The sequence below is a fragment of the Burkholderia sp. LS-044 genome (assembly GCF_004803625.1).
GTDB lineage: Bacteria > Pseudomonadota > Gammaproteobacteria > Burkholderiales > Burkholderiaceae > Burkholderia > Burkholderia cepacia.
The window spans coordinates 285,296-342,966 of sequence record NZ_SSWO01000001.1; the positions used below are offsets into that span (position 1 = coordinate 285,296).

The following is a 57,671-nucleotide window of genomic DNA, read 5'->3' on the forward strand; positions in this document are numbered from 1 at the left end:
CGCCCTCACCGCCGCGCAGGCGGCGTGGCCAGACGCCGCGGTGCGCACGCACGTCCCGGCACCGCGCCAGGCGTTCTACAAGCGTTTCGGATTTCGCAAGGCCTACGGCCCGTATCTCGAACAGGGTGCGCCGTTCGTCGGCCTGGTGCGGCCCAGCGACCGCGCAGCAGGCGCACTGCGCGGCCTGCTGCACCGGGTCGTTTCGGCACACCGGTCGCGCGACGACGACGCACGTGCCGACAGCCGTACACACAACCGGCTGCCCGCCGACACCGGAGCCAATCGATGACCCGCACCCTTCGCCCGGTTCCCGATCCCGACCTGCCGCGCATCCTGCCGGTGATTCTCGCCGGCGGCTCCGGCACCCGGCTGTGGCCGTTGTCGCGCGAGCAGTATCCGAAGCAGTTGATCGAGCTGATTTCGAACGAATCGCCGCTGTCGGCGACGGCGCGCCGCCTGAACGGCATCGCGAACGCGTCGCTCGGCGACACGTTGCTGCTGGTCTGCGGCGAGCAGCATCGCGTCATGAGTGCCGCGCAGGTGGTGGGTCGCGCGGCGCCCGCCCGCATCCTGCTCGAACCGGCCGCGCGCAACACCGCGCCCGCGCTGACGCTCGCGGCACTCGACGCGAGCCAGCTCGCGGACGATCCCGTGCTCGCGGTGATGCCGGCCGATCACGTGATCACCGACGTCGGCGCGTTCCAGGACGCGATCGCGCGCGCGGCGCGCTACGCGCAGGAAGGGGCGATCGTCACGCTCGGCGTGCTGCCCCGACGCGCGGAGACGGGCTACGGCTACATCCAGGTCGGCGAGCCGCGCACGGGCCGCCACGGTGGCCAGGGCGGCTACGCGATCGGACGCTTCGTCGAAAAACCCGATGCGACGCTGGCCGAGCGCTACCTGCAATCCGGCGATTACTGGTGGAACAGCGGGATTTACGTGACGCGCGCATCGGTCTGGCTGAAGGCGATCGGCGCACTCGCACCGGACATCCACGCGGCCTGCGAAACCGCGTGGCGCGCGGGCATCCCCGAGGATCCGTTCTTCCGGATCGATGCGGCGGCCTTCGACACATGCCCGTCGGACTCGATCGACTACGCGGTGATGGAACGGCTCGCGGAACACGGCGAACTCGGCATCGAAGGCATCGTGGTGCCGCTCGCGGCCGGCTGGTCGGATGTCGGCACCTGGGATGCGATCTGGGAAATCATGCCGAAGGACGATCACGGCAACGTCGCGCGCGGCCCGATCGTGTTCGAGGACACGCAGGACAGCCTCGTGCGTTCGGAGGGCCGCCTGATCGCGTGCGTCGGGATGAAGGACGTCGTCGTGATCGAAACGCCCGATGCCGTGCTGGTCGCGAACAAGCACGACGTGCAGCGCGTGAAGAACATCGTCGAGCGCCTGAAGACCGACCGGCGCCCGCAGGCACGCGAGCACCGCAAGGTGCAGCGGCCGTGGGGGCATTACGATTCGATCGATCTCGGCCAGCGCTTCCAGGTGAAACGGATCGTCGTCGAGCCCGGCAAGCGGCTGTCGCTGCAGATGCACTATCACCGCGCCGAGCACTGGATCGTCGTGCGCGGCACCGCGAAGGTGACGCGCGGCAGCGAGACGTTCCTGCTGTGCGAGAACGAATCGACGTACATCGCGGTCGGCGAAGTGCACCGCCTCGAGAATCCCGGCCGGATTCCGCTCGAAATCATCGAAGTGCAATCGGGCGACTATCTCGGCGAGGACGATATCGTTCGGTTCGACGATCAGTATGGGCGGGCGGTCGAGGCGCTGCCTGCCCGACAGACATAGTCGATACGGCGCCCGCCCGGATCTCACTTGATCGATCAACCTGGCGGACGACGCCGTTCGCCGTGCGCGTTCCGCCGTCAATCGACAGCGCCGGGCAATCAACGAGGCTGCCACGCGAATTCGCGAACGCGCGGCAGTAACGACATATCCGCACCGACTACATCGGGCGTAACCAGCCGGGTTTGAAGCGCCATCGCGCACGGCTCGGCTTTCGCGTCGCCGACAGCGCAATCCTGCTTCGGGCCAACCCGTACCGGCATGCCTCCGATCCCCGACAATTGATTATCCGCAAGCCGGACCCCAGACACGTTTCCCCACACGCGAATGCCGTCGAAGCGCGCTTGCGATACGCGGTTGCCGATCACGGCCACTTGCGTCACCGTACCGGACCACGTGCTGACCTCTATCGCTGCCTGCTGCGTGAGTGGGCGCGGATCGGTCCGGCCGGTCACCGTCTGGATATTCGCAATTATGTTGTTCTCGATCCGGACACCGGACGCGCCGTAGGTCTGGAAGCTGTCTTCCTGCGCGACGAGAATCCCGGAGCTCACCTGCACGTTGCGCACGACGTTGTTCGAGATCGTCACGTCCGCGCCGCCGACCACCGTGATTCCGCGCCCCCACGTGTTGCCTTCGAGCGAGTTGCGCGTGATGAAGACGTTGCGGCTCAGCACACCATCGCCCCGGTAGCTCACCACGGCAATCATGTCATCCCCGGTGTCACGCACGACATTGCCTTGCACCAGCACGTCACGCGCGCCATGCGTCACATGAATGCCGTCGGCGAGCGTTGACAGTACCTCGTTTCCAACGATCGCGACGTCCGAGCCTCCAAACACGAAAATGCCGGCGCTGGCACCGCCTTCGATCACGTTGTCGAGTACTTGGACGTCGTGCCCCGTCACCTCGACCTTGGTCGACTCCCGCGTCGCCAGGCGCGTCGTGCCGGTTCCCCTGAGCCGAAATCCGATAAGCGTCGTACCGTCGCCCCGCATCTCGACCGTCTGGTCACCCGGGCGGGTTGCCATCAGCGTTGCGCCGTAACCCGACAGCACGACATTCGGCCGCCGCACGATCAGTGAACGACCGATCACATACCGCCCTGGCGCGAACACCAGTCGCTGCCCCGGACGCAACCCGTCCAGCACGCGTTGCAACTCATCCGCCTGATCTGCTCGGCCGGGGGCGGGATAAACGTATGCATCCGGTACGTTCGCATGCAGCGCACCTGAGGCCGACACGTCGGATGCCGCCACGACGATCCCGGGCCACATCGATCCGCCAGCCATCAGGATGCCGGCGATTACGGCGTACGCGCGAGACTGGCATCGTGAACCATGCATATCGAATCGGTTCCCTGGAAAAATCTGATGCACGGGGGCTGCCCCGTGCGCTCGAATACCCGCTGCCGCGGCTGACGTGGTTCACGCCCGCTGCCGCGAAATCGATTGCTTCTGCAGCGACGACAACAAGCTACATCCTTGCCACTCGTTGACCGCCGGGCAGATCGGCGATTTCGTCGAAACGGACGAGGTAATGCTTTCCATTGGACCATTTGATCCTGCTAGACCTCGGTGCGCCAGCACACCTAGATATGCAGCCCCATCTCTTCTGATGCCGCGACATTCCACGAATCGTTACGCGGACATAGCGCGAATCTCTCAACGACGAACCGCTCGGTGAATGTCGTCAGCCCAGGCGGCGATCGATTAATTCCTTCGTCGGTAAGCCATCGCACCCAGCGCGTCGCGCATGCGCTGCACAATGCCCTCATCGTCAAACGCGCGCCACGACAGGCACTTGCGGTTGCGTGATTTCGAGGGACGGTGGCCCGAGGCCTGCCCTCGTCGACTCTACCGTCGACGCCAACGGATCATCCACCTCAATCCCAACATGATGGATTCAATGCGCGAAATTTTCATGAATTCATGAATTAGGAATCCATATTTCACTGAGCCGGATGTCGCGTATGCGCGACCCGCCGGCTATTTGACAATCCGCCGTCCAACCACTTTCACGGCAATCGATGAAAAACGCGATCGAACCGACAGGCCGAAAGATGACCACAAAGAAGATCGTTCATATTGCCGAGGCGTTTGGTGGCGGCGTGCTTTCGATGGTGACCCTGCTAGCCAATCACGCCGCGGCAGCCGGCGTCGATGTGACGGTACTGCACTCGATTCGCCCCGAAACGCCGGCCGATTTTTCAACGTTGTTCCGGCCTGACGTGAAGCTGATCTACGTCGACATGGCACGCGAGGTCAGCATCAGGCAGGATCTTTTGAGCGTGCGCGCGCTGGCCAGGATTCTTCGCGACTGCAAGCCGGCCGCGATTCATCTGCATTCGTCGAAGGCAGGCGTACTCGGGCGTCTCGCGTCGAGAATTGCCGCGCCCAATGCGACGGTCCTCTATTCCCCTCACGGCCTTTCATTCCTGCGCTTCGATATTTCCCGCATGAAGCAGTTTGCCTATCTGAACTTCGAACGCATCGCGGCTCATATCGGCGGAACCATTGTCGCGTGCTCCGGCAGCGAGCTCGGTGAGATCAAGGAAAAAGTCCATGCGAAATCGGCAGTTCTCGTGGAAAACGGCGTCGATGTCGCCGAGATCCTGCCCCGCCGAGCACGAGACGATGGCAAGACAGTGGTTGGAATGAGCGGTCGGGCATCGTTCCAGAAGAACCATCACGCATTCGTCGAGCTGGCCACCAAACTGCAGCGGGCTGACGTCGACTTCCTGTGGATCGGCGGCGACGCCGACGAGATTCCGGATCCACGCCAGAGCACGGCCGTCATCTGCAGCGGCTGGGTGACTCGCGCACACGCGCTGGCACTCACGTCGGGTCTGGACATCTATGTCCAGACCTCCCGCTGGGAAGGCATGCCGGTCGCATTGATCGAAGCCCAGGTTGCGGGCATACCGGCCGTGGTGACGGACGTCGTCGGTAATCGCGACGTGGTGATTCACGGCGTAACCGGATATATCGCATCGAGCGTCGACGAGATGGCCGTGTATCTGACCAAGCTGCGGGACGACCGGCAACTTCGCGAAAAAATGGGTGCGGCAGCGCGCACGAGAGCGGTTCAAAGGTTTTCGATGAACACGGTCTTCCGGCAGTGGCACATGCTTTATGGCCTGGACGCGGTCGATTCTCACGCCGGCACTCGCGACTTCAAGCCGGTTGCCCTCGACCACGTCAAAGCCCGATTCTGAGTTCAATGTCCAATGATTGACATGACCGCCTTCAAAAAGTCGAAACATCTCGTGTACAACGGTCGATTCACCACGCAGAAGACGACCGGCGTACAACGGGTCGCACGCGAGCTGATCGCCGCGCTCATCAAGTTTCAGCCTCAAGAACCGGTGACCCTCCTTATGCCTCCACAGCCCGGCGTAGAGGTGAACGGCGCACGGACCGTCAAGGTCGGTTTTTACAAGGGTGCCGTGTGGGAGCAACTGGTGCTCCCGTTTTTCGCCCGTCCCGGTCGGCTCGTCAATCTCGGCAATTCCGCGTCCATTTTCATCCGCAACCAGATCATCTACATGCACGATGCGGCGGTATTCGACACGCCCGCCCACTTTTCGCGTTCGTTTCGGGTGTGGTACCGAATCATGTTCTGGATCCTGGCGCGAACCTCCGCTTGCGTGCTGACCAACTCCTATTTTTCACGGGACCGCCTCGCCTACCACTGTGGCATCTCGACCGAGAAAATCAGCGTCGTTCCGCTTGGTGCGGATCACCTCGACTCGCTGAAGCCCGACACGAGCGTGCTCGACGCGCACTCGCTGACGCCGAACCGGTTCGTGCTCGCGGTCAGCAGCATGAATCCCACCAAGAACTTTGGCCGGCTCATCGCGGCATTTCGGCAGATCGACGATCCGTCGGTCGACCTCGTCATCGTCGGGATGAGAAACACCACCGTGTTCGGAAACCAGGATCATGTCTTGGCGGCAGAACCGAACATCAAGTTCGTCGGCTATATCAGCGACGAGCAACTGAAAGCGCTGTACCAAAATGCGGCATGCTTCCTTTATCCATCCATCTACGAAGGTTTCGGCATCCCTCCTCTTGAAGCGATGCGCTATGGTTGCCCGACGATCGTCGGAAAAGCCGCGGCGCTGCCGGAAGTCTGCGCCGATGCGGCGCTGTACTGCGATCCGTATTCGCAGGACGACATTGCGGAAAAATTGCGGCGCGTGCTGGGTTCCGACGCACTCAGAGCCGAGCTCAGACGGAAGGGAAATCTCCACGCGGAAAAATACTGCTGGAGCAAAAGCGCAAAAATGATGACGGAAATATTCGAAGGGCTGTAGGCGATCGAAGCAAGCCGTCGCTTCGACGGAGGATTCGCACCGGCATGATCCGGCGCGCTCACTCTGACGGTCTTCTCAACCAAGACTCGCGCCGTCACCAAGCCCTGGAATCATGGAAAGGGTCGGCATTTGCGCGCCGAGGCAAAGAAGTTCATGACCAAGCCCCCGATTCGACTAGCAAATACTCGACCGGAAACCTGATTCGCGTATGTCACGCGGCTGAATCACCAGTGACGCAGCATCCGATCCTTGCCCATACTTGCGATCATGGCGCGAGCAGCCCTTCGTGCTCTCGGTAGAGGACAACGAACCGTCGTCGCCGCAGACCAACCTGTTCCGTCACGAGCCGCATCACCTCGATCTTGCCGGTATGTTGATCAGGCCAACCCGTTCACGGAAGAGCACGTACATGAGTACGACGGTCACGATCGTTTCGACCATCAACACCGCGATCGCCGCGCCACGCTCCGCGAATAGCGAGGCAAGCGGCGGCAGTATCGTGACGTTCAGCAAGCCGGACGAGATCAGGATGGTACTGAAAACGCGCTTCATGCCGAGCGGCAGCATCGTCTGGATTCCGAATAGATCGGTCATGCATGCCATGAACGGCACCAGCGCAAGACAACGCAGCACGCCGACTGTCGGCCCGAACGTGTCTCCGTACAGGATCCGGACCGCGAGCGGCGCGAACTCGTAGATCACCGCCGACATTGCGAGCACTAGCGCACCCTGCACGACAATCAGCTTGCGAAGGAACGCGAACGCCTCGTCACGTGCGTTATGCATCAGATAGGTGATATGAGGGTAAGTGGTTGCCCTCAGCGGCTGCAACATGCCGACAGCGGCCCGGATCAGCTTGTCGCCCGCGGCAAAATAGCCTGCGGCCACGTGACCGGAAACGATACTCAGCAGGACGGTGTTGGTCGAGGCGTAGAACGAGATTGAAGTCGATGCGAGGAAGACCTGCGTGCCGCCTTTCAATGCATCGACAATATCCGCGAACCGCACGCGGACACGCGCGATCTCTTGACAAAAGAACAGGTAAGCAAGCGAGGTGAAACCGCAGAGCAACGGCACGGCTGCATTAATGGCGACCGCATGAAGAATATCGTCCGGCGTGTGAACCCACAGGAAGAAAGCGCCGACGCTCAGTGCTCGATACCCGACCACCGTCATGCTGAACACGCTCAGCTTCTGAATACCCTGAAAGTACCAGCCTGGCGTGAGCGCGGCGCCTATTGCCATCCCGAATTCGATCAGCAGCGCCGTGCGCTCCGCTTCGAAGTACGGAATCAACGACGTCATCGCGACGAGTACCGCGAAGCCCGCGACGGTTATCAGCCACTGGGCGCTGATGGTCGTCCAGAAAATTCTGGACCGCTCGATCTTGTCACGCGCGAGCGCGACGCGTGGCGTCGCCGTCAGGTCGAAGCTGTAATTCACCAGATTGATGAAATACGTTGTCACCGCGAGCACGAACGCCAGCCTTCCGTACTGTTGAGGGCCCAGCACACGGGTCAAGAGCGGTAGCGTGACGAGCGGCACGACATACGTCGAGATCTGCAACGCAAACAACATGGCGAAGTTTTTTCGAACGGCGGTCATCGTGCTTTCTGAAGTGAAAATGGGTAGTGCATCGACTGTCAGCAGGCACGCGTGCGCGGTACGGGCTCGTCAATACCGAGCGCGGCATACAGCGACGATGCGTAGCAATCGATCGAGTAACGTGACCAGTCGTAGTGACGATTTTCGTCGGCGAGGTGCGTGCGTAGCGCGTCGATTGCGCGGGAGAAATCTTCGGGGAAGTTTCGATAGAGGATCTTGTTGCCGATTTCGTCGCCGAATGTCGACAGACTGCCGATGTCGTTCACGAGCACCGGCAGGCCGAGCACCGCGGCCTCGACTATCACGAGGGGGGCGTTTTCCACCCAGATCGATGGAAGCACAAGCGCGTCGTGCGTAGGCAGTTCGGCGAAAAGCGCGGCGTGATCGAGACGGCCGGCAAAACGCAACCTTCCGGCTTTGACGAGGTCCGCGTGGCGTTCCTCGAGAGGACCGCGCTCCGATCCGTCACCATAAACGGTAAGCGATTCGATCGCTTCGCCGGCGGAATCGGCCATAAGCGCGAGAAACTGAGCCAGTCCCTTGTCCGCTTCAATACGGCCGACGAACGCAAGATCCAGGCGAGCGCGCTGCGCAGGTTTCGGCGCGCGCGGAACCAATGCCGAATCGATCGGATTCGATAGAAGCGTGACACGGGTTCGCCCGAATCGCCCGATCAGGTCGCGCATGAACGGGCTTGGGCAGAGGATTTCATCGAACAGGCCAAGCGGGTCGAAAAGTGCATTGACCGTGTGCCAATGCAACTTCTTAACGACGTCGTGGAAAATTCCGTGCGGACTGGCGACAGAGACGATGCGCCGGGCACTGTGCAGCTGGTCCAGCGACAATGGTTTCGTCTGCCCGCGGGAATAAATCTGCAGGCTCGGATTGTAGAACACGAGATGGTAATCGTGCGCAGTCAGGTACAAACTGCACCCCGAGCGCCGCTTGTAGCGGGCAAGCACGGGCAAGATCGCGCTCGACAGCAGATTGTGATAATTGTGTACCAGAATGCGTTGTGGCCGAAACCGATCGAGCTGCGCGACGAGCGCACGCGCAGTCGCGCGCGACCATACACGAGCGCGCCGAATATTTTCGACCGCGGGCAGCGCATGCTCGTCGAAGGTTTCGACCGTCACGTCGTTGCGCGCGCGCAGCACATCAACGGACATTCGGTACACCTCCTCCGCCCCTCCCCTTCGAACGAAGTCGTTGATGACCAGCACGCGCATCACGCAGGACCTCGACATACGTGATGCCGGAAGCTAGACGCATCGTCATCGTCTTCGCGTCGCGTCGAGATCTGCACGGTGTCGCAGGCCGCTTGCAAGCAGTAAATTTTGCGCAATTTCCGGCAGTCGTGGCAATTTCGTTTCATGGATATTCCTGAGCGGAATCACTGCGCCAGGTACGTCCGGCAAGTGGCCCCGTGACACACTACGTCGCAACGATAACGTACCGAGAATGACGAATCTGTTCGCATGGTCACTCAGAGCCGGTTTCGCCATACCTTCCCGGTGTGCCCGCGAACGTTCCTCGCAACGCTCGAAACGAATACCGCGATAGCGGCGGCGACATAACGCTGCCCGCCCCACCGACAACGATAAGGCTGCGGCCTAGCTGCGAAGCGTCAAGAGGTTGTTTCTCGACGCGGGCAGTCTGGCCATCGGCGCAATTCCGCCGATGGCGCTGTGGGCACGATGCCGGTTGTGGTGATGCGGCCAGCTTGCGAAGGCATCGCTGCGGTGGGCGGAGCTTTGGTATGTCCAGGCGTATGCCCACTCGCGCAAGGCCGATTGGATGAACTGCTCAGCCTTGCCGTTGGTCTGCGGACGATACGCCCGTGTAAATTTGTGCCGGATACCCAATTCCTGACAGGCGCGAGCGAATTCGCGTGAACGGAACGCCGAACCGTTGTCGGTCAACAGCCAGCGCACACGCACGCCGAGTGCTGCATACCAAGCCACGGCGTCACGCAAGAACTGCACGGCACTGGCCTGCTTCTCGTCCGGATGCATCGCCGTGAAGGCAATACAAGCGTGGTCATTTACGGCCACAAACAGATACTCCCAGCCGATGCCATCCACCGAATTGCGCCGATCGCCCGTGACGCGATGGCTGGGGCGTGCGATGCGGCCGAGCTTCTTGGTATCGATGTGCAGAAAATCCCCCGGAGCCTCATGCTCGTATCGCTGGATCGGCTCGCGCCGCTGCAAATCGGTCAAACGAGACAATCCAGCACGTACCAAGACTCGACTGACAGTCGACGCAGATACACCGACCTGGCGTGCGATCTGACGCTGCAACTAGCGCTGCTGGCGCAACTCAACGATCAGCAGAGCCGTGTCCGGCGCAATCGCGCGGGGCGCACGAGTTGGTCGAGAAGATGCGTCGGCCAGTGCAGCCGCACCGCCTGCCAGGTAGCGTCCCAGCCATTTGCGTACAGTCGGCGCCGTCACGCCGCGGTCGGCTGCCGCCTGCGGCACACTCAAACCGAATTCGGTGATCTCGTGAACCATCTCAAGTCGGCGGGCAAACGTGAGTCGGGCATTCTTATGGGTGTTCATCCGGCTGGCTTCCCGGAAGGTTGGATGTTTGGCGACTTCCAGTCGCCCGGACTCAGTCCGGATGAACCATCGATACAACCCATTGAAGCTTCACAACTAGAGCGTCGACTCGGTGTGCCGTTTGCGCGAGTGCGACACAGTCACGTGTTTCGTTTTCTCCGGCACCGCTAGCTCCACCGGCGCCCGCCAACATGCAAGCAGTGCAGTACACCTATCGATGACATATTGCGCGGCGGCGGTGCCGTGCAATGAATGATCGACGGATTCCTGCAGATCGACCGATATGTTCGGCAAATGAGCGAACGCTCGCGACGCGGGACCGAAATGCCGTACCAGTGTATCGACGCCCGGATCGAGCATGCCGTAGACAAGATGGGTGCGAATGCCACGCGCCGACATGTCGCGCAGCAATCCTCGCGGCGTATCCTTGCCGGGGTATCTCCCGACCCGCTCTGCGATACGCATGATCGGCACCGACATGAAATCGACGAGGAAGCGCGACAATCCGCGCAGTACCGGACGCAAATCACGACCACTGCGCAGCAGACGGCGCCACTTTCCAGCGCTGCGCAGCGACGCTAGATAGCCTCGCATCGAATTCGTCTGATTCTTGATCACATTCGTGAGCGTCTCTCCGCGCGGCCACACGAAGACCTGGAGATTGACTGCGATCGCGCCGGCAAACTGGCCGTTCGACGCGGCATGAAGCGACGTATACGCACCGGAGCAAATCCCGAACGAAACAACCTTGTAATGCCCGTGCTCTTTCAGCCAGTCTGCAGCTGAAACCATATCGGTGATTACCTGATCCGAATACGGGATGTCCTGCTGATTGTCACGTGCGCGCGCGCCACTGTCACCGATTCCGCTGGCATCAATCCGCAGACTGCAGATACCCTGCGCGGCAAGCGACCGGGCGAGTCGAACCGCGAGGCGTCCATCCGCGATGCGTGGATTGGCGGCCGTATTCGTTATCAGGAGAGTGGGTGCGGCGGCACGCATGATGCCTTCGGCCGGCTCGCACAGCACCCCGACCATCTGCTGCGGACCCACGCGAACGATTCGTTCGATACTTTCTTTTCCCTTCAGTACCACGCCGGCGTCGGTGCATTGCGCGCACGCGCGAACGATCGGATCCGGATCGTCGTCGAGCCAGTCCGCAACCGTGTCGAGCAATGCCTCCGGAAGCCGCGACCAGAGCGGCTCTCGCATTGCGTCCGCCCAGTCGGTGCATGCATGAACCTTTACCTCGACACCCCGCGCCTGCAACGCGTCCGAAAGCGTCGCGCTGTCGCCGTACGGTGCATCGACCAGCAATGCGCGCGCCGGCAATGTGCTCAATTGACCGGCAATCTGGCGCAGGTCGATACGCCGCAGCGCCTCGACCAGATCATCTGGGTACAGGTGTCCGAGTATGTTCAGGGGTTTCTCGTCGCGAACCGCGCATCTCACGGTCGGCGGAGCATTGTCGAGCCAGTGTTGCGCGACGACAGAGAGCTCGCGCAGGTAGCCGCGACCGCGCACGACGGGCGCGAGCGCGATGAAACGGGTTAGCCCGGGGATGCCGTCCGCGGCGAGGAGCGCCACTGCCGCGCCGGCACGTACCCCGACGAGCGTCAGATGGTCCACCGTGATGCGCTCTCGCAATGCCTGGACCGCGGACTGAACGCTCCCGAGCATTTTCCCGAAGCGATCAGGATCGCTTTCGTCGCCTAGCGAATCGCCACTCGCCGGATAATGAAAGCGCAGCACCGGGAAGCCACGGTCAGAAAGATGCTCGGCGAGTGAACGCACGAGCTTGTGAAGCCAAAGTGCTTCGTGACCGAGCGGCTCGCAGATGACGATGCCGTGTGTTCGATTGCCCTCGTGAAGCCAGCCGACGCATCCATCAAACTGGACAGGTGTCATGGTCTTATCCTTGTTTTAATAAACTCTAACGAAATCCGCTATATGGACTTCAATCGTGCGGTGCCGACCGATATCCGTTTCATGCCGCAATCCAGCATCCCCCGGAAGATATCGGGCGGCCGCTTCTCGATCCCGAGAACCATCCGCGTTTCTCTTTTTCAATCGGCCCGAATGTCGCCCGGACCGATCCGTACGGATCAGCCGTCAGCGTCGCCAGAGGCAAACAGACGACTGCTGCGCCGCGCGGTGAGCGTACGCGCAAACTCCACGAACGGAGCCTCGCACAAACGATAGCCGGCCCATGACAATGGAATCAAAGGCAGGACCGGTACGATCATGTAGAGACCAAGCGGCCATCCGGTGACGTGGAAACGCTGGCACAACCAGAACATTGCAAACAACGGGAGGCTATGCAGCAAATAGATCGAGTAACTGATCTCGCCCAGCCATGAAAGCAGGCGAATGCGGAGCTTCAGAACAGTCGCCAATGCGACGAATATCGCGATGCCGATGAAGTAAGCAAGCGAAGTCGGAAAGTGTTCCATGTTGTTATGTCGCCAATCGCTGAGCGCCCCCATCAGCGCGACACTTGCAATCACCGCCGTCAGGCAACCTACCGCCGACCGGTAAGTGAGCGCCATTCGACCCGGTGCACCATGCCCTGGCCATCGAACGCGCAGCAATTTGAGGGGCGTGTCGTATGCCTGCCGAAAGCAGGCACCCCAAAACATGATACCGAGATGGTACGGCATGGTCTTGTATTCGCTGGGCATACCGGCCGGGGCGAGTTTCAACTCGACGATCGTCACGAACAGCCCGGTCAATCCGATGCTGACAACACATAGGCAGAACATCCGGTGAAGTACGCCGCCCCAGAACAAGATTAGGCAGAGCCCGTAAAAATACAATTCCGTCTCGAGCGTCCAGCCATGCGGCAAGATCAGGCTTTCTCCGAATGCGGCGGGCATCATGGTCACGTTTGCCACGATCCCATCGATATCCATTTTTTTATCAAACAGATACCAATGAACAAAATATCCCAAAGGAAGCGCCAACCAGTATGCCGGGTATAACCGGAAGAACCTTCGAACGAGGAACCGCTTCGTTCCCGCACCAATCTCTCCGTGCAGGCTGGAGGGAATCAGCATGCCGCTGATCGCGAAAAACACGACCACACCCACACGCCCGAAATTCATGGAGCGTTGAAGCGTGTCGAGCATGTATTGCGATCCTGCCAGCGGAGCAAATCGCTCGGCATAGTGTGTCCATATGACGAGTATCACGGCAACCGCGCGCATCGCATCGACATGGTGAAAGCGCTTCGAATCGTTCGAGTGGGACATGGCTGAAATAGTGAAAACCCAAGTATCTCGATCGCAACGCGACACCCATGCCTGCGGCGTCCGCCCAAATGATTCCGGTCGTCGAGATCGCACCGTTCGGTGCAACGGCCCAAGCGAATGCCGCATTCAACTCGAGCCGGAACGCCTCCTGTCGATCACGTACCACCAAACCAGTGCGGCCAACGCATAAAATGCCGTGCGCGAGCCGAACATCATCCAGTAATCGCCCTGCTGAACGGCGAAGGTCGCATACGAGAAGACCTTCGCCATCAGCCACAGCATCACGACCCCGCCACGCATCGTGACCAGGATCTGTAACGCGGCCAGCGCACCATATACGACGCCGGTCATCGCGACGAAAATTGCCCCCCCGACATAGCCGAACCAATACACGGGTACCGCCATGTTTCCCATCGTGAACGTGACGTCGTCGAAGATGTAGGCCTTGAGGAGCTGTGGCTCCATATACGAGATCATCAAGTCGCGCAAACCACTCGGTTCGGAATCGTCGAAAAAGGTTGGCATCGTCCAGGAAGCGAGAGAGTTCACGAAACGCCAAAAAGCAGCCGCGCCGCCGAGTGCCGGTGCCGTGAACATCCGCGCATCACCGTCCACCACGTACCACGGCTGCCCCTGCAGCAGAAAGCGCGACGAGATCACATCCGCAACTTCCAGCCCCTGCCCCCGGTAGGCGTAAACGATGGAAACGGTGCCGAGCAAGAGCGCCAGCCCGGCACCTATACCCAGATAGCGGACAACCGGCTTACCGTTCATCGCATGAATCGCGATGAACGGCGCCAGCGAACACAGGCCGATATGCAGCACCGCCATGAATTGCTCGCCATGCAGCACATTGAGGCCCAGGTCGATCGCCATCGTAAGGATCGCCAACCACCGGATGCGTTTATTGGAACTGGTGGCAATGGTGCCCAACAAAAAACCCATGAAGGTTTGATTGTTCAGGAAAAGATTGAACATCGCGCCGTTCGACGCATCATTGCGCAACGCATACCTATTGATGCCGGTAAACAACGAGAATCCCGACGTCAGCCCCGCCAGCACACCGGTCACGATGATCGCGGCCGCAAGTGCAAACCCCATCGTCATACTGATTGGTTGCAACGCAATCCGCGCCCTGATCGGCTTGTACGACGGGCGCTCATCAAGGAACCTGTCGAATGCGACGAGCGCACATAAGACAAAAATCAGATAGAACGAAAGAAGCCGGCTGAAAGCGCCGGTCGCCTCACCCGAGATGTCGGTTTCCCTCAGGTATCCACCGTTCTCCAGTCCGACACCGGCAAGGAATGCAGTCAGCCCGATCGCGAGTACATAGAGCACCGACACTGCAAACACCGGACGATACTTGACCAGGACGACAAGTCCCGATGTTGCCAGCAACAACGTGCACGTGGCGCTCGACTCCGTCACGCCGAGCGCCGGCATCATCGCATTGATCAAAAACGCAAGCGCGAATAACGTCGATATCGTCACCCCGGTTGCGGATATCGGCCCCCCGTTGATTTGTATTGTTCGCGCAGTTTTGTCTATCATGCTGCAACCTGAAATTCGTTCCACCGGTGACGCACCGTTCTAGCCGCGCGCGCCCTGCCCGCTGCAAGATCGCCCCCCTTCCGCAAGCGCACTGCCGGCTCCCTCGCTCGATCCAGCCATGAACCAGCGAATTGACTGGTGCATGCGATATCAGGCAACGTTTCTCAGCAGTCCCTTTCTTACCCGCTCCCACGCCCTGAACAGAAATGCAACGGGTACGACGTCGCCTGGAGCGTTTCGCGACTTGGCTTCTTTCGTATGCGGCTCGATGTTCGCGTAATGGCGCCGACGCAATGGTGAAGGCTGAAAGCCGTTGAATACCAGCCCATCCACTTTCACGCCAACCCGGTTCAAATTCCGGATCACATCCGCCACGCCGGCGTAGCTGACCGAACCTTGCCGCGCCACCATCAGCGTAACGTCCGCCAGCCTCGACAACATCGCGACCTTCGCGACCGGGCGCGCCACTGGCGCATCCACGACGACCGCGTCGTATTCGCGTCGCAATGCGGTGATCAGAGGATCGAGCCGCTCCATTTCGAACAGGTGCCGCGACGGCTCGACACGTTTTCCTGCAGGCAGTACATCGAAATTTTCCCGGACGTGGTAGATCGCCTTCCCGAGGTCCCGCGAGCCAGTCAACACATCCGACATCCCTGCCGGGTATTTCGTGGACACGTATCGATCAGCGCCCGATTCGTCTGCATCGGCACGCACCAGCAGTGTTTTGAGACCGCTTTGCGAGAACAAATGCGCAAGATTGGCTGAGATCATCGACCTGCCCTGACCCGGCTCGGGAGACGTGACCAGAACGATCCTTGATTTACCCTGCGTAGCAGTCGTCGCGTAACGCAACAACAGCGCCAGATCGTCCAACGCTTCGGCCAGCGGCGTATCGGGATACTCCCTTGCCGCTATAAACGCCGATCTGTCGTTCAGGTCGGCCTCGACCTGATGTAACGAGGTCGGGACAATACCCAGCACAGGGACGCCGGCCACCTCCTCTAAATGCTCCGGATTCCGGGCGTTTTGGAAAAACAACGCACAGCCTTGTGCCGAAGCAACGCCCAGTATCAAACCGATCGCAGCACCCAGCACGATGACGAGCAAGCGTTTCGGCTGAACCGGTTTGTCGGTGACATCAGCCTTGTCGATAACGGACGCGTTACCGACGGTGCCAGCTTTTGCAATTTGCAGCTGCTGCGCGTTGTTCATCAAGCCGATATAGAGTTGATTGTTGACCTCGACGTCGCGCGATAGGCGCAAGTAGGTCTGCTGCTGCGACGGCAAGCGCGCGACCTTGCTTTTCAATTCCGCCGACTGCTGATCCAGCGTTTTCAGCTTGCTGGCTACCGCAGTAAGCTGAGGTTGTCCGGCGACATATTTCGACGCCAGATCCTGGTACTCGAGCTTGGCTTCGAGCCGCGACTTTTCTACGAGCGCCAACTGGTCGATCAGCAGTTGCACATCGCCTTGCGCATCGATCGATCCCTGTGCATTGCGAAACTCGTTCAACGCATGCTCAGCCTGCTCCAGTCGCTTCTTGACCACCGGCAATTGCGTGTCGAGAAACGCAAGACTGTGCTCGGCATCCTCCGAGCGCCGCTTTGTCTTGGCGTCCAGATAGGCGGCAGCAATGGCATTGAGCAACCGCGCGGCATACACGGGGTCAGGGTCCTCGAAACTCAGCTGCATGATGCCCGACTGACGTTTCGTTTCGGCCCCGTTCAGTTTCTTCAGGACAGCCTCGAGTCGCACCGGCGTGGCGACGCGGCGCACGCGAAATTCCGTACCGGCGCGTGCCACGATCCGCGATACCTCCACCCGATACCCGTTTGCCTCGGTTGGTTGGCCCACTTGGCCCGCCAACACCTCTTGACCATTGCTGTTCTTCAACAGGAAGCGATTACCCTCGAGATAGTCGAGTTCCAGTTTCTTGCCGATCTGCGCATCGGGAACGTCGAATTTCGTGAATTCGATCCGCTCGCCGCCCCACGCCCAAAACGGCGTATTTAACAATGGCTCGACGAGGCCATTGCGATCCTTCGACAAGATCGAACCGAGTAAACCGCCGACGAGCGGAATCGTATTCCTGACCGACACATCTACCTGCGCGACGGTAGCGTCGATTGCCTGGGTGACAACCGCGCGCGAGCGAGCGATATCGATCTCGCCGACGACGGCCGAGTTCTGGATATCCAGCGCGTTTGAAATTTCGGAGAGCGAACCCAGCGCGCTGTGCTTGTTTTCCTCGACCTGTATCAACGTGTCCACGGAGTACATCGGTGTTGCCGCAACGGCATACACGATCGCCAACAGCAAACACCCCAGGAAAACAGCCAGGAAAACGCGCCAGTGATCAAACACGTTTTCCAGCAGCTGGACCAGCGTGAAGTCAACCCCGTTTCGAGAAATACTTCCCGATCCGTCTCGAGATCGCTTCGATGAAGGCCTATCCAATGTCATGCATACGCTCCCAAATTGCCGTCCTGACGGGCTCACTGTCGCCGTGCATGCTGTTGATCACGCATGTCCCGCCACTCGCTCCGGGCCACTCTTTTCGGCACATCACGCGAGGCACTTGTCCTGAGTCCGACCACCTGCACGCGAGAACGCACCGTCGAATTCGTTGAACAGAAAACAAGTGACCTTGCTGGTCCGGATCACTATGCGATAAATGCGCGGTTTTCTGAGTGCGATGCCTTACATTAAGCGGCCCCGAGTAAGCGAATCACCGGGTCGCCGACCCTCTCGCGCCACGTCGGGGGGCGATTCGAGAAATGTGGCCCAGCCTACTTGAACGCGCCCGACCGCAATGCCCCCCCCTGTTTTCGACCTACCCCAACCGCACAAATAAATGACGAATCAACGACTGCTCGCGAGCGACCAATCCGGCCTGCTATCCACGGCTGGGTGAACTAACGCACATCCTTTTTCCGTGGTTCGTCCAACATGGCCCATGCGGGAACCCATCCCGGATCGGCCGGTACGCCCGGCAGCATGCGATGAGGTCGAGGCGTTTGATAGTCGGTCGACTGGAACGGCAAGCGAGCGAGGAAACAAGTGGGGTCTTCGGTCGAACTCAGGTTCATGAGCCCCCGTCACCTGCCGAAAAACGTCTTCGTCGCAATACGTCAATGTATCGATGACAAGGCTTTTTGTTTAACCATGCTGAATGACGACATGAGCAGCCACGAACGATTCGGCACATCGGTGCCGAACAAGAACGACCCGACAGGGCGCCGAACGCGCGCGGCGCTTTGCCTGGCGATTTCCGCCATGCTTTCCGCTTGTGCATATGCGCCCGGACAGCACATGGCGTCGTCCCCTGCATTGCCGGTCACGACTGACGACAACGGTGACGTGACCAGCGACATGAAGGTGCCGGTCAAGCAGATCGATCTGACGCTGATCACGCTCATTCGCGCGGAGCAGAAGAACCGCACCGCGTCGCCCATTCCCGACAATCTGCTCGGCAGGCCAAGCGGCTACAGGCTCGGTCCGGGAGACGTGTTGCAAATCACGGTATGGGATCACCCGGAATTCGCCACCGCTGCCGGCCAGCCGACGCCGAACACGAAGTCCTCGGACGCGGCGCCCGGTTTCGTCATCGATAGCGACGGCAACGTGCAGTTTCCATACATGACGCGACCGATCCACGCCGCCGGAAAAAACGCGGTGCAGATCCAGCGGGAAGTCACTGCCGAACTCAAGAAGGTGTTTATCAAGCCGCAAGTTACCGTTCGCGTGGCATCGTTCCGTGCCGAGCAGGTGTATGTAGACGGTGAAGTGCGAGCACCCGGTTCGCAGGCGATCAACGACATTCCGATGACTTTGGTCGAAGCAGTCAATCGCGCCGGTGGCTTTGCACCGACAGCGGACCAGAGTCGCGTCACGATCACGCGCAATGGGACGACGTATCCGGTGAATGTCGCGCGGATGATGCAAACGGGCAAGAACCCCGCCGCCATCATGCTGCAGCCGGGCGACCTGCTGCATGTGAGCGCGCGCGAAGACAATCCGATCTACGTGATGGGTGAAGTCAACAAGCCGCTGGCCGTGCCGCCGCAACGTGACGGTTCGCTCACGCTGAACGAAGCACTTGCACAGGCCGGCCAACTCAACCAGCAGACGTCGAATGCCAAACAGGTTTTCGTGTTGCGCAAGGCCGACGACAGCGATCCCGTAGTCTATCGACTCGACATGAAGTCACCGGTTTCGATGCTGCTGGCGAATCAGTTCCCGCTGGCGTCGAAGGACATCGTCTATGTCGACAATACCGGGCTCGTCCGGGCCAGCCGCGTGCTGAATCTATTGCTGCCGGCAATCAGTGCGGGTTTGACCGGCGCGCTCATCACCAAGTAATTCCGCTTGTCGGCCTCGGCAAGCCAGCGTGCGAACCGGAAAGACACCGTCCGGTGACGCACGCTGTTTCATTTATCCGGGGGGGATACGCCGCGGCCTCGCGTGAGCGGCACGATATACAGTCGGCTAGCGCCCCGCGCTACCTGCCGTCACGGTCGTGCTCCGGCGCGGCCGCTCCCGCGGCGACACACGATTGGACACCGTCCAGCCCGGCGCGTATGTGAGCAACCCCACCGAACGCCAAACTTCATACGGAAATGGTGCCACACCCTGAAAAGCGATCGTGACCGCGGCTTGCTAACCGCCACACCACTTGTTCAGTGTTGCGTCGAACGTAAAAGTCAGGACCTGGCCGTTCGCCATGACGACATTGCCGCCGGTTGTCGTCTGGATGTTCGCGTTGTTCGCGATCGTGCAATTGCCGTTGGTCGCAACGATCTTCACCGACTGGCCGTCGATGCCCCCGATCAGGTTGGTCAGCGTCGTGGGCGACGCGTAGTTCGCCGTCAGTTTGCTGATACCGGTCACCCCGGGCGTCGAACTTGTGCCGACGAAGCCGTTGGACCATACCGCCATCGCGTTACCCGCGCTGTCGGCCGTCGGCACGCCGTAGCTGTAACGAACGAGCCCGGTTGCATTCTCGATGTGAAATTGCCACGGCCACATTTGCAGCAGGCGCCCGCTGGCCCATGCGCTGTTGACAGCGCGTCCGTAGCGGTCTTCCGGAATATATTTGTAGCGCCCGGCGACACCGTTGCCTTGCGAAGCGTCGACGCAGATCTTCGAGAAGTATTCACCGGCAGGAATGTACGCGGTACTGGATGAAGACGGCGTAAACGTATAGGTGTCGGTCCCGGCCGTGACGCTTCCCGAACGCGTGATCGTGCCCGTGATGCCGAAAATGGTCGCCAGCGTCGTATCGCCGGTCCCGTTGACTGCGTTGACCGGCATGAAGATCGACAGGTTCGGTGTCGTACCGAACGACCAGCCCGGGATCGCGACGGCGCCCGTCCCCGTCAGCATCAGGGCGGATGCGACCTGCTGAAACACACTGTCGGTCTCGCAATCGATTCGCAGGTTGTACGGGCTCTCGGTGGAAATGAACACCGCCTCGGCACATCCGAAATAATTCCTGAACCTGATCGTGTTGTAGCCGATATTCCCGATCGTCACCCCCTTCACCGTCTTCGGGAATGCGAAGGTAAATTCATTGTCCGTGGGATAAACATTGAAATTCGGGTTCGGCAGAATCTCCGCTGCGTAATCATTACGTGCGCTCAGCGGGACGTTGATGTCGAAAAGGCAGTTTGTGACCTGTCCGATGACGCTAAACATCCGGCCGCCGCTCAGTCCCATCGTCGTCATCCGGTCGTGCAGCACGATGTTTCTCGCTTGAATTCCGTACAGCGGGAAGCCGGTATTCGACGTGCGCCGATCCTGCACGGCAAGCGCGGTGCCATAGCTGAAGATGATGTCGATATTGTTCAGGTTGAACAGGTTCGACGAGTCGGACATAGTGGCAGCCGGGCTGTCGTCAAGGTAGACCCCGAAACTCGGCGTATTCGTCGACAGGTCGCCGCAGTGCCTGATCTTCATCGTGTTCAGATTGATCTCGCGCACGTTGGCGCGTGCTTGCGTCGATCCGCTTCCGGTGTCCATCCACAGCACGCCGGCGCCGCGGAAATACAGACAGTTCACGTGAGCGACATCGAGCCAGTCCACGTTGCCCTGCAACACCAGGCCATGTTGCAGTGATGCGCACGCGCGATTGCCCTGAAGGGTAAAGTCGCGCAGGACACACCCGGCGAGCACGGCCATGTTCGACGTCCATGACACGTTTCCGGTCTGCGGCAAATCCGTCGCTTCGTTGTTGAAGCCCGCGTTCAATACCGTCAGGCATTGGCCGCTGACGCCGGCTCCGAACTGAATGATCGAGGTGCGCGCCGAATGCCCGAACACGGCTATCGGCTTGGTGATCGGCGGAAGCACGAGGCTCGAATAGTAGACCCCGGCAGGCAGGTCGCCTTTGACCGGCCAGATAGTCATCAGGTAATTCAGCCAGGCTGTCAGGGCCGGGCCGTCGTCGGTGCCGTAGACCACGTTCGCCCCGGTCGCCGACGCATTGGCCGCTTTCGCGAGCGTGATCTGCGTTGCGCTGACGAACGCCGCAATCGTGGTGGAAACGACCAGCGTTGCAACGCCACTGGCGTTCGTTGTCGCGATGTCGATACGCTTGCCGACGTCCGCCGCCGTGAATACCGCCGAGGCCGACGAAAACGATGTTGATCCCGATGTCGTGACGCCGTCGTTGACGATCCGGGTGTTTCCCTTTGCACCAAAATATTTGGCGCTAACCGGCAAATTGGCCGGAAGCGCCGCAGGTAAATCCATCCATACCTGTGTGGTACCCGCAGCCAGATTCACGACCGCACCGCCATTGCTCGACGCCAGCACGGTGGTACGCGCTAGCGTGTTCCCGCTGGCGTTGTATGTGCCGATTCCGATCTCCCAGTTCCCGCTCGGAACGCCGGCCCCCGTGACGGCTTGCAGCCCGTAATAGAAAGTATCGGCATTGGCGCACACGGACGAAAATGCGCGGAATCCCGTCATTGCACCGGCCAGGGACAGTGCCCCCGTACCGGTAGAAGTGGTCGTTTCCTGAACCCGATCCTGAAGCTGGAATGCCATATCGATCCTGCACGTGTGATTGTCGAACTTAGCGGAAATCAACTCCTGCCGCACCTTCGGATTCGATGCCCGGTATATTGATTACCGAAAAGAGATGTGCGAGTTCGATCGAGCGTACGCACCCGCGCAAGACTATAAACAGATTCACCGGCAAACAGTGCGTGAAATGACCCAAGTGATTGAGCGATACCGCCATCGCCATATGAAAAGTACGTTTCGAACATCCGGTCAACCGCGTCGTATTCGATGACATGTCAATGTCGATCCCGTTAGATGTGCACGCAACGAACCGGACAACTAGTCTCGCAATAGCACCAGCACACAGGTACTTCTTACCCGACCACACCCCCACCATCGGGAACGATGACCGCCTTTCCAACCCACCCTGCGCGACTACGCGATAAAGATCGTACATATCGGTAGAAACACCGATGCTGTAGTCAAACTACATTCATACCATTAGTCGCTGCAGAGAATCGCTACATCCGATACGGCAGTGCCGGGCGGCCTGCGCGTCGCCGCCCGCGTTGACCGGTCGAGCCCAACCGGCCGTAACGATTCCCCGCCCGGCCTGGCATGCCGACGCGCAACCACCCTGCATCGCCAGCCGAATGCGTCCGGTGCGAATCCACCGGACGAGCGCAGCTCCAGACATCATCCGAACAATCGGCAATACGATCAGGAGAGCAACATGCGGGACACACTCTGGCCGGCCGTCGTGCTGGCAGCGACCCTCTGCACCACCGCCTACGCAGGCGACGCCGACTTCAACGCACAAGGCGATGCGACCGATGCGTTCGCGTCGGCCGCCGCGCAACGGCGCGCCGACCTGCTCGTGCGCAAGATGACACTCGACGAGAAACTCCAGTTCATCCATTCGCAATACGAAATGTCCAAGGTGCCGGGCGGCGGCGCCGGCTATATCCAGGGCGTGCCGCGGCTCGGCATTCCCGATCTCAACATGGTCGACTCGGCGACCGGCTCCGGCAGCACGTCGCAGGCCAGCACGACGTTCCCCGCGACGATCGCCGTCGCCTCGAGCTGGGATCGCCGGCTGTCGTACGACTACGGCAAGCAGGTCGCGATCCAGTTGCGCGCGCAAGGATTCGGCATGGGCCTCGGCGGCGGCACCAATCTCGCGCGCGAGCCGCGCGGTGGCCGGCTGTTCGAGTATCTCGGCGAAGATCCGTTGCTCGCGGGCGACCTGCTCGCCGAACGCACGCTCGCCACGCAGCGGCAAAAGGTCATCGCCACGATCAAGCACTACGCGGGCAACGAGCAGGAGCACGGCCGGATGGGCGGCAACACGCAGATCGACGAACGCACGCTGCGCGAGCTTTACCTGCTGCCGTTCGAGATCGCCGCGAAGCGCGGTCGCCCCGGCAGCGTGATGTGCAGCTACAACCGGCTGAACGGCGCATACGCGTGCGAAAACCCTCACCTGCTGAACGACGTGCTGAAGAACGAATGGGGCTTCCAGGGCCAGGTGCAATCCGACTGGGGCGCCACGCACAGCACGGCCGCCGCGATCAACGCCGGGCTCGACGAGGAAGAAGACGTCGGGCCGAGCGTGTACCTGACGCCGACGGCCGTCAAGCAGGCGATCGCGAACGGCTCGGTGTCGACCGCACGAATCGACGACATGGTGCGGCGCAAGCTCGCCGTGATGATCCGCGTCGGCGTGATGGACGATCCGGCCACGGGCGGCGGCACGATCGATTTCGCGGCCGCGAACCGGTTCGCGCAGGCCGCGTCCGAGCAGTCGATCGTGCTGCTGAAGAACGACGGCAATCAGTTGCCGCTGGCGGCATCGGCGCTGTCGCGCATTGCCGTGATCGGCGGCCATGCGGACGCGGCCGTGCTGTCCGGCGGCGGCTCGGGCAACACGCGCGACCCGGTGTCGGGGTCGTTCGCGGGTTGCGGCGGCCTGACGTTCGGCGCGTCGACCGGGTGCAGCTGGTGGCGCAATCCGTGGCTGAAGGTCGACGTGCCGATCGTCGCGGCGATCCGCGCGCTTGCGCCGGCCGCGCAGGTCACGTATGCGGGCAACAGCGACCAGCAGTCGCCGTTCCGTGCGTATACGCAACAGGAAATCGACCAGGCCGCGGCGCTCGCGGGCCGCTCGGACGTCGCGATCGTCGTGGTGGCCCAGCCGGCCGGCGAGGATTTCGGCGACCTGCAGAGCCTGAGCCTCGCGAACCCGTCGAACCAGGACGCGCTCGTCGAAGCCGTCGCGCGCGCGAATCCGCATACGATCGTCGTCGTCCAGAGCGGCAATCCGGTGCTGATGCCGTGGAAGGACAACGTGTCGGCGATCGTCGAGGCATGGTATCCGGGTGAAGCCGGCGGCAAGGCGATCGCGAACGTGCTGTTCGGCGCGGTCAATCCGTCCGGCAAACTGCCCGTCACCTTCCCCGCGCGCGATCAGGATTCGCCGGCCTGGGGGCAAAACGGCACGTTCGACAACGACCCGGTCTACGCGGAAAAGCTGAACATGGGCTATCGCTGGTATGACGCGCGCAACATCAAGCCGATGTTCGAGTTCGGCTACGGGCTGTCGTACACGCACTTCGCGTATTCGGGGCTGTCGGTGTCGAAGCAGTGGGACGGGTCGCTGAGCGTCGCGTTCACGGTACGCAACGACGGGCGCGTCGCCGGTGCGGAGATCCCGCAGGTCTATCTCGGCGTGCCGTACAAGGACGAACCGCCGAAGCGGCTGGTCGGCTGGGAGAAGATCCGGCTGAATCCGGGCGAGGCGCGGCGTGTCCGCGTGACCGTGTCGCCGCGCATGCAGAGCGTGTGGGATACGTCGCGTAACGGCTGGCGGTTCGTGCCGGGCGGGACCGTGTACGTCGGCGCGTCGTCGCGGGATATCCGGTTGCAGGCGCACTGAGCGGCACCCACCCAGCGGAAGAGCCGCGCGTGTCGTGCCCGGCTCTTCCGTCTTCCGCCGTCCGCCCCGGCGATCCTCACCGGAACAGTAGCGCCAGCAGCGTCGCGAGCGCGGCAATCGCGGCGATCCCCGCCGCGATCCCGGCCAGATGCGCGGCGACCACGAGGCCGGCCGGCAATCGCACGGACGCCGGGCCGCTCGCCCCACCCGACGGCCCGGCCCGCGATCGCGACGCGACACCCGTCGTCATGCTCCGCTCCCTTCCAGCGTATCGAGCAACGGCCTGGCCAGATGCAGCACCTGATACACCGTGCCTGCGCCGCCGCCGTCCGGCTCGTGTTCGGTGACGAGGGCACGCGTCAGCCGCCAGCGTAGCGAGTCCAGGCTGACCGCGGCCGCCACCACACCCTGCCGCGCCGCCACTTCGCGATTGCGCGTCACCTCCCGCGCCAGCGTCGCCTCGAGGTCGGCATCCGCCGGAATGTCGACGGCTTCCAGACGAACGAAGCGCCCCGTCGACGCACTGCCCTTGCGCGCATCGAGCGCGACCTGCACGTCGATCGGCGCGCGGCCGAAGCTGTCCGTCACGACCCGGTAGCGGCCGCCCGTGACGAACCCGGCGAACGCCTGCTCGTTACGCCACAGATAGAACGACGCATAGCCGTTTTCCGTCGCACCGTAGCGCCCCGCCTCGCGCAGCAGGAACCCCTTGAACACCAGGTCCGGCGTGTCGTCCCAGAGCCTGCCGCGCTCGCGCACGCGATGGCGGATGATGTCGAGGTCGTAGTCCGCCGGCAGGCGGTGCACGTAGTACGCGGTCAGCATGATCGACTCCTGAAGGGAAACGGAGATTCCGAATGGCTCGAGAACAGCGTAGAAGACCTTGAATCATTTGAAAATACGATGGCAGAATATTTCAATGATTCGATTTCTCAATGGATGAGAGTGCGATGAAAACGCTCGACATCGAAGCCGTGCAGGCGTTCGTGCTGACCGCCGACCTCAAGAGCTTCACGCGGGCCGCCGAGGCGATGGACACGACGCAGTCCGCGGTGAGCCTGAAGATCAAGCGGCTCGAAAGCGGCCTCGGCCGCCGCCTGCTGGAACGCACACCGCGGCAGGTTCGCCTGTCGGCCGACGGCACCGCATTCCTGGAACCGGCGCGCGAACTGGTGGCCGCCCACCACGGTGCGATCGGCGCGTTCGGCACCGGCCGGCGGCGGCTGGTGATCGGCGTCAGCCACCATGTCGTCGGCGCCGATCTCCCGATGCTGCTGCGGCGCATGAGCGAAGCGGAGCCGACGCTCGTGCTGGAGATCCGCGTCGCCGCGTCGCGCGACGTGCTCGATGCATTCGACCGCGGCCAGCTCGACGCGGCCGTCGCGCTGCAGCACGACAGCCGGCGGCTCGACGGCGAAACCATCCTGTCGGAGTCGTTCGGCTGGATGGCCGCGGCGGATTTCGAGTACCATCCGCCGCAACCGCTGCGGCTGGCCACGCAAGCCGAGCCCTGCAGCGTGCGCCGCATGGCGATCGGCGCGCTCGACCAGGCCGGTGTCGGCTGGACGGAGGTGTTCGTCGGCGGCGGCGTCGCGACGATCGGTGCGGCGGTGTCCGCGGGGCTGGCCGTCGCGGCGCTCGGGCATCGCGTGGCGCCCGCCGGCACGGTCGACGTCGGTGCGCGCTACGGGCTGCCGCCGTTGCCGACGCGCGACGTGGTGCTCCACTCGAGCCTGACCGATGCGCGAGCCCGGCAGGCGCTGCGCACGCTGGGCGCGGCACTGCGCGCGTCGGTCGGGGCGCGTTGATGCCGCACGAGCCGGTGCAAGCCGTATCGTCCCGGCTCGGCCCATGCCGAACCGAACCACCTAGAGAGAAGACACATGCGTCCGCTGGACGAACTGGTCAACGAGCGTGAATCCGCCCTGCCGTCATTGATCGAGTGGTCGGCGGCAGCGCCTGATCGTTGCGAGATATTGCCGCCATCGGGACGGAATGGCGAAATCCTGTCCACCCTTCAGGTCACCACGCGATCGCTCCTGGGGGCCATCGCCTATTCGACCGGCGGCCTGCTCGTGGACGGCGGCTACCTTCGTCTGCTCGGCTCGGGCCATCACGCGTTGCCTCGGGACATCGTCGGCTGGAATCAGGGACGCTCCTCCGGCTTTCTGTTGGTCGCGGATGATGCCGTCGGCGGATTCTTCGCCTTGAACGGCGGCGCACTCGGGGACGACACGGGTTCCGTGTACTACTTTGCACCCGACACGCTGGAATGGGAGCCCCTCGGGATCGGGTACGGCGACTTCGTGCGATGGTCGCTCGGCGACACGCTGAGCGACTTCTACGCGAGCATGCGCTGGCCCGGCTGGCAGGCCGACGTCCAGCGCCTGACGACGGAGCAATGCTTCAGCTTCCATCCATTCCTGTGGACGAAAGAAGGATCGGTCGAACGCAGCAGCCGTCAGGCGGTCGACGTTGCCGAGCTGTATGCACTCCAGATCGGCGCCGGCGCCACGACGTCAAGGCAACCGTGATCCGGTGTGCCTGCCTTCGAATCCGGAACGTCGAGTCCCGTGGCAAAGCCGGTGCGCTTGCCCGCGCCTGACCATTCGCATCGGCGTCGCGTTTTGACGGCTTCGAAAGGCGTCGATGCGCGCCACGGTAAAATTCGTGTTTCATCCCGCCCGCTCGTGCCGCCGCCCGATGCCTGCGCGGGTCGATATCAAACGCATCGCCAGGCCGTCATCATCTTGATTTCCCTACACCTTTCATCTCGCGACGCATGAGTTACTCGCTCGCCACCACCTGCATCCGCGAACTCGAGATCCGCAAGAGCCGCTTCATCGGGTTCGCGATCCCCGTCGACGATCGTGACGCCGCGATGCACGCGCTGCAGCGCCTGCGCGATGAGCATCCTGCGGCCACCCACGTATGCTGGGCGTTGCTGGCGGGTGGGCAGTCGGGCATGTCGGATGACGGCGAGCCGTCGGGCACCGCGGGCCGGCCGATCCTCGAAGTGCTGCGCCATCACGATCTCGACGGCGTGCTCGGTGCGGTCGTGCGCTACTACGGCGGCGTGAAGCTCGGCGCGGGCGGGCTGGTGCGGGCCTATACGGATGCGATCGCATCGGCGCTGCTCGACGCCGAGCGCGTCGAACGTGTCCGCTACACGCGGCTCGCGATCGAGATCGGCTACCCGGACGAGGCACGCGTGCGCCGCTGGATCGAACAGGCCGGGTACGCGCTCGTGGACAGCGCATACGGGATGACGGTGAAGCTCGCGATCAAGCTGCCGGAAAACGCCGAAGCCGCGGCAAGAACCGAGCTGTTCGACCTGACGCAAGGGCGCTCGGGATTTCCGGCGACGTGACGCGCGGGGAACGCGTCCGCGTTCCCCGCGTGGCCGGACGAATCCCGTCGCCGGTCAGTTGGTCATTCAGTAGGTATCGGGGACGATCATGTGGTCCGGCACCGGCCGGCGGATGTAGTCCTCGTGATGCTCGCGCGGCGGCAGGTCGATCGGTGCGTGCGGCACCTCGTGATACGGCACCTGCTGCAGCAGATGGTGAATGCAGTTCAGCCGCGCGCGCTTCTTGTCGACCGCCTGCACGACCCACCACGGCGCTTCCGGAATGTGCGTGCGAAGCAGCATCTCTTCCTTCGCGGCCGTGTAGGCTTCCCAGCGGCGGCGGCTCTCGAGATCCATCGGGCTCAGCTTCCATTGCTTGAGCGGATCCTCGATCCGGCTCTGGAATCGCACTTCCTGCTCGTGGTCGGTGATCGAGAACCAGTACTTGACGATCTGGATCCCGCTGCGCACGAGCATCTTCTCGAACTCGGGCACCGAACGGAAAAACTCCTCGTATTCGTCGTCGGTACAGAAGTTCATCACGCGCTCGACACCCGCGCGGTTGTACCAGCTGCGGTCGAACAGCACGATTTCGCCGCCGGCCGGCAGATGCGCGACATAGCGCTGGAAATACCACTGCGTGCGTTCGCGGTTGTTCGGCGCCGGCAGCGCCGCCACGCGGCATACGCGCGGGTTCAGCCGCTGCGTGATGCGCTTGATCGCGCCGCCCTTGCCGGCCGCGTCGCGCCCCTCGAAAATGACGACGAGCCGGTGCCCCGTGCTCACGACCCAGTCCTGCAGCTTCACGAGTTCGCCCTGCAGGCGGAACAGCTCGCGGAAATACTGCTTGCGCGCTTCGCGCCGCTCCTGCGAAAACAGCAGGTCGTCGCTGTCGTCGAAGCGGCGATCGTCGAGCTCCATCTCGAGTTCTTCGTCGTAGGCGTCGACCAGGTCTTCCTCGAAGCGGCGCTGGCGCGCTTCCATCGATTCGAGATCGGTGCGGTTGTCGGTCTCGGTGCGGTTATCGTTGTCGCCCATGGGGCCTCCTTCCATCGTTGACGCAGCCAAACGCCGACATTATCCCAGCGTCGCGCGTCAAATTCATGAAAAAGGGCCGGCGCACCGGTCAGAAGCGGAACGCGAGCAGCACGCTCGCCAGCACGGGGTTCGCAGCGATATCGAACGTGTTCGACGCGAGCTGCCGGTTCGGCTGGTCGATATCCAGCGTAATCTTCGTACGTAACGGGATATAGGTCACCATGCCGGTGATCCAGAACTGGCGCGTGATCTGGTAGCTCGCGCCGACCGTGAACACCGGCTCCCACACGCTCTTCACCTTCGCCGACACGTTGGTCTTGCCCGACAGCAGCAGGTCGCCGCCGGCATCCCAGATCCGCTGGAACAGCGCCGGGTCGAGCAGCAGCGACTGCAGACTGCCGATGTCCGCGCCCGCCGCGAGCAGCCCGCCGAGCGACGCGAGCTTGCGCTGGAACACGGGATTCAGGTTCGTGTTCGTGAAGCGCGTATAGCTGACGCCGATACCCGCGAACGGGCGGAAACGGTCGTCGCGCTCGCCGAGGTAATACTTGAACACGACGGACCCGAGCCACGCGCGCGTGGTCGCGAGCGGGTTGCTTTGCGTGTTCGCGAGATCGATCAGTGGAAAGCGCCCCTGGACGCCTGAAAAGATCCGGTCGAGCGGCAGCGCGATGCTGCCGTGCCCGCGCAGCGTCAGCACCGGCGGAATGCCCGCGCCGAGTTCGGCCGCCCAGTTCTCCGAGAAAAAGTGCGTCAGCGTGAACGCCAGCGTGTTCGTGTTGCCGAGCGACAGCTGCGACCCCTGGTTCTCGAAGCTGTTCAGCCCGAGTGCGTCCGTGTGCGTCGTCACGGGCGTCGATCGGCCGGTCGTGCCAACGAAGTGCCAGCCGAGGCCGACCATGTTGCGGTCGTCGCCCATCAGCTGCGTCAGCAACGGCGGCGCCTGGGCGGCCGGCAGATCGGGCAGCCGCGACGGATCGACCGGATGCAGTTCGTACGGCATCCGGTCGGCATGGACGACGCCGGGCGCCGGCATGTCGCCCGCCGCCGCGTCGCGCGGCGCGGCCGGATCGCAGCCGCCAACGACGCCACCGGCGCCGCCGTCGTCGAAGCCGATGCCGTCCGCGCCGTCGTCGGGCGCTGCCGCGCATGCGCGCCCCGCCCCGCCGGTTCGCTGGCCGAGCGTGATCTTGCGCGCCGTCAACGGGACGGCGTCGGGTTGCGGCCCGTCGGCCTCTTCTTCGTGTCTGCCGTGCCTGCCGCGCCCGCCGCGCGCCGGCCCCGCGTCGGTCGCCCATGCGCTCGCATCGAACCCGTCCGCGTCGCCGCCCGGCCAGAAGCCGATCCCGTCGGCGCCGGCCTGCCAGCGTGGTTCGGCGTCCGCGTCCGGCGGCGGCGCGCCATGCGCGGCGGCCGCGCACGCGAACAACGTCGCGCCGAGCCAGCGCGACAGCGGACGCACGGCGCCCGGCCGCGCACGGCGGCGGTACGTGTCCCGGCTCGCCATCGGCTCAGGCCGGCACGCCGAACAGGCGTTGACGGATGCGGTACAACGGCTCGAACAGCCATTCGAGCAGGCTGCGCCGCTCCAGCACGATGTCGGCCTTCAGCATCATCCCGGCCCGCAGCGACAGCGGCCGCCCTTCGAACGCCGGCGTGCGGTCGGCCAGCTCGACCCAGGTCTTGAAGTAGGTCTGCGGTGTGGCGGCATCGCCCGGCAGGTTCAGCTCCTTCGCGGAAAACGCGACGGGCGAGATCGACAGCACCTTGCCGCGATACGTGCCGAACTTCTCGACCGGATAGCTTGCGTACGCAACCTTCACCTCCTGCCCCTTCTTCACGAAGCCGGCCTTCGACGACGGAATGTAGACCTCGGCGATCAGCCCGTCCGCCTTCGCGGGCAGGATCTCGACGACACGCGTACCCGGCGGGTCGATCACGCCGCCCTGCACGACGTCGAGCCGCACGATCTGCCCGTCGGCCGGCGCGTACAGCACCTGGTTCACGTTCTCGTCGATGTTGTATTCCTTCGCGTTCAGCTCCTCCTGCTTGATCTTCAGTTCCGCGTTCGCACCGTCGTACTTGCTCTGCATCGTGTCGAGGTCGCCGCGCAGCTTCATCGCATTCTTCGCGAGCTCGGCGCGGCGCAGCAGCAGGTCCTGGTACGCCTGCCCGGCCTGCAGGTACTGCGTGTTCACCTGGTTGTACTGCTCGAGCGTCACGACCTGTTCGTCGAGCAGCTGCTTCACGCGTGCGCGCCGTTCGCCGTACTCGTCGACGATGCGCCTCTGGTCCTGGATCTGCCGGCCGATCAGCCCGCGGCTCTCGCCCTGCGCGGCGATCTGCTGGTTGATCTGCTGTACCGACGACCGGTATTCGAGGCGTGCCGCGTCGATCTGCTGCGTGACCTCGACGCGCTGCCGGTCGAGCGCCGCACGCATCCCCTGCACGTTGTTCGCCTGGCTCACGAAGCTCGTGTCGCGCGTCACCGCCAGCAGCCGCTGGCCGGCCTTCACGTGCTGGTCCTTGCCGACGTAGACGTCGCGCACGGCCCAGCCCGGCGGCGCGCTGACGCCGATCAGCCCCGAACGCGGCGTCAGCATCCCCGGTACGCTCTCGGTGTTCGCGTAGCTCAGTTCGACGAGCGCGGTCACGAACATCGCGAACATCGCGAGCGACAGGTAGCAGAAGAAGCGCATCGACACCGGCACGTCGACGACACCGTGGATCACGGTGCCGAAGGTCGTGCCGCGCGCGAGCTTGCGCGACGGCTTCTGTTCTCGGAGGGCGGAGTTCCAGGTCGGCATGGGGCAGGCTCGTCAGGAGCGACGCCGCGCGGCCGCATCGAGCAGCGGCGCCGGCATCAGGTAAGGCGTGAAGTGTTCCCAGAAATGCCACTGCTCGGGCTGCCGCACGAGCGCCTGTTCGAGACGGTCGACGATGCGCTGGTGCGTGGCGCGCACCGGCGACGCGTCGTCGTCCGCGCCGAGCATCGGCACGAGCGGGCCGGCCGCGAGCTCGGTGAAATGCACCGCGCAGCGATCGCGGAACGGCACGCCCGTCGCATACGCGACGAGCAGCGGAATCCCCTGCTCGACCGCGAGCTTCACGCCGCCGCCGGCCATCCGCACCCAGCGGCCGCCGAGCCGGCAGCGGTTGGTCTTGCCGAACTTGCCGTGCAGGTCGGAGAACAGCAGGAACACGGGCGCCTCGCGCCGCAGGCTCGTGATCAGCCGCCGCAGGTGCACGCGCTCCTCGATGTCGATGAACTCGACTTCGCCGGCACCGTATTCGGCGACGAGCCGCAGCGCATCGTCGAAGAACGCGCCGGGCGCATCCCGGTGCAGGATCACCATCAGCTTGCGGTCGTCGGGGATCATGAAGCGCAGCTTCGTGACGAACAGCATCAGGTTGCCGAAGTGCAGCCCCGCGAGCATCAGCGGGCCGCCGCGCGCGAGTGCCACCCGCAGCTGCTCGTCGCCTTCGCACGCCATCCCGTCAATCATCGACTTCATCGATTCGAGGCTGTGCGTGCGCAGCTTGAGCCCCGCGAATTCCGCTTCGAACAGTTCGTGCACGATCGCCGCCGACACGTCCCGCACGCGTCGCGGATCGTCGTTCAGGTGCGCGCTCAGCATGTATGCGACCGCGCGCTCGATCGACTCGCGAATGCACGGAAAGCAGCGCAGGCAGGCGCCCGAGCACCAGCGCATCAGCCGCAGCCCGCGCGCCGGCGACGTGCGCAGCGCGACGGCCCGCACCGCGCGCCGCACCAGGAACGCATACGAGAAAGGATTGAGCAGGAAGAGTCGCCCGAGCATCACCGTGCCTCCTCGGCCGCGCGCCACGCATCGGTCGCGTCGGTCAATACGCCGTCGTGCATCTGGTAGATCCGCTCGACCATCGACAGGATCGACGCGTCGTGCGTGACGAGCACGATCGTGCACGGCAGCGTCAGCACGTTGCGGCAGATCTCGTGGGTCGTCGCCTGATCGAGGTTCGACGAGAATTCGTCGAGGATCAGCAGGCGCGGCTCGCAATACAGCGCCCGCGCGATCAGGAGCCGCTGCATCTGCCCGGCCGACAGGAATTTCTGCGTATCGCCGAGCGGCGTGTCGTAGCGATGGTCGAGCCGCTCGATCTCGTCGTGGATGCACGCGAGCTTCGCCGCGTCGAACATCGCGCCGATCCGCGGCGCGGGCGCGAAGTTCGTGATGTTGTCGCGGATCGTGCCGCGAAACAGCTGGTCGGACTGCGTGACGGCCGCGAGATGCTTGCGGTACTGCCGCAGGTTCACTTCCGCGAGATCGACGCCGCCGACGAACAGCGTGCCGGACTCCGGCCGCACGAGCCCGCAGATCAGGTTCAGCAGCGTCGTCTTGCCGCTGCCGGTGCGGCCGACGATCGCGATCTTGCTACCGGCCGGCACGTCGAGCGCGATGTCGCGCAGGATCGGGCGGTTGCCGCCCTTCGGCGTGTACGACAGCGCGCGGACGGAAAGTGTGCCGTCGAAACCGTCGACGGGCCGCACGACCGCGTCCGGCGCGGGTTCCTCGGTCTCGGTCTGCAACACGTCGGCGACGCGGTCCATGTGCACCTGCAACACCTTGCGGCGCACGTAGAGCTGGATCGAATCGATGAACTTGTCCGCGAACAGGTTCTTGTACTGGATGAACGCGTAGATCACGCCGATCGTGCTCTGCCCGTGCATGACGAGCCACGCGCCGTATGTGACGATCACGAGCTGCTCGACGTGCACGATCCCCTTCGACACCGCATCGAACAGCAGTTGCAGCCGCTCCTGCTGGCGCATCGCCTGCAGCTTCTGCGTGAACGCGTTGACCCACAGGCTGCTGCGCGCGGTTTCGGCCGACAGCAGCTTGATCGAGTGCGCGGAGCGGATGTTCTCGATCAGCAGCGCGTCGGCTTCCGCGCCGCGCGTGAGGATCTGCGACATCGCGTCCTGCAGCTGCGGCTGGATCGCGAGCCGGCTGAGCGCGAACAGCACCATCCCGGCCAGACTGATGCCGGCCAGCACCGGGCTGTAGTACAGCATCAGCACGAGCGTCAGCGTGCAGGTGACGATATTGAGCAGCCCGCCGACCAGCCCGTCGACGAGAAACCGCCCGACCTCCGACACCGACGACACGCGCGAGATCGAATCGCCGGTGTTGTGGAACAGGAAATAGCCGATCGGCAGCCGCGCGAGATGCCCGACCATGTTCGCCGACAACTGCTGCGACACGATGTTGCGCAGGTAGCTCTTGATGTTGCCGACGAGGTTCGCGTAGAGCGTGTCGAACAGGAACACGATCGCGAACAGGATCGTCAGCAGGTACAGGATGTCGACGTCGGTCTTCTTCAGCGCCTCGTCGATCGTCAGTTGCACGTACGACGGGCCGAGCAGCAGCAGGAGCTGCGCGGCGACGCCGCCCGCGATGCCGATCGCGAGGCTCTTGCGGATGCCGGTCAGCCCTTCGAGATAGTCGCGCAGCCGGATCCGGTCGGCCTGCCCCGCCCGCGTGAAGCCGATATCGGGATTCAGTTCGAGCGCGTAGCCCGTGATGTGCGTGAGCGCCTGCGCGAGCGGCAGCTTCGTTTCGCCGAGCGCGGGATCGACGATGTGCACGCTGCCGTAGCCGACCTTCGTCAACACGACATAGTGGTTCATCCCCCAGTGCAGGATGCACGGCGTCTTGAGCGCGTCGAGTTCGCCCGCGTCGAACTGCAGCCCGCGTGCGCGCAGGCCGAGATCGTTCGAGATCTCCATCAGGTCGAAGAACGACAGCCCGGAATCGATCCGGACCGGATAGCGGTTGCGCAGCGTGCGCAACGTCGTTTCGCGCCCGTGCCACGACGCGATCATCGCGAGGCAGGCCAGGCCGCACTCCGTCACCTCGTCCTGCAGGACCGGACGGACTTTACGCGTATTGAAGAGCATGGTCGGGCACCCGAGGCGCGACGACACGCCGCCCGGGCCTGCCGGTGCGGGCCCGTGGCGGGTCGTGCGCGATACGCAAGGGCACAGCCGGCACGCTGCCGGCTGCGACGGAAGACCGGTGTTACCGGCCGCCTGGCGGGCCGCTCAGCGCGACGAGCCGAGCGACATCCGGAACTGTTCGACGGCGCGGGTCTGGTACTGGGTCATCAGGCCCTGCAGCGTGGTCCCGATCGACTGGTTGACGAGATCGACCGTATAGGCGGCCGAATTGGAGTAAAGCGACGCGCCGCCGCGAATCTGGCGGGCCTGTTCTTCCGTGATGTCTCGCATTTGTTGTGGCCTTTATATTGTCGGAATGCCCGCCACCGTCAGCCAATTGCAATCTCAATGGCCGTTAACTTTATTACGGGGATAATCCGGCACTCCCGCCTCCTGATAATCGCCCGAACCGGAAATAATGCATTCCGGATTCGCTTTATTGCCACTTCGGCGATCGATTCTTTTCCTTCTGTTTCGCAGCATTTCGCGCGGGGGGCGCCTCCCCGCGCACGGCGGTTACTTGCCGGTGTTATTGAACGTCTTCGGGTTCTGCAGGTAATTGCCGAGGCTCGGCAGGAACTGGCCGAGCGCGGTCACCACCGGCGCGGCGTCAACGGCGAGGCTACCCAGCGAGCTGATCGCACCGCCGCCATGCACATTCCTGACCTGTTCCGTCGTCATGACCTTCATCATTCTCTCCTCGTAAAAAATAAAGATGATGCAAAGAACCTTCATTGAAAGACAAACGGCTTTTAATCCCTAGCGACTTGTTAATCTAATAATCACTGCGATTACGAGCCGAAATCAGGCTATCATGCGGGCGCATCGGAATTCAATGGAGGACACACTCTTACAGGCGCGTTTTCCGGTGCGCCACGGATGGCAGGCATTCATTCTGTTTGAATTTCAATTTCAATACGTTTAAATCCCGCCGCAATGCATTGCGGCACGGGCAGGAGACGGAGACGGCCATGTTTGAAACGAGGCGCGCGAATTACGGATCGGCGACGCGGAATTCGGGTAATTCCCTATCAAGTTTTACGACTAGGTGGAATCCCCGACTTGCAACCGTGACATTGTTCGCTGTAACGATAGCCGGCCTGTCGGCGAACGCGCGCGCGTTCTGCCTCGACACCGCCTACCAGTACGCGGTCGTGCACGATCCACGCTACCTGCAGGCGCGCAGCGAATACGATGCGGCCCGCCAGAAATTCCCCGAAGCACGCGCGCAGATGTTGCCGCAGGCCGCCGCTCAACTCGAATGGGGACGCTACGGTACGCACGCGAACCTGTTCGGCATCGACGTCAGCGGCTCGAGCAATGCCGCATACGGTTCCGCGCAGGTCACGCAGGCGCTGTTCAACGTGCCCTACCTGTACGACATGCGGCGCGCGACCGAGTACGAGGAATCGGCGAAACAGAAGCTCGAGGTCGCGAAGCAGGACCTGATCCTGCGCGTCGCGAACGCGTGCTTCGACCTGCTGAGCGCACGCGAGAAACTGCAGTCGGCCGACGACGAAGTGAACGCGCTCACCCGGCTCGAAAGCGATACGCGACGCATGGCACAGCTCGGCATGAAGACGATCGGCGACACGGCCGAAATCGAGGCGCGCCGCAGTCTTGCGCAATCCGACGAAGCCCTCGCGCAAACCGACGTGGACGCGCGCCGCGCGCGCTACGAGACGCTGCTCGGTTCGACGATCGATTTCTCGCGCTGGCCGCGGCTCGCGATGCGCGGCTCGTCGCCGCGCATTCCGTCGGGCGAATACGCGCCGCAGGACAACCCCGCGTACCGGCAGGCGTACCGCGACGTCCAGGTCGCGCGGCTCGCCGCGAAGCGCGTCAGCGCCGAGCACTTGCCGACCGTCGACCTGTTCGCGTCGTATTCGCGCGGGCTCAACCCTAACCTGCGCGGGCTCACCGATCGCTCCGACTTCCATCAGAGCGCGGTCGGCGTGCAGGTGACGATCCCGATCTTCTCCGGCGGCAGCGTGTACTACCGGCAGGTGGAAGCCGAGCACGTGACCGAGCAGTACCGCAACCGGCTGCGCGAAGTCGAGGAGCAACTGGGCACCGATCATCGCGAGGCGCTGTCCGCGCTCGAATCGGTCGGCAAGCGCATCCGCGCGCTGCAGCAGTCGCTGCAGGCCGCGCGCCTCGCGTACGATTCGTCGATGAAGGCGCATCAGGTCGGCTACAGCACGACGTACGAAACGCTGAACCTGCGGCGCGACATCTCGGGCATCCGGCAGAAGCTGTTCGACAGCTATCTCGACGCGCTGAAGCTGCAGCTGAAGCTGAAAAGCGTGCTCGGCACGCTCGACGAGCAGTCGTTGATCGCGGTGGACAGCTTTCTCGAAAGCAATGCGGTGAGCGACCGTGGTTAGCGCAATTGAGCGTGGGTTGGCGCGCATCGGTATCGCGCAAAAAGGTTGTACACGCAAGCGTGCGTCCGACCCCGCTCGATCGCGCGGCGCAATACACGATCCCGGGCGCACGCCGCGCCCTCACCGCGTGCAGGGGTATACGCGATGTTGCGTCCAAAAAAAACTTTGCCTAGAGTGCATCCCATCGATCCGGCGGACAAAGACGTCCCACGATCGTGCGCAGCGCGCGCCCGCTAGCCCGCGCTTCGCCGGCCCCGTTTCGGGCCGCCCATCCGCATTCCCGTTATCCGACAGCGTTGTCGGATGAACGGACCGGCAAAGAAGCCCTTGCCTCGCTCGTCGAGGCAAGGGCTTTTTTTTGTCTTTCGAAAGCGCACGTCTTCACCCGAACCAGGAGCACACCATGCGTCATGGCGATATTTCCAGCAGCAACGACGCCGTCGGCGTCGCCGTCGTCCAGTACAAGATGCCGCGCCTGCATACGCGCGCCGACGTGATCGCGAACGCCCGCGAAATCGCGGAGCGCGTGGTCGGCATCAAGCGCGGCCTGCCCGGCATGGACCTCATCGTGTTTCCCGAGTATTCGACGCACGGGATCATGTACGACACGAAGGAGATGTATGACACCGCATCGACGATCCCCGGCGAGGAAACCGACATCTTCGCGGCCGCGTGCCGCAAGGCGAACGTGTGGGGCGTGTTCTCGCTGACCGGCGAGCGCCACGAGGAACACCCGGACAAGGCGCCGTACAACACGCTCGTGCTGATCAACAACCAGGGCGAGATCGTGCAGAAGTACCGCAAGATCATGCCGTGGGTGCCGGTCGAAGGCTGGTATCCGGGCGACTGCACGTACGTCGCCGAAGGGCCGAAGGGGCTGAAGATCAGCCTGATCATCTGCGACGACGGCAACTACCCGGAGATCTGGCGCGACTGCGTGATGCGCGGCGCCGAGCTCGTCGTGCGCTGCCAGGGCTACATGTACCCGGCGAAGGACCAGCAGGTGCTCGTGTCGAAAGCGATGGCGTTCATGAACAACTGCTACGTGGCAGTCGCGAATGCGTCCGGATTCGACGGCGTGTACTCGTATTTCGGCCACTCGGCGATCGTCGGCTTCGACGGCCGCACGCTCGGCGAATGCGGCGAGGAAGAGAACGGCGTGCAGTACGCGGAGCTGTCGGTGAGCCTGATCCGCGACGCGCGACGCAACATGCAGTCGCAGAACCACTTGTACAAGCTGCTGCACCGCGGCTACACGGGCAAGATCGGTTCCGGCGAATCGCCGAACGGCGTCGCGCAATGCCCGTTCGAGTTCTATGCGAACTGGGTGAACGACCCGGACGGCACGCGCCAGGCCGTCGAACGCCTGACACGCACGACACCCGGCACGCCCGAATGCCCGATCGAAGGCATTCCGTCCGAAGCGCCCGCGCATCGCTGAACCCGCGCCCCGCCCGGCCGTTCGCGCTGCCTGCGCGAACGGCGCCGTCTCACTCTGGAGCCTTCATCATGCTCGGTGTCGCTCTCTTCTTCATCGGCGCGGTGCTGGTCGTCAACGGCGTCGCGCTCACCGGCCGCATCGAACCGCGCGACGCGGCCGGCCTGAACCTGCTCGTCGGGCTGCTCGCGCTGCTGATCAACCTCGCCGGCCTCGTGCAGGCGTCGGCGCCACCGCAGTTTTTCTCGAGCGCGGGCGGGCTGCTGTTCGCGTTCACGTACCTGTACCTCGCCGCCGTCCAGTGGCGCGGGCTGCAAGGCGCCGGCCTCGGCTGGTATTGCCTGTTCGTCGCGATCAGCGCACTCGTCTACGCTGGCACGTCGAGCGACGCGCGTTTCGGGGCGATGTGGCTGCTGTGGTCGAGCCTGTGGTTCCTGTTCTTCGTCGCGCTCGGGCTGAAGCGGACCGTGCGCTTCCTGCCCGGCTACACGATCGCGATCGGCGTCGGCACCTGCTGGCTGCCCGGCATGCTGATGATGACGGGGAGGTGGTAATGAGCGCACGCGATACGCCGCTGGCCACCGATCCGCTCGCCGGGCACCGCATCGCCGATGTGCCGTTCTACCAGCCGGCCGGTGCCGAGGCCGACTGGTTCGAGACGGCCTGCCGCCATCACCTGCCGGTCCTGCTGAAAGGGCCGACCGGCTGCGGCAAGACGCGTTTCGTCGAATACATGGCGTGGCGCATGGGCCTGCCGCTGATCCAGGTCGCGTGCAACGACGACACGTCGGCGGCCGACCTGACGGGCCGCCACCTGCTCGACGCCGACGGCACCTACTGGGCCGACGGGCCGCTCACGCTCGCGGCGCGGCACGGCGCGATCTGCTATCTCGACGAGATCGTCGAGACGCGCCCCGACGCGACGGTCGTGATCCACCCGCTGACCGATTCTCGGCGCGTGCTGCCGCTCGACCGGCTCGGCGAAGTCGTTCATGCGCATCCGGATTTCCATCTGGTGATCTCGTACAACCCCGGCTATCACGGCGAGCACCGGCGGCTGAAGCCGTCGACGCGGCAACGTTTCGTCGCAATCGACTTCGGCTATCCGGATGCCGCGCACGAGGCCGACGTCGTCGTGCGCGAAAGCGGCGCCGACCGCGAAACCGCGCGCCGGCTCGTCGATCTTGCGCAGCGCACGCGGGCGCTGGCGCAGGCGGGCAACGGGCTCGACGAAGGCGCGTCGACTCGCCTGCTCGTGCACGCGGCAAGGCTGATCGTCGCGGGGCTCGCGCCGCTCGATGCCTGCCGGATCGCGATCAGCGACGCGGCGACCGACGACGCCGACACGCGTGCCGCGTTGCAGACGATGGCCGCCGCGCACTTCGCGACATGAGCGCACTGCAACTCGCCCGCTTCCTGCACGGGATGACCGCGCACGAGACCGACGTGCGCCTCGACGACGCTGCGCCGCGCGCGACGCTCGGCCATGCCGCGCTGCGCGTGCCCCGTGCGTTGCCGCCCGATGCGCGCATCGCGGCGGCCGCGCACGCGCTGGCTCACTGGCGGCACTCGCCGTCCGGCGAGCCGGCCGACACGCTGACGCAGATCGGTTCGGCCGTCGCCGGCGTGATCGAGGATGCGCGCGTCGAGGCGCTGCTGGCCCGCGAATGGCCGGGGCTCGCAACGTTCTGGGCGCCGGCGTTCGCACCGATCGGCCGTGAAGGGCTCACGTTCGGCTGCCTGTGCGCGCGGCTCGCGAAAGCGTTGTTCGATCCGTCGTATCGCGACGGCAACCCGTGGGTCGACAAGGGCGCGCAGCTGTTCGCCGAACGGCGCGACACGCTCGACGATTACCGTGCGTTTCGCACGATTGCGTCGAGGCTCGCGAACGATCTCGGCCAGATGCGCGTGCGCTTCGAGCCCGACGACGGCGCATGGCTGCCCTATCGCGACGACAACGCGTGGCTGTGGGCGCGGCCGGCCACCGCGGCGGCCGAACAGGCGGGCAACGACGGCGTCGAGATGTCGGCCTCGACCGGCGGCCACAGCGACGAGCGCGACGACGCACCGCCGTCCGCACCCGATGCGCCGCGCTATCCCGAGTGGAATTGCCACACGCAGCGCGAACGACGCGACTGGACGACGATCGTCGAACGCGCGCCCGCCACGTCGGCGCCGCCGCCGTCGCTTTCCGCACTGATCGACGCCGACCGGCGCGCGGCAAAGCGAATGCCGGCCGCGCGCGCATCGGAGCTGCTGCGGCGCGTGGGCCGCCAGCTCGACGGCGATGCGCTCGACGTCGATGCGGCGATCGCCGCACGCATCGCCCGGTGCGCCGGGCACGCGCCCGATCCGCGCGTGTTCCGTCGCCGCGTGCCGCACGACGCGCGCGGGCCCGTGCTGATCCTGCTCGACCTGTCGGCGTCGACGGCCGCGCAGGTCGCCACGCTCGAGAAACGCGCGGCGTTCGTGCTCGGCGACCTGTTCGACCGGCAGCGGCGCCGCTGGGCCGTGCACGGCTACACGTCGGACGGACGGCATCGCGTGTACTACGTGCGCTTCAAGGATTTCGACGAGGCGTTCGACGCCGGCCGCCGCGCGGCGCTGCTCGCGGCCGACAGCGGGATGAGCACGCGCACGGGCGCGGCACTGCGGCATGCGCTGGCCTTGCTGCGCCGCGAAGCCGCGAGCGCGCGGGCCGCCGTGCTGCTGATCGGCGACGGCGAAGCCGCCGACGTCGACGTGTTCGACCCACGCTACCTCGTCGAGGATGCGCGTCACGCGGCACGCCAGGGCCGGCGGCGCGGTGTCGCGATTGCCGGTCTGTCGTTCGGCGAGCCGCCCGGGTTGTCTACAATACTTGGCGTCGGCCCGCGCTGCGTGCACGCGGCGAACGGCGACGCATTGCCGGCCGTCGTCGCGCACGCGGCCGGACGACTGACCGCGTGACGGCCCCACCCGGAAGAGACAGGAACGACCGAATGAACAGTGTGAAGGTTGGCGTATTGTTCTCGCAGAGCGGATGCACGTCGCACCTTGGCCGGAGCCAGTTGCGCGGCACGCTGCAGGCGATCGCCGAGATCAACGAAGCGGGCGGCGCGAGCGGCTGCGAGATCGTGCCCGTCGTGCGCGACGCCTGTTCGGACCCGGCCGTCTATGCGCGGCTCGCCGAGGAACTGATCGCCACCGAGCGCGTGAACGTGCTGTTCGGCGGATACATGTCGAGCAGCCGCAAGGCGCTGATTCCGATCGTCGAGAAGTGGGACAAGCTGCTGTTCTACCCGACGCTCTATGAAGGCTTCGAGTTCTCGCCGAACGTGATCTACACGGGTGCGGCCCCGAACCAGAACAGCGTGCAGCTCGCTGCGTTCATGACCGCGCAGTTCGGTGCGCGCGTGTATCTCGTCGGGTCTGACTACATCTACCCGTACGAGTCGAACCGCATCATGATCGACCTCGTCACGCAGCATCCGGAAGGCCAGATCCTCGGCGAGGTCTACATGCCGCTCGTCGCGTCCGAGCAGGATTTCGCGGCGGTCGTCGAGGACATCCGCGCGAAGGCGCCCGACTTCGTGTTCAGCACGCTCGTCGGCGACAGCACGGCCGCGTTCTACCGTGCGTATGCGCAAGCCGGTCTCGATGCACGCAGGATGCCGATCGCGAGCCTGACGACCTCCGAGATCGAGCTCGGTCAGATGGGCGCGGCCGCGGCCGGCCACTACACGTCGTCGCCCTACTTCCAGACCATCGATTCGGACGTGAACCGGCGCTGCATCGCGCAGCTCAAGGCGCGCTTCGGCGACGACGCGAACGCCTCCGCGCCGTGGGAAGCCGCGTACTTCCAGGTACACCTGTTCGCCAATGCGCTCGCGCGCGCCGGCACCGACCAGCGCGACCGGCTCGTCGAACATCTCGCTGACGCGGAATTCGACGCGCCGCAGGGCCGCGTGAAGATCGACCGGCTCACGCAGCACACGTGCCTGTACCCGCGCATCGGCTGCGCGACGGCCGACGGCAATTTCACGATCGTGCGCGAAGCGACGCGGCGCGTGCATCCCGATCCGTACCTCGTCACGCATTCGCTCGGCGACCGCGTGCACGCGCCCGACGAACAGAAGGCGTAACCGACGATGCGCGCCCGCACCCCGATCCGCTCGACGCCGCGCCTGCTCGCCGAACTGCGCTCGCTGCGCGTGATGGTGTACTACCCGGATGACGACAACGGCCTGCTGCTCGTCGAGCAGCTCTCGCGCATCGGTTGCCCGAGCGAGCAGCGCTGGCCGCCGCCCGCCGCGCTGCCGGAGAGCGTCGACCTCGTGATCCTCGCGGTCCGGCCCGACCTGCTGCACCTGTCGATCCCGTGGCTCGAGGACGATGCGCGGCCGCCGCTCATTGCCGTCACGACCTACGAAAGCCCGACGATCCTCGAACTGATGCTGCGCATCGACGCGCAGAGCGCGGTAACGACGCCGGTGCGTTCGTTCGGCCTGTTGAGCGCGATGGCGCTCGCGTGTCACCAGAGCCGACGACACGACGAATACCGGCGCCGCATCGCGCAGCTGGAACAGCGCGTGATGTCCGCTCGCACGCTGCAGGAAGCGAAGACGCTGCTGATGCAGCACAACGCGATCAGCGAGGAAGAGGCCTATCAGCAGATCCGCTCGCAGGCGATGGAGCGGCGCATCTCGATCAACCAGCTCGCCGAGCAGATCGTGCACGCGCATGCGCTGTTGAAGCGGTAACGCGATCGCCAATCGCCGCGCGTCAGGCGCGTCAGTCCGGCGGCGGCAACACGACCGTGTCCTCCGGCCCGAGCACGCGCCCGTCCTGCGAACGCAGCTCGAGCTTCCTGACGGGCAGCCCGGTCTTCCGGTCGACGAGCAGCACGTGCGCCTCGTCGGGTTCGAAGAAGAAATCCTCGCCCCACTGCCGCAATGCGACGAGCAGCGGAAACAGGCCGCGCCCTTTCTCGGTCAGCACGTATTCGTGATGCGCGCCGCCGTCCGCGGCCGGCACGATGTCCATGATCCCGTGCGCGACCAGGTTGCGCAGACGCGCGGCCAGGATGTTCTTGGCCAGCCCGAGGTTCTTCTGGAATTCGCCGAAGCGGCGCAACCCGTCGAACGCGTCGCGGACGATCAGCAGCGACCACCAGTCGCCGATCGCGTCCAGCGGGCGGGCAACGCCGCAAAGGGAATCTTCGTGCGTGGTTCGTCTGTTCATCGATGCATGAGGCGATGCCGTTCCGGGAATGCGGGCGGAACGGCGGTTACGCTCGTTGAAATGAATGGTTGCAATATAAAACTCGTCACACGAAAGATCAATCGCGCGGGGCTCGACTGTTCCCGATCAACGAACGCCATGGCCGATTCGGGCCTCATTGGCACTCCAGTTCGTACATCTGGCCTATATATTCCGGCATTTTCCCGTTCCGGCACATCATCCAGCACCAACGCGCCGAATGTCCGTCGATTGCCGTGGCCCTCTATTTTGGTTGCAACTTGAAACCCGATATCCTACGCTTCGATTCGGTTTCAACTTGAAACCAAACTATCCGACTACCGAAGGAGCGTTCGATGATCCGGTCCGATGCCACGTTCGACGGCACCTTTCCTTTCACCCCGCATTTCGACGACGCATCCGGCTTCCGGATGCACTACGTGGACGAAGGCCCGCACGACGGCGAAACCGTTCTGTGCCTGCATGGCGAACCTACGTGGGGTTACCTGTTCCGCCATCTGGTTGCGGCGCTGCGTCCGACGCACCGCATCGTCGTGCCCGATCACATGGGATTCGGCAAAAGCGCGACGCCGCAGGATCGCAGCTACTGGTTGCAGGACCATATCGACAACCTCGAGCGCTTCGTGCTGGCGCGCGGCCTCGAGCGCATCACGCTCGTGATGCACGATTTCGGCGGCCCGGTCGGCATGGGGCTCGCCGCGCGTCATCCGGATCGCATCCGGCGCATCGTGTCGGCGAACGGGCCGACGCCGTTCGGCCAGCCCGATCTCGTCGAGCGCCTGAATGCGAACGGTCGCGATGCGCCGTGGTTCCAGTGGATCATGCGCGCGGCGGCCGACGACACGCTTGAAACCGTGCTCGGTCAGCTCGGCTTCAACATCCTGAGCACGCTGAAGCTGAACGGTTTCGAGAACCACGCAGTCATCACCGACACGTGGATCGCCGCATACGGTGCGCCGTTCGCGCAACCGGCCGACTGTCTCGGCGCGATCGGATGGGCCCGCGGGTTTGCCGCGGGCGCGCACCGGTTCGAGGTGCCCGATGCGGCGGCATTGCGCGCGATACGCGACAAACCCGCGCTCGCGATCTGGGGAGACGCCGACCGGACACTCGGCGCTGAACATTTCCTGCCGCTCTTCACCGCGCTGTTTCCGTCCGCGCCCGTCGAGCGGTTGGCGGGCATCGGGCACTACTGCTTCGAGGATGCGCCCGACGCAATCGCGGCGCGGATCGCCGGATTCATCCGGACGACCGGCTGAGTGCGTTCCGCAGCGGGCATCCGGCGCCCCGCTGCGGAACACGGCGTGCGCGGCCGCCTTCGCACCCGCGCACGCACCGCTTCACATCAGCGAATGACCCGCGTCACACCACGCCCGCGCGGGTCGGCCATCGCCTCCGGCGTCTTGCCGTCGATCTTGATCACCTGGATGTCGCCGCTGAAATCCTGCCCCTTCAGCGTGTAGCCGCGCGCCTCGATCTGCTTCGCGAGTTCGCCTTCGATCGGGTGGTACGGCTCCCAGAAGATCGTGTTCGGCGGCAGCAGCTGGTGATGGAAGCGCATCGCGCCGACGGCCTCCTTCAACGGCATCTTGAAATCGTAGATGTTGTTGATCACCTGGAAGATCGACGTGAAGATGCGCGAGCCGCCCGGCGTGCCGATCACGAGCGACACCTTGCCGTCCTTCGTCATGATCGTCGGCGACATCGACGACAGCGGGCGCTTCTTCGGTTCGATCGCGTTCGCGTCGCTGCCGACCACGCCGAACATGTTCGCCACGCCCGGCTTCGCGGAGAAGTCGTCCATCTCGTCGTTCAGCACGATGCCCGTGCCGTCGGCGATCACGCCCGAACCGAAATAGCCGTTGACCGTGTAGGTGTTCGACACCGCGTTGCCCCACTTGTCGACCACCGAGAAGTGCGTCGTTTCAGCCTTCTCCGGCATCGTCGTGCCGAGGCCCGGCTGCACGCTCTTCGTATCCGACGGCTCCTTCGGGTTGACTTCGGCCGCCCGCTTCGCGATGTAGGCGTCGTCGGTCAGCTGCGCGATCGGCACCTTGTAGAAATCGGGATCGCCGAGATACTGCGCCCGATCGGCGAACACGCGCTTCTCGATTTCCGCGACGAGGTGGATGTACTGCGGCGAGTTGAGCTTCACGCCCTCGAAGTCCTGCTTGAGGTCGGCCTTCATCTTCAGCAACTGCACGAGGCCGATGCCGCCCGAGCTCGGCGGCGGCGCGGTGATCACGTCATAGCCGTTCCACTTCGCCTGCACCGGCTGGCGCCACACCGCGCGGTACTGCGCGAGATCCTCGGTGGTGATCAGCCCGTTGCCGTCGCCGGTCTTCATCGACGCGGCGATCAGCTCGGCCGTCTTGCCCTTGTAGAAACCTTCCGCGCCGTCGTTCGCGATGCGCGTGAGCACGTCGGCGAGATCGGGCTGCTTGAAGTTCACACCCGCCTTCAGCCCGGAGAAATACTTGTCGAAGTTGGTCTTGCCGCCGAACTCCTTCGACGCGTCGACGCCGCGCTGCGCGAGCTGCTCGTCGACGACGAAGCCATCGCGTGCATAGTGGATCGCCGGCGCGAGCACCTGCTTCCACTTCAGCTTGCCGAAGCGCTTCTGCGCTTCCCACATGCCCGCGACCGTGCCCGGTACGCCGACCGCGCGCGGGCCATACAGGCTCATGCCCTTGACGACGTTGCCGTCCTTGTCGAGATACATGTCCTTCGTCGCGGCGAGCGGCGCACGCTCGCGGTAGTCGATGAAGTACGGCTTGCCGTCCTTGTAGATCGTCATGAAGCCGCCGCCGCCGATGTTGCCGGCTTCCGGATACGTGACGGCAAGCGTGAAGGCGATCGCGACGGCCGCATCGATCGCGTTGCCGCCTTCCTTGAAGATCCGCTCCGCGGCATCCGCGCTGTACTTGTCGGCCACCGCAACCGCCGAGCTCGTCAGGACGGCCGGCTGCGGCCCCTTCGCATAGACGGGTGCGTTCGGCAGGAAACCGATGCCGGCCACCGTCGCGAGCACGACAGCGGATGATTTGAAGCGATTCAGCGTAGTCATTGCATGTCCCCCATGTGGATCTCCTTCAGGCAGGAAAAGCACCTGTCCCGCGCATGGCCGCCGGCGCACCGACGGCCATATCCGGTTTCGTAGTATAGGGGGACAAAAAGGGTCGAACACGTGACATGCGATGAAAGCGCATTCGCTGTGTGCGCCTGGTCATGCCGCTGCTTCTCGACACGGACGCAGACAGGTCGAAATTGCACCGGGCGCGCGGCCGCAATTCACACCGGTTCATGTCATCACGCAGCGCACAAAAACCGAAAGTTGCGAACTGCGCGACAGGCCACGTGACGCGTGAAAAAAAATCTGCAAACGCCCGTCCCGCTGCACGATCCGATCTGCGAAGATAGCGCCCCGCTTTCGCACCGCATCACTGGTTCGTTCACGCGCCGCCTCACGTTTCTTCGTCTCGCTTCCTATGGCATCACACAACGCGCATCATGCGTCCGGCTTCGCGGCCGGCGCCGCCGCCGCCGCCCTCGTCGCACAAACCGGCGCCACGGGCCCGTGGCATTCGGGCATGTTCGCCGCATTCGCGGCGGGCGTCGCGGGCGGTACCGCGCCCGACTGGCTCGAAGTCGCATGGTGGCGCCGCAAGCGCCGCCTGTGGGTCACGCATCGAACCATCACGCACTGGGGCATCGGCTGGATCGCCCTGCTCGCGCTCGGCTGGCACGGGCTCATCCATCATCCGCATCCGCTGTGGGCCGCGCCGCTGTTCGGCTTCGCATGCGGCGGCGTGATGCACCTGCTCGCCGACTGGCCGAACCCGCTCGGCGTACCGTGGATCTGGCGACGTCATTCACTCAACCTGTGGAACAGCGGGCGTTGCGACCTGATCGTCGTGGGCGCCGCATGGGGCGGCACGCTGTGGCTCGCGCAGTCGTTGTGCTCGCGTACGCCGCTGCTCGAACACTGGCTCGGCTGGCTGCATCGCGTCTAGTTGCAATTCGGCGCAATTTGATGCGATTCGGCGTGCTATCGGCACGCCGGCGCGCATGCAACTTTCCGTCCATTGAAAGTACGGTGCAGGCCCCCATTTGAGTCCCGTTCGCCGACACGCGCACCCGGCACGCACGCGCGACGTCTGGCACACTGACGATTCGATTCGTGCGCGCCTTGCGCACGCTTTGCGCCCTGCTTGCACCCTATTTCAACGCTCCGATGGACGTCACCGCTACTCGCCCTGCCGCCCGTGCGCTCGACGTGTTCCACCCGGCCGTCGCCGCGTGGTTCCGGCGCACGTTCGCCGCGCCCACCGGCGCGCAGGCGCTCGCGTGGCCGCACATCAAGGCCGGCCGCTCGACGCTGGTCGCCGCGCCCACCGGCTCCGGCAAGACGCTCACCGCGTTCCTGTGCGCGCTCGACGATCTGGTGCGCGATGCGCTCGCGCATGACGGCACGCTGCCCGACGCGACGCTCGTCGTGTACGTGTCGCCGCTGAAGGCGCTGTCCAACGACATCCACGTGAACCTCGATGCGCCGCTCGCCGGCATCGCCGATTCGCTCGCGCAACTCGGCCTGCCGGTGCCGGCGATCCGCACCGCCGTGCGCACCGGCGACACGACGCAGGCCGAGCGCGCCGCGCTGCGCAAGCGCGCGCCGCACATCCTCGTCACGACACCCGAGTCGCTGTACGTGCTGCTGTCGTCCACGTCGGGGCGGCAAATGCTGTCGAACGTGCGCTCGGTCATCGTCGACGAGATCCACGCACTCGCATCGTCCAAGCGCGGCAGCCATCTCGCGTTGTCGCTCGAACGTCTCGACGCGCTGGCCGGCCGTGCGCTGCCGCGTATCGGGCTCTCCGCCACGCAAAAACCGATCGACGCGGTCGCGCGCTTCCTCGTCGGCGGCCCGGCCGACGCGCCGCGCGATTGCACGATCGTCGACACGGGCCACACACGCGAGCGCGACCTCGCGCTCGAACTGCCGAACGTGCCGCTCGAACCCGTGATGGCCACCGACGTGTGGGAACAGGTGTACGACCGCATTGCCGGCCTCGCGGCCGCGCACCGCACGACGCTGGTGTTCGTCAACACGCGGCGCACCGCCGAGCGCATGGCGCGCCATCTCGCTGACCGGCTCGGCAAGGATGCGATCGCCGCGCATCACGGCAGTCTCGCGAAGGAGCACCGCTTCGACGCCGAACAGCGGCTGAAGCGCGGCGAACTGAAGCTGCTCGTCGCCACCGCATCGCTCGAACTCGGCATCGATATCGGCGACGTCGATCTGGTCTGCCAGGTCGGCTCGCCGCGCGGCATCGCGCCGTTCCTGCAGCGCGTCGGCCGCTCCGGACACCATGTCGGCGGCGTGCCGAAGGGGCGCCTGTTCCCGCTGTCGCGCGACGAGCTCGTCGAATGCGCGGCCCTGCTCGATTGCGTGCAACGCGGCGAGCTCGACGCGCTGAGGATTCCCGAAGCGCCGCTCGACGTGCTCGCGCAGCAGATCGTCGCCGAAGTGGCGTGCACGGAATGGCAGGAAGACGCGCTGTATGCGAGCTTCACGCGCGCGGCGCCGTACGCGCGGCTGACACGCGAGCGCTTCGACGAAGTGATGAAGATGCTCGCCGAAGGCTTCACGAGCCGGCGCGGCGTGCGCGGCGCGTACCTGCATCGCGACGTGGTCGGCGGCACCGTGCGCGGGCGCCGCAACGCGATGATGACCGCGACCACGTCGGGCGGCACGATCCCCGACATGGCCGACTACGCGGTGCTGCTCGAACCGCAGGGCATCCAGGTCGGCACGGTCAACGAGGATTTCGCGATCGAGAGCCTCGCTGGCGACGTGTTCCAGCTCGGCAACCAGTCGTACCGGATCATTCGCGTGGAAACGGGCCGCGTGCGTGTCGAGGACGCGCAGGGCCAGTCGCCGAACATTCCGTTCTGGCTCGGCGAGGCGCCGGGGCGCAGCGACGAGCTGTCGGCGGCGGTCGGCCGGCTGCGCGCGCGGCTCGACGGACTGTTCGCGGACGGCGAACGGCTCGCACATGGCAAGAACCGTGAACGCATCGGTGAAGGGACTGGCGGGAAGCCCGTGCCCCGGACCGACGCCAAAGCGGGCGCGAAGGCGAAATCGAAGGCCGGGATCGAAGCCGATACCGACGCCTCGACCGGCTTGCGGCATGACACCGTCGTCGCCGCCACCGCCGAAAGCCGCCTCGCGCCGGCGTTGCGCTGGCTCGTCGACGATCTCCGCCTGTCGCCCGACGCCGCCCGCCAGATCGTCGACTACCTCGCCCGCACCCGCGCCGCGCTCGGCGCGCTGCCGACACAGGACACGCTCGTGATGGAGCGTTTCTTCGACGAATCGGGCGGCACGCAGCTCGTGATCCATTCGCCGTTCGGCAGCCGCATCAACCGCGCATGGGGGCTCGCACTGCGCAAGCGCTTCTGCCGCAGCTTCAACTTCGAGTTGCAGGCGGCCGCGACCGACGACGCGATCATCCTGTCGCTGTCGCTCGCGCACAGCTTCGCGCTCGACGAAGTGTGGCGTTACCTGCGTTCGGCCAGCGCCGAACACGTCCTCGTCCAGGCACTCCTCGACGCGCCGATGTTCGGCGTGCGCTGGCGCTGGAACGCGACGACGGCGCTCGCGCTGCCGCGCTTCACCGGCGGCAAGCGCACCGCGCCGCAACTGCAGAGGATGAAGAGCGAGGATCTGCTCGCGACCGTGTTTCCCGATCAGGTCGCGTGCCTCGAGAACATCGTCGGCGAACGCGAGATACCGCATCACCCGCTCGTCGACCAGACGCTCGACGACTGCCTGCACGACGCAATGGACACCGACGGCTGGCTCGCGCTGCTGCGCCGGATCGAGAGCGGTGCGATCGAGCTGATCGCGCGCGACCTGCCCGCGCCGTCGCCGCTCGCGGCCGAGATCCTGAACGCGAAACCGTATGCGTTCCTCGACGACGCGCCGCTGGAAGAGCGTCGCACGCAGGCCGTACAGTCGCGCCGCTGGAGCGACCCTGAATCGGCCGACGATCTCGGCGCGCTCGACGCCGACGCGATCGATGCCGTGCGCGACGAAGCCTGGCCGCTCGTGCGCGACGCCGACGAAATGCACGACGCGCTGCTCACGCTCGCGTGCATCGCCGACAGCGAAGCGCACGCGCACGAAGGCTGGCCCGACCGGCTCGCGGAACTTGCCGAACGCCGCCGCGCGACGAAACTCGTGACGCCCGGCGGCGGCGCCCTGTGGGTGCCGGTCGAACGGCTCGTGTGCCTGCGTGCGTTGCATCCCGATGCCCGCATCGCGCCGGCGCTCAAGGTTCCGGCGGCCTGCGCGCAGCCGTGGGAAGCGGATGCCGCACTCGTCGACGTGATCCGCGCACGGCTCACCGGTTTCGGCCCGCTTGCACTCGACGCGATCGCGACACCGCTCGGCCTGCCGCCTGCGTCGGTCGCGACGGCGCTCGCGGCGCTGGAGCGCGAAGGTTATGTGATGCGTGGCCGGTTCACACCGGGCACGACGACCGACGAATGGTGCGAACGCCATTTGCTTGCACGCATTCATCGCTACACGGTGAAACGGCTGCGCCGCGAAATCGAGCCGGTGGAGCGCGCCGACTTCATGCGCTTCCTGTTCCACTGGCAACACCTGACACCCGACACGCGCGGTACGGGCCGCGATGCACTCGCGGCCGTGGTCGAACAGCTCGAGGGTTACGAGGCCGCGGCGAGCGCATGGGAAGACGCGCTGCTGCCCGCGCGCCTCACCGATTACACGGCGGGCGGGCTCGACGAGCTGTGCCGCTCCGGCAAGCTCGTGTGGACGCGCATCGGCGCGCCGGCCCGCGCAGCCGGCACGGCCGTTAAGACGACACCGATCGTGCTGCTGCCGCGCCGCCACCTCTCTGCCTGGCAGGCGCTGCGCGATCCCGACGCGCAACCGGCGCTATCCGCCCGGGCCGCCCAGGTGCGCGACACCCTCGCCGCGCACGGCGCGATGTTCTTCGATGCGCTGCTCGACGACCTGCACATGCTGCCCGTCGAACTCGAACAGGCGCTCGGCGAACTCGTTTCGGCCGGCCTCGTGAATGCGGACAGCTACGCGGGCCTCCGCGCACTGCTGAAGCCTGCCGTCAAGCGCAGCGCGACCTATGCGCCGCGCACGCGGCGCGGCGGTGCGTTGATCGGCGGAATGGACGACGCCGGCCGCTGGGCGCTCGTGCAACGCGCTTCGGCACCTGCTGACACGCCAACGCCGGCACCGAAGCGCGGTGCGCCCGCAACCGATCCCGACGCACTCGAACACATCGTCTGGACGCTGCTGCGCCGCTACGGCGTCGTGTTCTGGCGGTTGCTCGAACGCGAAGCCGACTGGCTGCCGAACTGGCGCGAGCTCGTGCGCGTGCTGCAACGCCTCGAAGCGCGCGGCGAAATTCGCGGCGGACGCTTCGTCGCCGGGCTCGCGGGCGAACAGTTCGCGCTGCCTGAAGCGATCCCGGTCCTGCGCGAACTGCGGCGACAACCGGGCGACGGACAGTACGTTTGCGTGACGGGCGCCGATCCGCTGAATCTTGCCGGCACGTTGCTGCCCGGCGACAAGGTGCCGGCCCTCGCGGGAAATCGCGTGCTGTTCCGCGACGGCGTGCCCGTCGCCTCGCTGGTTTCCGGGGCGTTCCACTACGCCCCCGAACTGTCGCCCGCCGCGCGCGAGGATGCGCGCCTGCGGCTCGCGCGCAGCCGCTGACATCGGCTGACACGCGGCACCACACCGACTACTGATCGCGGGGCCGCGCGACCGCCTGCCTTCGGGTAGCATCGAACGACTTTCCGCGCGGGCGCCCGCGCTCCAGCACAACAAGATTTCCGGAGACTGCTGTCCATGCCCTCGCATGCCGACTCGCCCGCCGCACATCACGCGGGCTCGCTGACGATTTTCCAGGGCGCCGCGCTTTATATCGGCGCGGTGCTCGGCACCGGCGTGATCGCACTGCCCGCGCTGGCCGCCGAGGTCGCGGGCCCGGCATCCCTGCTCGCGTGGGCCGCGCTGGTCGTGTTGTCCGGGCCGCTCGCGGCCACCTTCGCCGCACTCGGCGCGCGTTATCCCGATGCAGGCGGGGTCTCGACCTACGCCCGGCGCGCATTCGGGCCGAAAGCCGCGGCGGTCGTCGGATGGTGCTTCTACTTCGCGGTCCCGGCCGGCGCGCCGGCTGCCGCGATGTTCGCCGGCGCATACGTCGCCACCGTGACGGGCGGCGGGCACGCGACCGTCGTCGTTACCGCCGCCGCGTTGATCGCGACCGTGTCGGCCGCGAATGCATTCGGTGTCACCGTTTCAGGCCGCATGCAGCTCGTGTTGTCGGCGCTGCTCGTCACGCTGCTGCTCGCGGCGGTGCTCGCCTCCGCGCCGCATGCGCGCACGGCGAACCTGCATCCGTTCGCCCCGCACGGCTGGCTCTCGGTCGGCCAGGCCGCCGCGCTGCTCGTGTGGAGTTTCGCCGGCTGGGAAGCGATCACGCACCTCGCGGCCGAGTTCCGACGGCCCGCGCACGACATGCCGCGCTCGGCCGGCATCGCCGTCGTGGTGGTCGGGCTCCTGTATCTGTCGGTCGCCGCCGCGAGCGTGACGGTGCTCGGGCCTTCCGCGGGCGCTTCGGGGGCGCCGCTCGCCGAACTGATCGCTGGCGGCATCGGCGGTCATGCACAGGTGCTCGCCGCCGTTGCCGCGCTGCTGCTCACGCTCGGCACGATGAACGCGTATTTCGCGGGTGCGGCCAAGCTCGGTGCGGCGCTCGGTCGCGACGGCGCGTTGCCCGCGTGGCTCGCGCAAGGCAGCCAGGTCGGCGGCGTCCCGCGCCGCAGTCTCGGCGTGATCGCCACGCTCGCAGCCGTTGCGCTGGCTGCGACGGCGATCTCGGACGTCGGACCGAAACCGCTCGTGCTCGTGACGTCCGGGTGTTTCGTGATGGTGTATGGGCTCGGTGCGGCCGCCGCGCTGAAGTTGCTGCCGCGCGGTGGCATCGCTTACCGCTGTGCGTGGGTTTCGCTGGTCGCGGTTGCCGGGCTGTTCCTGACGACCGGCTGGGCCATCCTGTGCCCGCTGCTGCTCGCGGGCGGTGCGCTGCTCTATCTGCGGGTGACCGGACCGCGCCGGTGACCCGGCATGTGCGCGCGGGCCGGCACTCGCCGGCTTGCGGCGACACGCCGGCGAATCATGGCCGACCCGCCGGCCGGAGGGCCGGCCACTGCGCCGTGCGCATCGTGCGCATCACGCGTATGGGCGCGAACCCGGCCATACGCCGCTGCTTCACGCTCGTCAGGCCGGCACCAGCTCGAAGCTGAGCCGTTTGCCGAGCGCGGCGGCCGCGCTCGCGAGCGTCGCGAGCGTGAGGCTCGTGTCGGTTTCGTCGAGCAGCCGGTTGAGCGCGGCGCGGCTGGTTTTCATCCGCGCGGCCATCGCGGTTTTCGTGATGTGCTGCGCCTTCATTTCCTGCCCGATCTGCCACGCGATCACGCGCTTGATCGCGGTGGCGGTGGCCGCTTCGAGATTGCCGTCCTCCTCGAGGAAGGTATCGAAATCGCTGCCGATATGCGGATGGTTCGTGGTCGTCATGAGGTACTCCAGTGCATGGCGTTGCCGGCTGCCTGCCCGTCGAAGACGGTGCGTTCCGGCGCAACCGGGAAATTCAGATAGCATGCGTCAACGCTTTGAGACGCGCGACGGTGACATCGAGATCGTCCGACGGCGTGGCGCGCGACTGCTTGAAGAAGCCGTGCAGCAGGACCATCGTGTCGCCGACGACCGTAAACAGCACACGGGCGCTCCGCCCCGGCAGCGCCACGCGGATCTCCCACAGATCCGGTGCCATCTTCCGGACCAGCGGCATGCCGAGCGGCCAGCCGAGTTGAACGGTCTTGATCTCCTCGCCGATCACCCTTCGCTCCGCTTGCCCAAGCGACTTCAGCCATTCGCGCACCGGCTCGTTGCCACGAGCCGTCTGGAAGAACCGCACGCCGAGCGTGACCTGGATCTGCTGTCTCGTCATCGTCTTGACACCCATCGTACCAAAATCGGTACGATAAGCCAAGCACCACCGGGACAGCTACTGGCCGGACGGCCAATTCGATAGCCGGGGACGGCTCGGTCCGCGCTTGCCGCGCGATCCGCCCCGGGTTATTCGTCGCGACGAGCCCGCTTGCGCGCCGCGCGTGGCGACTGGTGCGCTCGCGCATCGCCGAACCGCGACCGCGCGATGTCGCGCACGGCATCGATCAGCGTCCGCGCGACCGGCGACGGCTGCGCATCGGTACGCAGGATGAGCCCGACCGGCTCGTCGGTGCCCGCGGACGGCAGCGGCAGGCGTGCCAGCGCCCCGGCCGACAGGTCGTATTCGGCCGCATAGAGCGGCACGAACCAGACCGCATCGTTCTCGAGCGTCAGCGCGCGCGCGACCGATACCGACAGCACCTCGATGAACGAATCCAGCGGCGGCGCGCCGCAGGCGCCGAGCAACTGCTCGGCCGACTGGCGGATCAGCGTGCCGAACGGCGGCAGCACGACCGGATGGCGTGCGAGCTCGGCCGCCGGTGCCGCGCTTGAAAGCAGCGGATGCCCGGCACGCACGACGGCAACCAGCGGCTCGTTGTACAACTGCTCGAACGCGAGCCCGATCATCCGCTCCGGCTCCGACAGCCGCCCGATCGCGCACTCGATCGCGCCGGACTTCAGGCGCTCGAGCAGATCGGCATTCGCGGCCGTCGCGATCCGCACGACGACGCGCGGCCAGCGCGCGGCGAGCGCCTTCATCAACGCCGGCGCAAGCGATGCCGCGACCGTCGGCAGCATGCCGATTTCCAGCGTCGCCGCGGCGGCTCCGCCCTCACGCGCAAGCAGCCCGACACCCTGCCGCAGTGCCAGCACGCACGCGTTCGCATGCGGCATGAACAGCTGCGCCTCGCGGGTCGGCTGCGCGCCCTGCCGGCCGCGCTCGAACAGCTTCACGCCGAGGATCGCCTCCAGTTCGGCGATCGTCTTCGAGACGGCCGGCTGCGTGATCGACAGGCTTTCCGCCGCCTTCTGCACGCCACCCAGCTGCGCGACCGCGAGAAAGCACTGCAGGTGCCGGAACTTGACGCGGCCGTCGGCGATACGGTTATTCATAACGGGTGGTTATGCGATTGACGATGAAACGCCATTTTGCATAACTTTCCGGATCGCCCCAAGCATTCGACGAGGCATCACGCGCGACGCCGCAGGGCCTGGAAACCGGCCGGCTCCCACATCCGCTTCGCGATCAGCAAGCTCGTCCCGTGCTTCTGCGCGAGCGGCGCGGACGACGATTCCGCATGCAGCGCGGCCGCCTTGCTGCGCAGCCGGCGCAACTCCAGTTCGAGCTCCGCGGCGGCAGCCTCCGTCAGCATCCCCTGCGAGAACGTCATCGTCTCGCCCTCCCCGTCGAAGCGGCTGTCGAGAAAATCGCCGAGCGCGTGCGCATGGAAATAACGGCGGATCGGCCCGCCGGGCAGCCAGTCGAAATCGCGCGCGACGCGTACGCGAATCCGGTCGCCCGGCAGCAGCGCGACGACGTTCATCCGGTCGAGCATCAGCAGGTATTTCACGCACTCGGCCTGGGTCACCTGATAGGTCGACACGATGTCCTGCACGGTCCAGTAGTTGATCGCGCAGACGGCAACGAGCAGCAGCTTGTCGTCCGACACGAGCAGCGCCTCCTGCTGCTCGGTCAGCACGCGCAGCCTCGGCGCCGACGCGGAAGCCTCCTGCACGAGTTCGGCGAGCGTATAGCCGAGCAGCTGGGCGATCTCCACGACACGCTCCAGCGTGAAGCGGCCGCTGGCGAACAACCGCTTCACGCTCGTCTCGGAGACGTCGAGCGCCCGCGCGACGTCGCGGTAGGTCATGCCCTGCGCCTTCAACTGGCGCTTCAGCATTTCGATGAGTTGGGCGGTTTCGGTCATTTTGGTATCGAAAAATGATGCTCAAGGTCAGATATTAGGCTACCTGCGCACGCAAATGAACACATTCGGATACTTGTCTGCATAATCCGCTCCGTGCTGTCACTGAACGACGGAGCCGAAATGACCACCCGAACCGAAACCGCCGCCTACGAATCGCGCCACACCGCCCCGCGCGATGCACGCGACACGGATCGCACGATGCCG

At 64.7% G+C, this 57,671-nt stretch carries 44 protein-coding genes and 1 pseudogene (2 of these 45 running past the window's edge); 21 read left to right on the forward strand and 24 right to left on the reverse strand.

What is annotated here, in order from left to right; genetic code table 11:
• Window positions 1-289, forward strand: the final stretch of a protein-coding gene (locus tag E9536_RS01275; RefSeq protein ID WP_027791409.1) for a drug:proton antiporter. Its footprint begins 296 nt before the window's first position; the window shows 289 of its 585 coding nt (coding positions 297-585); its start codon lies beyond the left edge, outside the window; the stop codon is at window positions 287-289.
• A complete protein-coding gene (locus E9536_RS01280) occupies window positions 286-1,806 on the forward strand; it encodes a mannose-1-phosphate guanylyltransferase/mannose-6-phosphate isomerase (protein WP_060358951.1) in 1,521 nt (506 codons plus the stop codon). Before E9536_RS01275 ends, E9536_RS01280 begins: the two co-directional genes overlap by 4 nt.
• A gap of 98 nt (window positions 1,807-1,904) precedes the next feature.
• On the opposite strand, the gene E9536_RS01285 is transcribed toward E9536_RS01280, so the two are convergent.
• Entirely contained in the window at window positions 1,905-3,149 is a 1,245-nt protein-coding gene (locus E9536_RS01285; RefSeq protein ID WP_124531644.1) for a right-handed parallel beta-helix repeat-containing protein, read from the reverse strand.
• A gap of 716 nt (window positions 3,150-3,865) precedes the next feature.
• On the opposite strand from E9536_RS01285, the gene E9536_RS01290 reads away from it, so the two are divergent.
• Together E9536_RS01290 and E9536_RS01295 are read left to right on the forward strand one after the other, a co-directional pair.
• The gene (locus E9536_RS01290) at window positions 3,866-5,020 is read left to right on the forward strand and encodes a glycosyltransferase (protein ID WP_059683290.1); all 1,155 of its coding nucleotides are present in this window, start codon (window positions 3,866-3,868) and stop codon (window positions 5,018-5,020) included.
• A 21-nt stretch (window positions 5,021-5,041) separates the two neighbouring features.
• A complete protein-coding gene (locus E9536_RS01295; protein ID WP_059696333.1) occupies window positions 5,042-6,121 on the forward strand; it encodes a glycosyltransferase family 1 protein in 1,080 nt (359 codons plus the stop codon).
• A gap of 351 nt (window positions 6,122-6,472) precedes the next feature.
• Here E9536_RS01295 and E9536_RS01300 read toward each other — a convergent pair whose 3' ends face one another.
• From E9536_RS01300 to E9536_RS01330, 7 genes and pseudogenes are all read right to left on the reverse strand, one after another.
• Window positions 6,473-7,726: an oligosaccharide flippase family protein gene (locus E9536_RS01300; protein ID WP_060358949.1), complete on the reverse strand. Its 1,254-nt coding sequence runs from the start codon at window positions 7,724-7,726 to the stop codon at window positions 6,473-6,475.
• A gap of 38 nt (window positions 7,727-7,764) precedes the next feature.
• Complete coding sequence (locus E9536_RS01305; protein WP_060358948.1) at window positions 7,765-8,955, reverse strand: glycosyltransferase family 4 protein; 1,191 nt, start codon at window positions 8,953-8,955, stop codon at window positions 7,765-7,767.
• A 384-nt stretch (window positions 8,956-9,339) separates the two neighbouring features.
• Window positions 9,340-10,290: pseudogene (locus E9536_RS01310) on the reverse strand (IS481 family transposase).
• A 96-nt stretch (window positions 10,291-10,386) separates the two neighbouring features.
• Window positions 10,387-12,198: an alpha/beta hydrolase gene (locus E9536_RS01315; protein WP_136469127.1), complete on the reverse strand. Its 1,812-nt coding sequence runs from the start codon at window positions 12,196-12,198 to the stop codon at window positions 10,387-10,389.
• 197 nt (window positions 12,199-12,395) lie between these two features.
• Window positions 12,396-13,541, reverse strand: coding sequence for an acyltransferase (locus tag E9536_RS01320; RefSeq protein WP_136469128.1), 1,146 nt, complete (start codon window positions 13,539-13,541; stop codon window positions 12,396-12,398).
• 126 nt (window positions 13,542-13,667) lie between these two features.
• Window positions 13,668-15,095, reverse strand: a complete 1,428-nt coding sequence (locus E9536_RS01325; protein WP_059696351.1) for a DUF6418 domain-containing protein — start codon at window positions 15,093-15,095, stop codon at window positions 13,668-13,670.
• A gap of 150 nt (window positions 15,096-15,245) precedes the next feature.
• Window positions 15,246-17,561 (reverse strand): GNVR domain-containing protein, encoded by a 2,316-nt coding sequence (locus E9536_RS01330; protein WP_059683276.1) that lies wholly within the window; start codon window positions 17,559-17,561, stop codon window positions 15,246-15,248.
• A gap of 717 nt (window positions 17,562-18,278) precedes the next feature.
• On the opposite strand from E9536_RS01330, the gene E9536_RS01335 reads away from it, so the two are divergent.
• A complete protein-coding gene (locus E9536_RS01335; RefSeq protein WP_124544750.1) occupies window positions 18,279-19,460 on the forward strand; it encodes a polysaccharide biosynthesis/export family protein in 1,182 nt (393 codons plus the stop codon).
• A gap of 297 nt (window positions 19,461-19,757) precedes the next feature.
• On the opposite strand, the gene E9536_RS01340 is transcribed toward E9536_RS01335, so the two are convergent.
• Complete coding sequence (locus E9536_RS01340; RefSeq protein WP_059696356.1) at window positions 19,758-22,148, reverse strand: hypothetical protein; 2,391 nt, start codon at window positions 22,146-22,148, stop codon at window positions 19,758-19,760.
• Window positions 22,149-22,839: 691 nt separating this feature from the next.
• Between E9536_RS01340 and E9536_RS01345 the strand changes: the two genes are divergently transcribed.
• Entirely contained in the window at window positions 22,840-25,041 is a 2,202-nt protein-coding gene (locus tag E9536_RS01345) for a glycoside hydrolase family 3 C-terminal domain-containing protein (RefSeq protein ID WP_136469129.1), read from the forward strand.
• Between the two features lie 76 nt (window positions 25,042-25,117).
• Here E9536_RS01345 and E9536_RS41260 read toward each other — a convergent pair whose 3' ends face one another.
• Both E9536_RS41260 and E9536_RS01350 read right to left on the reverse strand, forming a co-directional pair.
• A complete protein-coding gene (locus E9536_RS41260) occupies window positions 25,118-25,291 on the reverse strand; it encodes a hypothetical protein (protein ID WP_162923081.1) in 174 nt (57 codons plus the stop codon).
• On the reverse strand, window positions 25,288-25,866 hold the full coding sequence (locus tag E9536_RS01350) for a DUF4865 family protein (protein ID WP_027791395.1): 579 nt from the start codon (window positions 25,864-25,866) through the stop codon (window positions 25,288-25,290). Before E9536_RS01350 ends, E9536_RS41260 begins: the two co-directional genes overlap by 4 nt.
• A gap of 125 nt (window positions 25,867-25,991) precedes the next feature.
• Here E9536_RS01350 and E9536_RS01355 point away from each other — a divergent pair, with 125 nt between their 5' ends.
• The 3 genes from E9536_RS01355 (at window position 25,992) to E9536_RS01365 (ending at window position 28,411) form a co-directional block, all read left to right on the forward strand.
• Window positions 25,992-26,849 (forward strand): LysR family transcriptional regulator, encoded by an 858-nt coding sequence (locus E9536_RS01355; protein ID WP_027791394.1) that lies wholly within the window; start codon window positions 25,992-25,994, stop codon window positions 26,847-26,849.
• A 75-nt stretch (window positions 26,850-26,924) separates the two neighbouring features.
• Window positions 26,925-27,575: a DUF2625 family protein gene (locus E9536_RS01360; protein ID WP_136469130.1), complete on the forward strand. Its 651-nt coding sequence runs from the start codon at window positions 26,925-26,927 to the stop codon at window positions 27,573-27,575.
• A 248-nt stretch (window positions 27,576-27,823) separates the two neighbouring features.
• On the forward strand, window positions 27,824-28,411 hold the full coding sequence (locus E9536_RS01365; protein ID WP_060085147.1) for a YigZ family protein: 588 nt from the start codon (window positions 27,824-27,826) through the stop codon (window positions 28,409-28,411).
• A gap of 66 nt (window positions 28,412-28,477) precedes the next feature.
• On the opposite strand, the gene ppk2 is transcribed toward E9536_RS01365, so the two are convergent.
• From ppk2 to E9536_RS41265, 7 genes are all read right to left on the reverse strand, one after another.
• Window positions 28,478-29,428 carry a polyphosphate kinase 2 gene (gene ppk2 / locus E9536_RS01370; protein WP_027791391.1) on the reverse strand — a complete coding sequence of 317 codons (951 nt, stop codon included), beginning with the start codon at window positions 29,426-29,428 and terminating at the stop codon, window positions 28,478-28,480.
• Window positions 29,429-29,516: 88 nt separating this feature from the next.
• Window positions 29,517-30,935, reverse strand: a complete 1,419-nt coding sequence (locus tag E9536_RS01375) for an OmpW family outer membrane protein (RefSeq protein ID WP_136469131.1) — start codon at window positions 30,933-30,935, stop codon at window positions 29,517-29,519.
• Between the two features lie 4 nt (window positions 30,936-30,939).
• Window positions 30,940-32,235 (reverse strand): HlyD family efflux transporter periplasmic adaptor subunit, encoded by a 1,296-nt coding sequence (locus E9536_RS01380; protein ID WP_136469132.1) that lies wholly within the window; start codon window positions 32,233-32,235, stop codon window positions 30,940-30,942.
• A 12-nt stretch (window positions 32,236-32,247) separates the two neighbouring features.
• Window positions 32,248-33,252: a hypothetical protein gene (locus E9536_RS01385; RefSeq protein ID WP_211097450.1), complete on the reverse strand. Its 1,005-nt coding sequence runs from the start codon at window positions 33,250-33,252 to the stop codon at window positions 32,248-32,250.
• Window positions 33,249-35,369 carry a peptidase domain-containing ABC transporter gene (locus E9536_RS01390; RefSeq protein ID WP_136469134.1) on the reverse strand — a complete coding sequence of 707 codons (2,121 nt, stop codon included), beginning with the start codon at window positions 35,367-35,369 and terminating at the stop codon, window positions 33,249-33,251. Before E9536_RS01390 ends, E9536_RS01385 begins: the two co-directional genes overlap by 4 nt.
• Before the next feature lie 144 nt (window positions 35,370-35,513).
• Entirely contained in the window at window positions 35,514-35,699 is a 186-nt protein-coding gene (locus E9536_RS01395; protein ID WP_027791386.1) for a hypothetical protein, read from the reverse strand.
• 225 nt (window positions 35,700-35,924) lie between these two features.
• Entirely contained in the window at window positions 35,925-36,101 is a 177-nt protein-coding gene (locus E9536_RS41265; protein WP_006479216.1) for a hypothetical protein, read from the reverse strand.
• Window positions 36,102-36,379: 278 nt separating this feature from the next.
• On the opposite strand from E9536_RS41265, the gene E9536_RS01400 reads away from it, so the two are divergent.
• From E9536_RS01400 to E9536_RS01430, 7 genes are all read left to right on the forward strand, one after another.
• A complete protein-coding gene (locus tag E9536_RS01400) occupies window positions 36,380-37,795 on the forward strand; it encodes a TolC family protein (RefSeq protein WP_136469135.1) in 1,416 nt (471 codons plus the stop codon).
• 403 nt (window positions 37,796-38,198) lie between these two features.
• Window positions 38,199-39,236 carry an aliphatic amidase gene (locus E9536_RS01405; RefSeq protein ID WP_124531426.1) on the forward strand — a complete coding sequence of 346 codons (1,038 nt, stop codon included), beginning with the start codon at window positions 38,199-38,201 and terminating at the stop codon, window positions 39,234-39,236.
• Window positions 39,237-39,304: 68 nt separating this feature from the next.
• Window positions 39,305-39,787: an AmiS/UreI family transporter gene (locus E9536_RS01410; RefSeq protein WP_021159494.1), complete on the forward strand. Its 483-nt coding sequence runs from the start codon at window positions 39,305-39,307 to the stop codon at window positions 39,785-39,787.
• Window positions 39,787-40,626, forward strand: a complete 840-nt coding sequence (locus E9536_RS01415) for a CbbQ/NirQ/NorQ/GpvN family protein (RefSeq protein WP_136469136.1) — start codon at window positions 39,787-39,789, stop codon at window positions 40,624-40,626. Before E9536_RS01410 ends, E9536_RS01415 begins: the two co-directional genes overlap by 1 nt.
• Window positions 40,623-42,182 (forward strand): nitric oxide reductase activation protein, encoded by a 1,560-nt coding sequence (locus tag E9536_RS01420; protein WP_136469137.1) that lies wholly within the window; start codon window positions 40,623-40,625, stop codon window positions 42,180-42,182. Before E9536_RS01415 ends, E9536_RS01420 begins: the two co-directional genes overlap by 4 nt.
• A gap of 32 nt (window positions 42,183-42,214) precedes the next feature.
• Window positions 42,215-43,357: a transporter substrate-binding domain-containing protein gene (locus E9536_RS01425; RefSeq protein ID WP_136469138.1), complete on the forward strand. Its 1,143-nt coding sequence runs from the start codon at window positions 42,215-42,217 to the stop codon at window positions 43,355-43,357.
• Window positions 43,358-43,363: 6 nt separating this feature from the next.
• Window positions 43,364-43,975: an ANTAR domain-containing protein gene (locus E9536_RS01430; RefSeq protein ID WP_027791381.1), complete on the forward strand. Its 612-nt coding sequence runs from the start codon at window positions 43,364-43,366 to the stop codon at window positions 43,973-43,975.
• 31 nt (window positions 43,976-44,006) lie between these two features.
• Here the strand turns inward: E9536_RS01430 and E9536_RS01435 are convergent, their stop codons facing one another.
• Complete coding sequence (locus E9536_RS01435; protein WP_027791380.1) at window positions 44,007-44,456, reverse strand: helix-turn-helix domain-containing protein; 450 nt, start codon at window positions 44,454-44,456, stop codon at window positions 44,007-44,009.
• Between the two features lie 353 nt (window positions 44,457-44,809).
• On the opposite strand from E9536_RS01435, the gene E9536_RS01440 reads away from it, so the two are divergent.
• Window positions 44,810-45,733: an alpha/beta fold hydrolase gene (locus E9536_RS01440; RefSeq protein ID WP_134255724.1), complete on the forward strand. Its 924-nt coding sequence runs from the start codon at window positions 44,810-44,812 to the stop codon at window positions 45,731-45,733.
• A gap of 86 nt (window positions 45,734-45,819) precedes the next feature.
• On the opposite strand, the gene ggt is transcribed toward E9536_RS01440, so the two are convergent.
• Window positions 45,820-47,541 (reverse strand): gamma-glutamyltransferase, encoded by a 1,722-nt coding sequence (gene ggt / locus E9536_RS01445; RefSeq protein ID WP_027791378.1) that lies wholly within the window; start codon window positions 47,539-47,541, stop codon window positions 45,820-45,822.
• A 421-nt stretch (window positions 47,542-47,962) separates the two neighbouring features.
• Between ggt and E9536_RS01450 the strand changes: the two genes are divergently transcribed.
• The 3 genes from E9536_RS01450 (at window position 47,963) to E9536_RS01460 (ending at window position 54,648) form a co-directional block, all read left to right on the forward strand.
• Window positions 47,963-48,487 carry a metal-dependent hydrolase gene (locus tag E9536_RS01450; RefSeq protein ID WP_136469139.1) on the forward strand — a complete coding sequence of 175 codons (525 nt, stop codon included), beginning with the start codon at window positions 47,963-47,965 and terminating at the stop codon, window positions 48,485-48,487.
• A gap of 221 nt (window positions 48,488-48,708) precedes the next feature.
• The gene (locus E9536_RS01455) at window positions 48,709-53,238 is read left to right on the forward strand and encodes a DEAD/DEAH box helicase (protein WP_136469140.1); all 4,530 of its coding nucleotides are present in this window, start codon (window positions 48,709-48,711) and stop codon (window positions 53,236-53,238) included.
• Window positions 53,239-53,373: 135 nt separating this feature from the next.
• Window positions 53,374-54,648 carry an amino acid permease gene (locus tag E9536_RS01460; protein ID WP_136469141.1) on the forward strand — a complete coding sequence of 425 codons (1,275 nt, stop codon included), beginning with the start codon at window positions 53,374-53,376 and terminating at the stop codon, window positions 54,646-54,648.
• Window positions 54,649-54,807: 159 nt separating this feature from the next.
• On the opposite strand, the gene E9536_RS01465 is transcribed toward E9536_RS01460, so the two are convergent.
• From E9536_RS01465 to E9536_RS01480, 4 genes are all read right to left on the reverse strand, one after another.
• The gene (locus E9536_RS01465; protein WP_027791374.1) at window positions 54,808-55,104 is read right to left on the reverse strand and encodes an XRE family transcriptional regulator; all 297 of its coding nucleotides are present in this window, start codon (window positions 55,102-55,104) and stop codon (window positions 54,808-54,810) included.
• A gap of 73 nt (window positions 55,105-55,177) precedes the next feature.
• A complete protein-coding gene (locus E9536_RS01470) occupies window positions 55,178-55,537 on the reverse strand; it encodes a type II toxin-antitoxin system RelE/ParE family toxin (protein ID WP_059696549.1) in 360 nt (119 codons plus the stop codon).
• Between the two features lie 128 nt (window positions 55,538-55,665).
• Complete coding sequence (gene pcaQ, locus E9536_RS01475) at window positions 55,666-56,652, reverse strand: pca operon transcription factor PcaQ (protein ID WP_060315096.1); 987 nt, start codon at window positions 56,650-56,652, stop codon at window positions 55,666-55,668.
• Between the two features lie 77 nt (window positions 56,653-56,729).
• Entirely contained in the window at window positions 56,730-57,467 is a 738-nt protein-coding gene (locus E9536_RS01480) for a helix-turn-helix transcriptional regulator (protein WP_027791371.1), read from the reverse strand.
• A gap of 120 nt (window positions 57,468-57,587) precedes the next feature.
• On the opposite strand from E9536_RS01480, the gene E9536_RS01485 reads away from it, so the two are divergent.
• Window positions 57,588-57,671, forward strand: partial view of a YiiX/YebB-like N1pC/P60 family cysteine hydrolase gene (locus E9536_RS01485; protein WP_136469142.1) — the start only. The gene runs 492 nt beyond the window's last position; only the first 84 of its 576 coding nucleotides appear in the window; its start codon is at window positions 57,588-57,590; the stop codon falls past the right edge of the window.

Bases quoted from the DNA above. Each gene is read 5' to 3' on its own strand.
- E9536_RS01280 (WP_060358951.1), top strand. From the start codon at position 286: ATGACCCGCACCCTTCGCCCGGTTCCCGATCCCGACCTGCCGCGCATC.
- E9536_RS01285 (WP_124531644.1), bottom strand. From the start codon at position 3,149: ATGCATGGTTCACGATGCCAGTCTCGCGCGTACGCCGTAATCGCCGGC.
- E9536_RS01290 (WP_059683290.1), top strand. From the start codon at position 3,866: ATGACCACAAAGAAGATCGTTCATATTGCCGAGGCGTTTGGTGGCGGC.
- E9536_RS01295 (WP_059696333.1), top strand. From the start codon at position 5,042: ATGACCGCCTTCAAAAAGTCGAAACATCTCGTGTACAACGGTCGATTC.
- E9536_RS01300 (WP_060358949.1), bottom strand. From the start codon at position 7,726: ATGACCGCCGTTCGAAAAAACTTCGCCATGTTGTTTGCGTTGCAGATC.
- E9536_RS01305 (WP_060358948.1), bottom strand. From the start codon at position 8,955: ATGCGCGTGCTGGTCATCAACGACTTCGTTCGAAGGGGAGGGGCGGAG.
- E9536_RS01315 (WP_136469127.1), bottom strand. From the start codon at position 12,198: ATGACACCTGTCCAGTTTGATGGATGCGTCGGCTGGCTTCACGAGGGC.
- E9536_RS01320 (WP_136469128.1), bottom strand. From the start codon at position 13,541: ATGTCCCACTCGAACGATTCGAAGCGCTTTCACCATGTCGATGCGATG.
- E9536_RS01325 (WP_059696351.1), bottom strand. From the start codon at position 15,095: ATGATAGACAAAACTGCGCGAACAATACAAATCAACGGGGGGCCGATA.
- E9536_RS01330 (WP_059683276.1), bottom strand. From the start codon at position 17,561: ATGACATTGGATAGGCCTTCATCGAAGCGATCTCGAGACGGATCGGGA.
- E9536_RS01335 (WP_124544750.1), top strand. From the start codon at position 18,279: ATGAGCAGCCACGAACGATTCGGCACATCGGTGCCGAACAAGAACGAC.
- E9536_RS01340 (WP_059696356.1), bottom strand. From the start codon at position 22,148: ATGGCATTCCAGCTTCAGGATCGGGTTCAGGAAACGACCACTTCTACC.
- E9536_RS01345 (WP_136469129.1), top strand. From the start codon at position 22,840: ATGCGGGACACACTCTGGCCGGCCGTCGTGCTGGCAGCGACCCTCTGC.
- E9536_RS41260 (WP_162923081.1), bottom strand. From the start codon at position 25,291: ATGACGACGGGTGTCGCGTCGCGATCGCGGGCCGGGCCGTCGGGTGGG.
- E9536_RS01350 (WP_027791395.1), bottom strand. From the start codon at position 25,866: ATGCTGACCGCGTACTACGTGCACCGCCTGCCGGCGGACTACGACCTC.
- E9536_RS01355 (WP_027791394.1), top strand. From the start codon at position 25,992: ATGAAAACGCTCGACATCGAAGCCGTGCAGGCGTTCGTGCTGACCGCC.
- E9536_RS01360 (WP_136469130.1), top strand. From the start codon at position 26,925: ATGCGTCCGCTGGACGAACTGGTCAACGAGCGTGAATCCGCCCTGCCG.
- E9536_RS01365 (WP_060085147.1), top strand. From the start codon at position 27,824: ATGAGTTACTCGCTCGCCACCACCTGCATCCGCGAACTCGAGATCCGC.
- ppk2 (WP_027791391.1), bottom strand. From the start codon at position 29,428: ATGGGCGACAACGATAACCGCACCGAGACCGACAACCGCACCGATCTC.
- E9536_RS01375 (WP_136469131.1), bottom strand. From the start codon at position 30,935: ATGGCGAGCCGGGACACGTACCGCCGCCGTGCGCGGCCGGGCGCCGTG.
- E9536_RS01380 (WP_136469132.1), bottom strand. From the start codon at position 32,235: ATGCCGACCTGGAACTCCGCCCTCCGAGAACAGAAGCCGTCGCGCAAG.
- E9536_RS01390 (WP_136469134.1), bottom strand. From the start codon at position 35,369: ATGCTCTTCAATACGCGTAAAGTCCGTCCGGTCCTGCAGGACGAGGTG.
- E9536_RS01395 (WP_027791386.1), bottom strand. From the start codon at position 35,699: ATGCGAGACATCACGGAAGAACAGGCCCGCCAGATTCGCGGCGGCGCG.
- E9536_RS41265 (WP_006479216.1), bottom strand. From the start codon at position 36,101: ATGATGAAGGTCATGACGACGGAACAGGTCAGGAATGTGCATGGCGGC.
- E9536_RS01400 (WP_136469135.1), top strand. From the start codon at position 36,380: ATGTTTGAAACGAGGCGCGCGAATTACGGATCGGCGACGCGGAATTCG.
- E9536_RS01405 (WP_124531426.1), top strand. From the start codon at position 38,199: ATGCGTCATGGCGATATTTCCAGCAGCAACGACGCCGTCGGCGTCGCC.
- E9536_RS01410 (WP_021159494.1), top strand. From the start codon at position 39,305: ATGCTCGGTGTCGCTCTCTTCTTCATCGGCGCGGTGCTGGTCGTCAAC.
- E9536_RS01415 (WP_136469136.1), top strand. From the start codon at position 39,787: ATGAGCGCACGCGATACGCCGCTGGCCACCGATCCGCTCGCCGGGCAC.
- E9536_RS01420 (WP_136469137.1), top strand. From the start codon at position 40,623: ATGAGCGCACTGCAACTCGCCCGCTTCCTGCACGGGATGACCGCGCAC.
- E9536_RS01425 (WP_136469138.1), top strand. From the start codon at position 42,215: ATGAACAGTGTGAAGGTTGGCGTATTGTTCTCGCAGAGCGGATGCACG.
- E9536_RS01430 (WP_027791381.1), top strand. From the start codon at position 43,364: ATGCGCGCCCGCACCCCGATCCGCTCGACGCCGCGCCTGCTCGCCGAA.
- E9536_RS01435 (WP_027791380.1), bottom strand. From the start codon at position 44,456: ATGAACAGACGAACCACGCACGAAGATTCCCTTTGCGGCGTTGCCCGC.
- E9536_RS01440 (WP_134255724.1), top strand. From the start codon at position 44,810: ATGATCCGGTCCGATGCCACGTTCGACGGCACCTTTCCTTTCACCCCG.
- ggt (WP_027791378.1), bottom strand. From the start codon at position 47,541: ATGACTACGCTGAATCGCTTCAAATCATCCGCTGTCGTGCTCGCGACG.
- E9536_RS01450 (WP_136469139.1), top strand. From the start codon at position 47,963: ATGGCATCACACAACGCGCATCATGCGTCCGGCTTCGCGGCCGGCGCC.
- E9536_RS01455 (WP_136469140.1), top strand. From the start codon at position 48,709: ATGGACGTCACCGCTACTCGCCCTGCCGCCCGTGCGCTCGACGTGTTC.
- E9536_RS01460 (WP_136469141.1), top strand. From the start codon at position 53,374: ATGCCCTCGCATGCCGACTCGCCCGCCGCACATCACGCGGGCTCGCTG.
- E9536_RS01465 (WP_027791374.1), bottom strand. From the start codon at position 55,104: ATGACGACCACGAACCATCCGCATATCGGCAGCGATTTCGATACCTTC.
- E9536_RS01470 (WP_059696549.1), bottom strand. From the start codon at position 55,537: ATGACGAGACAGCAGATCCAGGTCACGCTCGGCGTGCGGTTCTTCCAG.
- pcaQ (WP_060315096.1), bottom strand. From the start codon at position 56,652: ATGAATAACCGTATCGCCGACGGCCGCGTCAAGTTCCGGCACCTGCAG.
- E9536_RS01480 (WP_027791371.1), bottom strand. From the start codon at position 57,467: ATGACCGAAACCGCCCAACTCATCGAAATGCTGAAGCGCCAGTTGAAG.